This is a genomic window from Streptomyces sp. NPDC048424 (assembly GCF_040651555.1).
Lineage (GTDB): Bacteria > Actinomycetota > Actinomycetes > Streptomycetales > Streptomycetaceae > Streptomyces.
In genome coordinates, this window is the sequence record NZ_JBEZKE010000017.1 from 55,346 (window position 1) to 110,331 (window position 54,986).

Consider the following 54,986-nt stretch of genomic DNA (forward strand, 5'->3'; position numbering starts at 1 on the left):
GACCCCGGAGCAGCTGCGCGGGCTGGCGCTGCTGGCGGAGGCGGAGCAGGCGCAGGTCGAGCCGGCGTAGGCCGTCTCTGCGGGTGCCTCGGTCGGGTCGGCGGGTGTCTCGGTCCGGTCAGCCCGCGGCCAGGAGAACCGTTCCCGCCAGGGCCAGGCCGGCGCCCGCCGCCTGGATGCTGCGCAGCCGCTCCTTGAGCACGGCGAAGGCGGCGAGCGCGGTGACCACCGGGTAGAGCGAGGACAGGACGGCGGCCAGCGTGACCGGGCCGCTCTGGGCGGCGAGGGAGTACGTGCCGTTCGCCGCGACGTCCGCGAGGCCGACGAAGGCCAGGGCGGGCAGCAGCCCCCACAGGATCCGCGGGCCGGTGCCCGCCGGCAGGGCCGGGACGCCGCGCCGGGTCTGCGCCCACAGGGCGGCGCCGCCCACGGCGACGTTGGTGACCCGCTGGACGAACAGGGCGAGGAACAGCCCGGTGAGGGTGGTGGACGCCTCCGCGATCAGGGCCATCACCGCGCCGAACCCGAAGGCCGCGACCAGGGTGAGGACGACGGCCTGCCGCTGGACGGGCGCGCCGCGCAGCTCAGGGCCGCCCGCGAGGACGATGCCGACGACGGCCACCGCGATGCCCGCGAACTGGCCGAGGCCGGGCCGCTCGCCCAGGACCAGGCCGGCGGTGACGGGCACGACCACACCGAGGGAGCCGAGGGGGGAGACCACGCCCATCGGGCCGAGGGCGAGCGCCTTGTAGAAGCTGAGCATCGCGACCGGCCCGACCAGACCGGCGCCGACCGCGAACCACAGCTGCGGTCCGGCCTCCCGCCAGGCGCCGGTGCCGAGGACCACCGCGCCGAGCACGAGGACGGCGACGACCTGCGAGACGACGACCACCGTGAGCGCCGGTATCCGGCGGGTCAGCAGCCCGCCGCCGAAGTCGGCGAGGCCCCACAGCACGGCTGTGGCCAGGGCGAAGAGGGCGGTCATGCGGGGCCTCGCAGTACAGTGCGGTGAACGGTGGAGTGCAGCATCGAATACACGGCACGATAGTTCAGCCTACTGGACCGAGTCATCCAATATCTTGTACGAAATGGAGTGGGGAGTCGGTGTCCGATCTCGAAGAGCTCACCCAGGCGCTCGCCCGCAACCTCAAGCGGTGGCGCGCGGAGCGCGGCTTCACCCTGGAGGCGCTGGCGGCCCGCGCGGGAGTGAGCCGCGGGATGATCATCCAGATCGAGCAGGCCCGTACGAATCCCAGCGTCGGGACCACGGTCAAGCTGGCCGACGCCCTCGGCGTCAGCATCACCACGCTGCTGGACCACGACCACGCCCCGCAGGTGCGCGTGGTGCCGCCCGGGCAGGGGGTGCGGATGTGGTCGTCCCGGGCGGGCAGCGCCGCGAGCATGCTGCTCGGGGACGACAGGCGCGGGCCGGTGGAGATGTGGATCTACCGACTGGAGCCCGGGGACGGGACCGCCTCGGACCCGCACCCGGCCGGCGCCTTCGAAATGCTGCACGTCACGCAGGGGGAGCTGACGCTCGAGGTGGACGGCGAGCGGTACGCGGTCCCCGCGGGCGGGGCCGTCTCCTTCGAGGCGAACCTGCCGCACGCCTACCGCAACGAGGGACCCGGGCCGATGGAGATGACGATGGCCGTCTCCATCCCGCCCGTCCGCTCCGCCGGCTAGAGCGAGGGGATCTCGATCGCCGGGCAGCGGTCCATGACCATGCTCAGCCCGGCCGCGCGCGTGCGCTCGAAGGCGGCCTCGTCGATCACGCCGAGCTGGAACCAGACGGCCTCGGCGCCGACGGCGGCCGCCTGGTCGGCCACCGGGCCGGCCAGCTCGCTGTTCACGAAGACGTCCACCACGTCCACCTTGAACGGGATCTCCGCCAGCGAGGCGTACCCGCGCTCACCGTGCACCGTCTCGGCCTTGGGGTGTACGGGGATCACGCGCTTGCCGAACCGCTGGAGCACGCGCGCCACCCCGTAGGCCGCCCGGTCCTGGTTGTTCGAGAGGCCCACCACGGCCCAGGTGTCGCCGAGCTCGGTGAGGATCTTGCGGATGGTTGCCGGGTCGCCGTACACGGGCGCCGCCTCCTGTGGTTCTCGTCCGTCGTTCGAGTCTGCTGCCGTTGCCGTTCAGCCTGATCAACCGAAAGGACACATGTCCGATTCCCCGTAGGGTGGAGCGGTGAAGGCAGACCAGTACGCGACGGTGGCCCGTGAGGGCGTGCACGAGTCCGAGATCAACCGTTCGCGGTTCCTGTGCTCGCTCGCGCCCGCCGCGACCGAGCAGGAGGCGCAGGAGTTCGTCGCCCGCATCCGCAAGGAGCACCCCACCGCCACGCACAACTGCTTCGCCTACGTGATCGGCGCCGACGCGTCCGTCCAGAAGGCCAGCGACGACGGGGAGCCCGGCGGCACCGCCGGGGTCCCGATGCTGCAGATGCTCATGCGCCGCGACATCCGCTACGCCGTCGCCGTGGTCACCCGCTACTACGGCGGAGTGAAACTCGGCGCCGGCGGCCTGATCAGGGCCTACGGAGGAGTCGTCGGCGAGGCGCTCGACGAGCTCGGCACCGTCACCCGGCGCCGCTACCGGCTGGCCACCGTCACCGTCGACCACCAGCGGGCCGGCAAGACCCAGAACGACCTGCGCTCCACCGGCCGGACCGTGGTGGACCTGCGCTACGGCTCGGCCGTCGAGATCGAGGTCGCCCTCCCGGAGGCGGACCTGCCCGCCTTCGAGGCCTGGCTCGCCGACAGCACGGCGGGCACGGCCGGCCTCACCCTCGGCGGAGAGACGTACGCGCCCTGAGCGCCCCCGGGGACGGGTTAGCGTAGAGGGGTTCGGCGAGCGGGAGACGACCAGGGGGAGACGGCATGCGCGGCGGGGTCGGCGAGTGAAGTTCCTGCACACCTCGGACTGGCACCTCGGCCGTGCTTTCCACCGGGTGAACCTGCTCGGCGCCCAGGCCGCCTTCGTCGACCACCTCGTCGAGACCGTCCGCGAGCGCGAGGTCGACGCCGTCCTCGTCGCCGGCGACGTCTACGACCGGGCCGTGCCCCCGCTGCCCGCCGTCGAGCTGTTCGACCGGACCCTGCACCGGCTCGCCGACCTCGGCGTGCCCACCGTGATGATCTCCGGCAACCACGACTCCGCGCGCCGGCTCGGCGTCGGCGCCGGACTGATCGACCGGGCCGGTATCCACCTGCGGACCGACCCGGCCGGCTGCGCCGAGCCCGTCGTACTGGCCGACGTACACGGCGAGGTGGCGCTCTACGGGCTGCCCTACCTGGAACCGGCCCTGGTCAAGGACGCGTTCGGCGCGGACAAGGTCAGCCACGAGGCGGTACTGGGCGCGGCCATGGACCGGATCCGGGCCGACCTGGCCGCCCGCGCACCCGGCACCCGCTCCATCGTCCTGGCACACGCCTTCGTCACCGGCGGGCAGTCCAGCGACAGCGAGCGCGACATCACCGTCGGCGGGGTCGAGGCCGTGCCCGCCTCCGTCTTCGACGGGGTGGACTACGCCGCCCTCGGCCACCTCCACGGCTGCCAGACCATCAACGAACGGGTCCGCTACTCGGGTTCCCCGCTCGCCTACTCCTTCTCGGAAGTCCACCACCGCAAGACCATGTGGCTGATCGAACTGGGCGCGGACGGGGAGATCGGCGGCGCCGAGCGCATCGACACCCCCGTACCGCGCGCCCTCGCGCGGCTGCGCGGACGCCTCGACGACCTGCTGGCGGACCAGGCGTACGCGGTGCACGAGGACGCCTGGGTCGAGGCCACCCTCACCGACCCGGTGCGCCCCGACGACCCCATGGCCCGGCTCGCCGCCCGCTTCCCGCACACCCTGAGCCTCGCCTTCGACCCCGAGGACCGCGAGGAGGAGTCCGCCTCCTCCTACGCCCAGCGGCTGCGGGGCCGCAGCGACCAGGAGATCGCCGAGGACTTCGTGGCCCACGTGCGCGGCGGCGGCCGGGCGGACGAGGCCGAACGGGCCGTCCTCCAGGGCGCCTTCGACGACGTACGCGCCGACGACAGCCGTCAGGAGACCCACCGATGAGGCTGCACCGGCTGGCCGTCACCGCCTTCGGGCCCTTCGCCGAGCCCCAGGAGATCGACTTCGACGCCCTGTCCGGCGCCGGGATCTTCCTGCTGCACGGGCCCACCGGCGCGGGCAAGACCTCCGTGCTCGACGCCGTCTGCTACGCCCTCTACGGCTCCGTGCCCGGCCCCCGCCAGGCCCCCGGCACCAGCCTGCGCAGCGACCACGCGTCCGCCGGGACCCCCACCGAGGTCACCCTCGAACTCACCGCGGGCGGCCGCCGACTGGAGATCACCCGCCGCCCCGAACAGGATCGCCCCAAGAAGCGCGGCACCGGCACCACCAAGGACAAGGCCCAGAGCCGGCTGCGCGAGCACACCGGCGAGGGCTGGGAGCCGCTCAGCCGCTCCCACCAGGAGATCGGCGAGGAGGTCGAGCAGCTGCTCGGCATGAGCCGCGAGCAGTTCTGCCAGGTCGTCCTCCTGCCGCAGGGGGAGTTCGCGAAGTTCCTGCGGGCCGACGAGGCCGCCCGCGGCCGGCTCCTCGGCCGCCTCTTCGACACCCGCCGCTTCGCCGCCGTCGAGGCCCTGCTCGGGGAGCGCCGCCGGGCCGCCGAGGCCAAGGTCCGGGCCGGCGACGAGAAGGTGCTGCACACCGCGCAGCGGCTCGCCCAGGCCGCCGGGGACAGCGCCGACCTGCGGGCCTGGCCGCTGCCCGGACACCAGCCCGGCGACCCCGGGCTCGCCACCGCGGTCCGCGCCTGGGCGGCCGTCGCCCGGTGCTCGGCCCGGGAGAGGCTGGACGTCGCCGAGTACGCGCTCGCCGCCGTCGAGAGCCGGCACCACGCCGCCCGGCGCGCCGCCGAGGACGCGCGCGAGCTCGACCGGCTCCAGCGCCGGCACGCGGAGACCGTCCGCCGGGCCGCCCTGCTCGCCGGGGCCGAACCCGAGCGGGAGCGGGTGCGCGACCTGCTGGACCGGGCCCGGCGCGGCGCCCTGGTCGCCCCCGCCCTGGAACTGCGCGGCGCCGCCTCCGCCGCGCACCTCGCCGCCGCGCACGCGGAGGCGGCCACCCGCGCGGATCTCCCGCCGCAGCTGAAGGAGGCGGGCACCGAACAGCTCGCCGTCGTGGAACAGCGGCTGCGCGAGGACCTCGGCGCGCTCGGCGCCGCCCACCGGGCCGAACAGCGCAGCTCCGAGATCGGCCGCGAGCGGGCCGACCTGGAACGGGAGTCCCGGGCCGCAGAGGAACAGCACCAGGAGTCCGCCGAGTGGCTGGAGCGCTGGGAGGCGACCCGGAGCGCCCTACAGGAGCGCGTGGACGCCGCCCAGCAGGCCGCCACCCTGGCCGAGCAGCTCGCGGGCCGGCTGGAACCCGCCCGGATCCACCTCAACGCCGCCCGCCGCAGGGACGAGTTCGCCGCGGACGCGGAGCGAGCCGAAGCCGAACTGCTCACCCTGCGCGAGGAGTCGGCCGCCGCCCGGGAACGCTGGCTGGAGCTCAAGGAGGCCCGGCTGCGCGGGATCGCCGCCGAACTCGCCGATGCCCTGGTGGCGGGGGAGGCCTGCACCGTGTGCGGGTCCGCGGAACACCCCGCTCCGGCCCGCCCGGCCCCCGGCCACGTGGACCGCGCCGCCGAGGACGCCGCCCACGGCCTCTTCGAGCAGGCCGAGCAGGCCAAGGCCGCCGTCGAACGCCGGCTCGCCGCCGCCCGGGAGGCCCGCACCGAGGCCGCGGCCGCCGCCGGGGACGCCACCACCGCCGAACTCCTCGCCCTCACCTCGGACCTGAGCGCCCGGCACGCCGCCGCCCACGCCGCGGCCGCCGGACTGCACTCCGCCCGGGAACAGCTCGCCCGCGCCGAACGGGAGCACGCCACGCGCAGCGCCGAGCGGCAGGGCGCCGAGACCCGGGCCGCCGCCAGGGCCTCCCGCCGCGAGGCCCTGGACCGGGAACAGGCCTCCCTGGAGGCCGAACTGACCCTCGTACGGGACGGCGCGCCCACCGTCGCGGCCCGCGCCCGCACCCTGGAGGACCGGGTCCGGATGGTCTCGGCCGCCGCCGGGGCGCTGCGCCGCGCCGAAGGCACCGCCGCCCGGCTGAAGGAGGCCGACGACCAGCTCGCCGACGCCGCCTTCAAGGCCGGCTTCGACACGATCGAGGCCGCCGCCGACGCGGTGCTCCCCGAGTACGAACGCACCGCGCTCCAACACCGGCTGGACGCCTGGCAGACGGAGGAGGCCCTCCTCGCGGACCGCCGCGGCGAAACCGGCGCCGCCGAAGCGGCAGCACTGGCCCCGGCCGAACCGGAGCGGGCCGAGGCGTACGCGGCCCAGGCCGCGGCGAAGCTCCGTACGGCGGGATCGGCCGCCGACGCGGCCCGGGAGCGCTGCACGGAGCTGGACCGGCTCTCCCGGCAGGCCGAGCAGGAACTGCGCGCGCTCGGCCCGCTGCGGGAGGCGTACGACCGCGTCGCCAGGCTGGCCGGACTCACCGCGGGCACCTCCGCCGACAACGAGCGCAAGATGCGGCTGGAGGCCTACGTGCTGGCCGCCCGCCTGGAGCAGGTGGCCGCCGCCGCGACGGTACGGCTGCTGCGCATGTCCGGCGGCCGCTACACCCTGGTCCACTCCGACGCGCGGGCGAGCGGACGCGGGCGCTCCGGCCTCGGGCTGCACGTGGTCGACGCCTGGACCGGCAGCGAGCGGGACACCGCCACCCTGTCGGGCGGCGAGACCTTCTTCGCCTCGCTCGCCCTCGCGCTGGGCCTCGCCGACGTGGTCACCGACGAGGCGGGCGGCATGCGCCTCGACACCCTCTTCATCGACGAGGGCTTCGGCAGCCTCGACGACCAGGCGCTGGACGAGGTGCTCGACGTACTGGACTCGCTGCGCGAGCGGGACCGCAGCGTCGGCATCGTCAGCCACGTCGCCGACCTGCGCACCCGGGTCCAGGCCCAGCTGGAGATCGTCAAGCAGCGCGGAGGCTCCGTGGTGCGCCACCGGACGGCGGCATTCACGGACTGAGCGGTCGGCGGGGCAGCGGAGAGGAGTAGACGATGCTCGTCGTCACCGAACCGAGCCCCGAGATCCGGCCCGTGACCTCCTCCAGGTGCCCCATCGAGCGGGCGGCGACCTTGAGCACGAAGCAGTCGTCCCCGGTGACGTGGTGGGCCTCCAGGATCTCGGAGGTGGCCTCCAGGAAGTCGTGGAACGGCTTGTAGTTGCCGTGCGGATAGCGCAGCCGCACCAGGGCGAGGATCGACTTGCCGAGCTTCTCCGGGTCCACCACCGCCGTGTAGCCGGTGATGATGCCGGTCTCCTCCAGCCGGCGGACCCGCTCGGTGACCGCGCTCGCGGACATGGACACGGACCGGGCGAGCTCGGTGAAACTGGCGCGGCCGTCCCGCTGGAGGGCTTCGAGGATGCGCCAGTCGGTGGCGTCAGGGGAATAGTCGGTCATGGTGCAGGTCTAGCAGGGGATTCCCCGGCAGGACAAGGAAAAGGCCGGGGAAACTCGCTTCCGAGGGTGATCAACAAATCGTAGATTTCTTGCCATGACGACGACGAAGAACACCGCCACCGCCACCGCCGCTGCCACCGCCCCGGCCCCCGCCAACCCCGTGCTCCGGGTGCCCCCGGCCTCCCCGGCCGCGGCCGCCGCGTACTTCGCCGCGAGCCTGGCCTTCCACGCGGACGTCTCGGACGTGGCGAGCGCCTTCAAGGCCCACCGCGAGACGGGCGCCGAGCTCGGCTTCCAGCTCGTCGACTCCCGCTCCACCCCGTCGTGGGACCAGGCCCACGTGCCCGGCGCCGTCCACCTCCCCACGGCCCTCATCCCCGAGCAGGCCGAGCGGCTCCTCGACAAGAGCGTCCCCGTGGTGACGTACTGCTGGGGCCCCGGCTGCAACGGCGGCACCCGCTCCGCCCTCGCCCTCGCCGAACTCGGCTTCCAGGTCAAGGAGATGCTCGGCGGCATCGAGTACTGGATCCGCGAGGGCTTCGAGGTCGAGACCTGGCAGGGCAACCAGCAGCGCGCCGGGGCCGACCCGCTGACCGCGCCCACCGACTCGGACGACTGCGGCTGCTGACGTGAGCGCCTTACCGGGCGTGCGCCGCCCACGAGGCCCACGCGGACGGGCCGCTCGCTCCCCGGGGGAGACGAGCGGCCCGTCAGTCGTTCGCGCCGGGCGGCACCAGCCGCGCCGTCAGAGCTTCGACAGCTCGTCCACCAGGTCGTCCAGCCCCAGCGAGCCCTGCGACAGCGCCGCCATGTGCCAGGCCTTGAGGTCGAAGGACTCGCCGCGCGCGGCACGCGCGTTCTCCCGGCCCAGCAGCCAGGCGCGCTCGCCCAGCTTGTAGCCGATCGCCTGCCCCGGCATCGACAGGTAGCGGGTCAGCTCGCTCTCGATGAAGTCCGCCGGCCGGCCGCTGTGCAGGCCGAAGAACTCCTGCGCCAGGTCGACCGTCCAGTTCTCGCCCGGGTGGAACGGCGAGTCGTCCGGGATCCGCAGCCCCACGTGCATGCCGATGTCCACGATGACCCGCGCCGCGCGCATCATCTGGCAGTCCAGGTAACCCAGGCGCTGCTCGGCGTCCTTCAGGTAGCCCAGCTCGTCCATCAGCCGCTCCGCGTACAGGGCCCAGCCCTCGCAGTTGGCGCTGACCCAGCCCACGGTGGCCTGGTAGCGGGAGAGCTGGTCCGCCACGTGCGTCCACTGCGCGAGCTGCAGGTGGTGGCCCGGCACGCCCTCGTGGTACCAGGTGGAGACCAGGTCGTAGACCGGGAAGCGGGTCTGGCCCATGGTGGGCAGCCAGGTGCGGCCCGGGCGGGAGAAGTCCTCCGAGGGGGAGGAGTAGTACGGGGCCGCGGGGCCGCCCGGCGGGGCGATCCGGGACTCCACCTTGCGGACGCGTTCGGCGAGTTCGAAGTGGGTGCCGTCGAGGTTCTCGATGGCCTCGTCCATCAGGCCCTGCAGCCAGGCCTGGACCTCGTCCACGCCCTCGATGTGGGTGCCGTGCTCGTCCAGGTGCTTCAGCGCCTCCCAGGGGCCGACGCCCGGGAGGATCTTGGCCGCCTCGGTCTTCATCTCGGCGAGCAGCCGGTGGTACTCCGCCCAGCCGTAGGCGTAGGCCTCGTCCAGGTCGAGGTCCGTGCCGTTGAAGTAGCGAGACCAGCGGGCGTAGCGCTCGCGGCCCACCGTGTCCGGCTTGTCCTTGACGGCCGGGGCGTACACGGCGCTCATCCAGTCGCGCAGTTCGACGACGGCGGCGGTGGCGCCGGCGGCGGCCGCGTCCAGCTCGGAGCGCAGGGCGTCCGGGCCGGCGGAGACGAACTCCGTGAAGAAGGCGCCGCCCTCGCCGCCCTCACCGGCCCACGCGCCGAGCTGGCCGATCATGGTCGCGGTGGCGCGCGGGCCGCCGTACAGGCCGCGCTCCAGGCCGAGCCCGAGGCTCTCGCGGTAGCCGGCGAAGGCGGCCGGGACGGCGCGCAGGCGCTCGGCGATCGCCGCCCAGTCCTCCTCGGTGTCGGAGGGGGTCAGGGTGAAGACCTCGCGGACTTCGTGCGCGGGACCGTGGATGTTGCTGACGGCGCTCAGGTGCTCGTCGGCCTCGTGGACGGCGAGCTCGGCGGTGAGGCGCTCGCGCAGCAGACGGGCGCAGCGTCGCTCGGCGTCGCTCTCGGCACCCGGCAGCGCTTCGGCGGCGTCGAGGCGGGCGAGCGTGTCGCGGGCCAGCTCGGCGACGGCCGCGCGACCCGCCGGCGAGAAGTCCGGAAGCTTGGTGGAGCTCGCGGCGACACCGAGATAGGTGCCCGTGATCGGGTCGAGGGCGATGAGGGCATCGACGTACGCGTCGGCCACCTGGCGGGGCAGTCGAGGTGCGCTGCCGTTCTGGAGGATCTCTGACATACGGCCATCTTCGTATGGGAGATGGGCTCCCGTCATCACGGATTGCCGTCAACGGACGTCCGGTTGGGGGCGGTTCGTGGGGGCTTCCGGTGATCCGGCCCGGCGGTCCGCGGTGGGTCCGCGGGCCGGTCCGGGCCGGGTCGGGCGCTCGGTGCGGGAGGCGCTACGGGACGTCAGTGCGGGCGGCGCGCGGCGGCCTGCTGGTCGTGCGGCAGCTCGCGGGGCAGCTCGTACGGGAGGTCGCGGGGGAGCTCGTAGGGCAGGCGCGAGCTGACCGGGGTGGCGTCGAGCCGGGCGGTGATCACCAGGGTGCCCTCCTCGATCTGGTAGTCGAGGGGGAGGCCGAGGCCGCGCATGGCGGCGACCATGCCGGTGTTGGCGGCCTGCGTGACGGCGTACACGCTGTCGCAGCCGGCCTCGACGGCCATCGAGATGAGCCGGCGCAGCAGCTCGGAGCCGATGCCGCGGCGCTGCCAGTCGTCCTCGATGAGGAGGGCGACCTCGGTCTCGTCGCCGTCCCACAGCAGGTGGCCGAGGGCGACGAGCCTCCCGGAGGCGGTGGTGGCGGCGAGGGTGCGGCCGAAGCGGGGGCTCAGCAGGTGGCCGAGGTAGCGGTCGGCGTCGGCGACCGGCCCGTGGTAGCGCAGCCCGAGGGTGCGCTCGGAGCAGCGGTCGTGCATGGCGCGGGCCGCGGCCTGGTCGGAGCCGTCGGCGCGGCGCACGGTGATCTCGTTGCCCTCGGGCAGGGTCAGCACGTCCTGGCTGCGCGGGACGCGGGGGCCGAGCCGGGCGTCGAGCTCGACCAGGGCGCGGGCCCTCGCGAACTCGGTCGGGGTGAAGGGCAGGTAGGGCCGCTCCACGGTGATCGCGCCGCCCGAGGGGTCGCGCAGCCGCATGACGGTGGCCTCCAGGACCCCTTCGACGGGCGCGTCGGCGCCGAGGTTGGGACGGCCGGAGAGGGTGGTCGCCGGGATCGAGTGGATGGTGCAGCGGCCGAGCAGCTGGCGCAGCGCGAGGGGGAGCTCGGCGGCGTCGAGGGCGGTGCGGGTGGCCAGGCCCAGGACGCGGGTCGGGGTGTCCACGAGGTCGTGGGCGTCGGCGCGCTCGATCCAGGTGCTGTGGCCGCCGGCTCCGGAGATGGCGCGGCTGAGATCGGCGGAGGCCAGCTGCTGCGGGGCGCGCAGCAGGAACTCGTCGACCGTGCCGCCCTCGGGGAGCGGGTGCGTCTGGAGGGTCAGGATGTCGACGCCGCTGCGGGCGAGCGCGGTGCAGACGGCCGCCAGGGAGCCGGGCTCGTCCCGTACGGTCGTGCGCATCCGCCACAGGCTGGTGGTGGCCGCGGTCGCGGTCGCCGTGGCGGTCGCGCCGGGGGCCGCGGCCGGGGGCCGCGTCGGATCACTGGGCGCTGTGCTCTGCGGCGGCGGCGCATGGCTGTGCCGCCGCGCCCACCAGGTGTGGAACGCCGCGGTCACCAGGAGTGCGACGGCCGAGGCGACCAGCAGGATCGGGCCCCTCGGACCGTGCGCGACGAGATTGGCGATGGCGTCGGCGACCGCGACGGCGCAGAACAGGGCGGCGAGTTCGACGAGGTCGCGGCGCCAGTGGTGGCGGTGGGGACGCTGGGCGGAGGCGAGGCTACGGTCAGTCATGCACACCACTGTGGCTCAGGGGTGTTGCGTGATCACGAACGATCTGTGACCGACTGGTTAAGTGTCCATCTGGCCGATTTCATCCAGTTTTCCGGGCCATTTCCGGAAACGAGGGCGGGCGCCCGCGGGGTCCGGGTCCGGGTCCGGGACCCGGTCCGGCCCTACTGGCCCACGCGGCCGGGCTGGAGCGTCCTGGTGAACAGTACGCCGCCGCCCTGGCAGCGCAGCCGCCGTGAGCTCCCCGCTGCCGCCGTCGATGTCGACCTCGCCGTAGTACGGAGGGTTCTCCGACGGCGACATGTTGGCGAAGGGAGCCGACTGGACGTACGCCGTCTCCGGGCCGAAGGTGGCGTCGAGCCGCCCGGCCGGGAAGCCGCCGGCGCCGATCGGGCCGGACACGAACTCCCAGAACGGCGCGAAGTCGGTGAAGGCGGCACGCTCGGGCGCGTAGTGGTTCGCGGCGGTGTAGTGCACGTCGGCGGTGAGCCAGATGGTGCCGGTGATGCGCTGGTGCTTGATGTGGCGCAGGAGTTCGGCGATCTGGAGCTCGCGGCCCAGCGGAGCGCCCGGGTCGCCCTGGGCGACGGCCTCGAAGTTCGCGGCTCCGTCGGGCACGACGATGCCGAGCGGCATGTCGGCGGCGATCACCTTCCAGGTGGCGCGGGAGCGGGAGAGCTCGCGCTTGACCCAGGCCAGCTGCTCGGGGCCGAGGATGCCGATGGGGTCCTCGGTCTGGGTGCCGGGGGAGTTGGCGCCGCGGTACGTGCGCATGTCGAGCACGAAGACGTCGAGCAGCGGGCCGTACCGCATCACCCGGTACATCCGGCCCTCGGCGCGGCCGCCGCGCAGGTCGGTGACGGGGAAGTACTCGCCGAAGGCCTGGCGGGCGCGGGCGGCGAGGGTGTCCGCCTCCTTGACGGTGTAGCGGGGGTCGTCGATCAGCTGGCCCGGGTACCAGTTGTTGCGCACCTCGTGGTCGTCCCACTGGGCGAGGACGGGGACCTGGGCGTTGAAGGCGGTGAGGTTGCCATCGAGCAGGTTGTAGCGGAAGTTCCCGCGGAACTCGGCGAGCGTCTCGGCGACCTTCGCCTTCTCCTCGGTGGTCACGTTGCGCCAGAGGCTGCCGTCGCGCAGGGGCACCGATTCCTTGATGGGCCCGTCGGCGTAGATCGTGTCCCCGCTGAAGAGGAAGAAGTCGGGGTTGCGCAGCCGCATCTCGTCGAAGACGCGGTAGCCGCCGAGGTCGGGGTTGATGCCCCAGCCCTGGCCCGCCAGGTCCCCGGACCAGAGGAAGCGCACGTCGTGGCGGCGGGAGACGGGGGTGGTGCGGAAGGTGCCGTGGACGGGCTCGGCGGTGCGGCGGGGGTCGTCGGGGTCCGCCAGGACGACGCGGTAGTGGATCTGCTGCCCGGGCGGGAGGTCGCGCAGGACGGTGGTCCCGGTGAAGTCGCTCGACGGGCCGAGCAGCGGGCCGCGGTGGCGGCGTACGGCGTAGCGGAACGCCTCGCTCGGGGAGGTCTCGACGTACATCCGCGCGAGGCGGTCGGAACGGGTCCAGATGGTGGCCGAGTGGGCGGTGATCTCGCCGGACTGGACGCCCCAGAGCGCCTTCGGCCGGCCGGAGCGGGCGAAGGCGGGGGCGGCGAGTGCCGGAGCGGCGAACAGCGCGGAGGACAGGGCGAGGGAACCCCCGATGAGGGTCCGTCGGGTGTGCGGCATCGATGCCATCGGTGTGTCTCCAGGGGCCGGCGAGGACGGGTCGGACCAGCGTGCCGCCGCACCCCGGCCCGGCCGCGTCGCCCACGCGAACCTGGGATGAACAGCCGTCAGCCGCTCATCCGTTCAGTCGCCCGGTACTTCGTACGGTCGCTCGCCCGGTCGCTCGCCCGGCCTCTTGCCAGGTCCTCGCCCCGCATTTCGGGAGGCACTGCGGGCGGTCCCCGGGCGGCCGCTCAGGCCGTCACGAGGCTCGCGCGGCGGGCCGTGTCCAGGATCACCCGGGAGACGAGCGCCGGATCGTCGTTCATCGGGACGTGGCCGCAACCGGGGAGCCGGACCAGCCGGGCGGTGGGGACGGTGTGCTTGGCGCGCACGCCCTGGCGGCGCAGCAGCAGCCGGTCGCGCGTCCCCCAGGCGATGGTGACCGGCAGGCCGGGCACGTCCTCGGTGAACCGTACGGAACCGCCGGCGGCCAGGGTCTCCTCGAAGCCGGTGGCATCGCGCAGGGCGAGCGTCTCGGCGACCACGGCCTCGGGCGAACGGCGGGCCGGGCGGGCGTAGATGGTGCCGGTGAGCGCGGCGCGGCCGGCGGCGTTGCGCGAGAGTCGCCGTACCGCGGGGAGGGGCAGGGCCTTGGCTCCGGCACGCATCGCGAGGAGGGCGGCGAAGGCGTAGCGGCGCTCGCCCTCCGTCCAGAACCCGGCGGGGGACAGGGCGGTGACCGAGCGGACGAGCTTGTTCCGGCCCATTTCGAGGGCGAGCAGCCCGCCGAGGGAGTTGCCCGCGACGTGCGGGCGCTCGACGCCGAGGGCCGTGCAGAGCGCCCCGAGCGCGGGGGCCACGGTCCCCAGGGTGTACGGAACCCCCTGCGGCAGCGGCTCCGAGGCGCCGAAGCCCGGCAGATCGACGGCGATCACCTCGTGCTCGGCGGCCAGGATGTCGGTCACCGGCTGCCAGGCCTGGAGGTGGTGGCCGATGCCGTGCAGCAGGAGAAACGGTTCGCCAGAGCCCTTGCGCTCGTAGGCGACGGTGGTGGTGCGGGGGCCGAGCGGCGAATCGAACGTGAAGGAGACCGTGGCGGTCATGCTGCTGCTCCTCGTCGGTGGGACGCGTGCGAGACAGGCTGTCAGTAAGGCCTACCGCCATGATTACCGTCCGGTAGGCCTTGACTACAAGCCTTCGGGGCGCACGAGAACCACGAGAACATCCCGTGAACGGCTTGATACGTATGCCCGATCTGCCCGGCAAAGGGATGAGCATTGGTCTTGACCAAGGGGGTGCACCGTCCTATCGTCGCAGGGATAGTGCAGGAACCTTTAATAAACAAAGGCGCGGAACTGCCGCTGGAACACACGGCGAGTGCAGCGACGGCAGGAGGAGTCAGGGTGGGGACCACGCAGCTCGAAACGGCGCCGGAGCCGAAGTACTGGCACCTCAAGACCGTCCTCAGCGAGGCGCTCGACCAGGACTTCGCCGTCGGTGAGGTGCTGCCCAACGAGCGTGAACTCGCCGCCCGTTTCGGCGTCGCCCGTGCGACCCTGCGTCAGGCGCTGGAGCAGCTGGAGCTCGAAGGCCGGCTGCAGCGTCGCCGCGGCGTCGGCACCACCGTCGCCCCGCCGCGCGTGGGCGTCGCCGTCGGCACCGCGCAGCACAGCTGGCCCGGCGACAGCGCCGACGGCTGGGAGCCCGTGGACGCGGCCGAGAGCCTGCCGCCCGCCGCGGTGCTCAAACTCCTCGGCACCGGTGGGGACTTCGCCGCCGACCAGCCGGTGCACACGGTGCGCCGCACCCGGGTCACCCAGGGCCAGGCCGTCGCCGCCGAGCTGCTCTACGTTCCGGCCGCCTCGGTGCCCGGACTCCCCGCGATCGAGGCCCCGTCCGGACCGGCCCGCGCCCGCGCCGTCCTGCGCGAGCTGCAGCGGCTGGTCCTCGACGGCCAGGACCGCTCCGTGGAGCTCGGCTCCGCCCGCGCCGACGACGCCAAGGAACTGGACCGACTGCCCGGCGCCCCGGTCCTCCTCGTCACCACCCGCTACTTCACCGCCGCGGGCACGGCCGCCGTCTCGGTGGCCACCTACCGCGCCGACACCTGCCGCCTCACCTTCGGCGACTCGGGCAACGTCGAGATCACCCACGAACCCCGCGTCGCCTCCTGACCCCCCGCGTCGCCTCCTGACCCCCCGCGTCGCCTCCTGACCCCCGCGTCGCCTCCTGACCCCGTGGGCCGGGGCCGGGCCGTCACGGCCCGGCCGGCCCCGGAGAGGCCGCGGGGCAGCGGTCAGCGGCGGGCCGTGACCGTCTTCTCCACGGCGAAGAGCTCCTCCTCGACGTGGTCCAGCGCGAGGCGCAGGGCACCCGTCGCCACAGCGGCCTCGCCGAGCAGGGAGAGGGCCACCCGAGGCGGGCGCAGGCAGTAGCGTTCCAGCTCCCGGCGCAGGGGCTCCAGGACCCCGTCCAGCCCGGCCGCCCAGCCGCCGACGACCACCAGCTCCGGATCCATCGCCAGGACCAGCGCCGCCACGTCGTGGACCAGCCGCTGTAGGAACCGCTCCACGGCAGCCACCGCGCGCTCGTCGCCCCGCCTGGCCATCGCGAAGACCTCGGCGACCGCGGGCTCGTCCAGGGGGTGCAGCGGCTCGCCCGTGGTCGACAGCAGTCGCTCGGGCGTGACCTCGCGGCCCAGCAGGTGCAGGGCGCCGATCTCACCGGCCGCGCCGCCGAAGCCCCGGTGCAGCCGCCCGCCGATCAGCGAACCGGCGCCGGGACTGAGCCCGGCCATCACGAACACCATGTCGCCGGTGTCCCGCGCGGCGCCCTTCCAGTGCTCGGCGACCGCCGCCGCGTTGGCGTCGTTCTCCACCTGCACGGGGCAGCGGAACGAGCGGCGCAGCCGCTCCCCGAGCGGCAGCCCGGTCCAGCCGGGCAGCGCCGTGCCCAGGCGGACCGTGCCGTCCGCCTCCACGATCCCGGGGCTGCCGACCCCGACGGCCCGCAGGGAGTCCCGCGGGACTCCGGCGCGGCGCAGCAGATCGGCGACCGCCGCCCGTACCCGCTCCAGCCGTTCGTCCGCGGACGCGTCCTCCGCGACCTCCTTGGTGCCGGCGCCGATGACGCGGCCGTCCAGTCCGGACAGCAGCACCGCGATCCGGTGCGAACCGATCTCGATGCCGAGCAGGTGCCCCGCCTCGGCCCGGAAACGGAACCGCCTGGCCGGCCGCCCCTGGCGTCGCGCGCCTTCCTCCGCATCGGCCTCGACGACGAGCCCGGTCCCGATCAGTCCCTCCACGACACCCTCGACGGTCGGCCGGGAGAGCCCGGTCAGTCGCGTGAGGTCGGTGAGGGTCGGCGATCCGGCCGTGCGCAGCGCGCGGAGCACGACGGCGGAATTGATCCGCCGGAGCAGAGAGGGATCCCCGCCGGTCAGCTGCCCCAACGTGTGTCCTCCCAGCTAGCGAGCTTGTCAGCCGGATCGTACTGCGCCCCCGGTGCGGCGGCGAGAAGCGGCCCCCCATCGGCCGGAATCAGCTTTTCCTCAGGCGGGTGAGACGAACCCCGACTCGTACGCCATGATCACGGCCTGGGTGCGGTCCCGCGCCCCCAGTTTCGCCAGGATCGCACTGACGTGGGACTTGACCGTCTCCGTGCCGATGATCAGGTCGGCCGCGATCTCCACGTTGGTGAGCCCCCGCGCCATGAGCCGCAGGACCGCCTCCTCCCGCTCGGTCAGCGCGGCCCGCTCCAGCACCGCCCGGGCCTTCCGGTTCCCGTACTCCGCGGCCAGGGCCCGCACCGCGGCCGGAAAGAGCAGCGTCTCGCCCTCCGCCACCAGCCGCACCGCGTGCACGATCTCCGAAGGACGGGCCCGCTTCAGCAGGAACCCGTCGGCTCCGGCCCTCAGCGCCTGGTAGACGTACTCGTCGTTCTCGAAGGTGGTGACCACGAGGATCTTCGGCGGGGAGTCCACCGTCCGCAGGACCGCACGGGTCGCCTCGATCCCGTCGAGCAGCGGCATCCGTACGTCCATCGCCACCACGTCCGGCCTGAGCTGCCGGACGAGCGGGACCACGGAGGCCCCGTCCGCGGCCTCACCCACCACTTCGATGTCGGGCTGGGAGTCCAGGACGGCGCGCAGACCCGCGCGCACGAGGGGTTCGTCATCGACGAGCAGTACGGTAACCGGCATCCGGTCAGCGTATTCGCTCCAGCGGAAGCCGGGCGCGCACCCTCCAACTGCCCTCGAACGGACCGGTCTCGGCCTCCCCGCCGAGCAGCGCGGCCCGCTCCCGCATCCCGCGCAGCCCGCTCCCGCTGCGCTGTATCAGGGCCGGCCCGTCCGGCAGCGGGTTCGACACCTCCAGGTCCAGCAGGCCCCCGGCCATCTCGATCCTCACCCGGACGGGCACCGGACCGCAGTGACGCAGCACGTTCGTGAGCGCCTCCTGAAGGATCCGGTACCCCTCCCGGGTGACCGGACCCGGCAACGTGTCGAGCGGGCCGGTCAGTTGCGCGTCCACCGCCGCCCCGGAGGCCCGGGCCGACTCCAGCAGCCGGTCCGCCTCGACGAGCGTCGGCCGCTGCGACGGCGGCTGCCCCGACTCCCGCAGGACTCCCAACACCCGTTCCAGATCCTCCAGCGCGGCCCGGCCCGTCTCCTCGATCGCGCACAGCGCCCGGTCCGTGAACTCCGGGTCGCCGGCGGCCCGCGCGGCACCCGCCTGCACCACCGCCACCGTCAGCGCGTGCCCGATGGAGTCGTGCAGTTCGCGGGCGATCCGGTTCCGCTCCAGCAGTTGTTCGGTCCGGGCCTCCAGCGCGGTGAGCCGCTCGGCCGCCGAAGGCCCCAGCAGTCGCTGGGCGATCGCGGTGATCAGCTCCCCGAGCAGGACCACTATGGCGATGAGGAGGACCAGCGGCACCGGCACCAGCAGCGCGGCGGCCCACCGCGGGGGCACGAAGGGAACCATGAAGTCCCCGCCCAGTGGATGCCCGATCGCGATCGAGAACAGCTCGACCGCCATGGCCGGGAGCCACACGGTCGGAACCCAGGCGCCCGCCGCGAGGACGAGCCGTACCTCGAGCCACAGCAGGGTCCGCCACCGGTCGTTCCACCGCTTGGAGGGGACCGCGCTGATGCTGCTCTCCGAACGGTCCCAGTCGTGCGGGGTGAGCAGGAACCGCGCCTGCAGCCCCTCGACCAGCCGCACCCAGGGGACCAGGCCGAGCGGTATCGCGATGAGCAGCGGAACCCACGGCGCCTCGGGCCCTACGAACATCCAGAGCGCCACGAGCAGGACGGGCACGCAGAGGTGCAACCAGCGTGAATAGGTCACTGGTTGGAGCGGGGCACGGAGCAGTCGGTACATGCACTCATCGTGACAGCCGGCGGCCGGCGGCCGTCTCCCCCGCGTGGGGGAGACGGCACCCTCGCATGGGGGAGGAAGGGGGGTGGGGCCGGCGGCGAATCTTGAGCCATGAACAGCATCGAGATCCGAGAACTCACCAAGGCGTACGGCACCCACCGTGCGGTGGACGGCCTCACCTTCGACGTCCTGCCCGGACGGGTCACCGGCTTCCTCGGCCCCAACGGCGCCGGCAAGTCCACCACGATGCGCCTGCTGCTGGGCCTGGACCGGGCCACGTCCGGTACGGCCACGATCGGCGGGCAGCGGTTCACCGACTTCCCCGACCCGCTGCACCGGGTCGGCGCGCTGCTGGACGCTCAGGCGGCCCACGGCGGGCGCACCGCCCGGGACCACCTGCGGTTCCTCGCGGCAGCCGACCGGATCCCGATGCGCAGGGTGGGCGAGGTCCTGGAGCAGGCCGGGATAGCCTCCGTGGCCGGGCGGAGGGTCAAGACCTTCTCGCTCGGCATGCGCCAGCGCCTGGGCATAGCCGCCGCGCTGCTGGGCGATCCCGGGGTGCTGCTGCTGGACGAGCCGACCAACGGCCTCGACCCGGAAGGCATCATCTGGATCCGCGAGCTGATGCGGGGTCTGGCAGCCGAGGGACGCACCGTCCTCGTCTCCAGCCATCTGATGTCGGAGACCTCGGCGCTCGCCGATCACCTGGTCGTGCTCGGCAACGGCAGGCTGCTGGCCGACACCTCGATGGAGGAGTTCATCGACGCCCGCAGCACCCCGAGGGTGCGTCTGCGCACCTCGGACCCGGTTCGGCTGCGCGCCGCGCTGGCCCGGGACGGCTTCGAGCTGGTGACCGCGGAGGACGGGCGATGGACCGTCGAGGGCATGCAGGCCGATCAGGTCGGCAGCCTGGCCGCCCGAGAAGGCGTGCCCGTGCTGGAACTCGCCGACGACCGGGCCTCGCTGGAGCAGGCCTACCTGGACCTGACCGCCGACCACGCCCAGTTCACCGCAACCCGCTGATCTTCCCCTCTTCTTCCCCACCCAGGAGGTTCGCCATGAGCGCCGCTCTGCCCACCCTGCCCGTCCTGCACTCGGAATGGATCAAGCTGCGATCCCTCCGCGGCACCATAGGGGCCTACCTCGCCATCTTCGTCGCCACCGCCGGGATCCAGGCGCTCACCGCCGCGGCGATAGGCCAGTCCGAAGCGGGCAGCATGGGCGACGACAGGCTCCTCGCGGCCTACTACGGAATCAACTTCGGCCAGATAGCGGCCATGGCCTTCGGAGCGAACGCGCTGTCCGCCGAGTTCCACAACGGAGCCCTGCGCACCTCGCTGGCCGCGGTGCCGAACCGCACCCGCTTCTACCTGTCGAAGATGGCCATGGTGGGGGCACTCGCATGCGTGATGGGGCAGATCACCGCCCTCGTCACCTTCGTGGCCGGCCAGTCGTTCATGGGGCCGTACGCCATGGAGCTGGGTGACCCGGGCACCATCCGGTCCGTGTTCGGCTGCGGGATGTACCTGACGTTGATGGCGCTGTTCGCGGCGGGGCTGACGGCCGTCCTGCGGAGTGCGGCGGTCGTGCTCAGCCTGCTCATACCCTTCGTCCTGCTGGTGTCGTTCGTCATCGGAGCGGGTGCCGAGGGCGCGGCCCAGCTCCTGCCGGACCGGGCCGGGCAGATGATGATGCGGATGGAGGCCGGTGACCTCCTCGGACCCTGGACGGGGCTCGGCGTGATGGCGCTGTGGGCGGCTGCCGCGGTCATCGGGGGGTGGGTCGCGGTGCGGCGCCGGGACGCGTGACGCCGGGCCAGTTGTCAGTGGTGGTCGGGATACTGACGGTATGACCACGGCAGAGCATCTCGACACGATCGACCGGCTCCGGGTGCGGGAGTTCCCCACCGAGCCCGTCTGGTCCGGCGGGCAGAGCAGCGGCCCGGGTTACCACCTCGTCCCGGTCGGCCGGACCGCGGACTTCTGGGAGGACGGCGGTGCGGGCCGGACCGAGGCGGCCGACCAGATCAACGCCGAGTACGGGGCGCTCGCCCAGTCGCTGTCCGACCGGTGGGGAGACCCGCAGGTGTTCAGCCTCGGGTCGCTGCTGGAGCGGGGGCTCGACGGGGAGGAGATACCGGAGCCGTGGGGCGAGCTGAGCAACAGCACCGACCACGTGCACCTGTGGCGGGCCGGGGAGCAGTGGCTGGTGGCCTACGTGGCGCAGGGAGCCGAGGGTGACCCCTATCTGCTGATGGCAGGGGTCACCGTGATCGACCCGCCCTAGCGTTCCGGGAGCTCGGGAGTCTCGGCGGCGGCGCGGAGGCGGGCGTACTCCTGGGCCATGGACTCGGCGGTCCAGTGGGCGTTGAGGCCGCTCGGGTTGGGGAGGGCCCAGATGCGGGTGGTGCCGATGGTCCGCTCCTGGGGGCCGATCTGCGCCTTCCGCTCGCCGAAGGCGGTGCGGTAGGCCGTCACTCCGACCACTGCCAGCCACTGGGGGCGCAGGAGTTCCACCTTGGCCGTCAGGATGCGGCCGCCCTCGCGGAACTCCTCGGAGCTCAGTTCGTCCGCGCGGGCGGTTGCCCGGGCCACGACGTTGGTGATGCCGAGGCGGTAGGTGAGGAGTTCCTCCTGCTCGGCCGGAGCCAGCCGGCGGGGGGTGAAGCCCGAGAGGTGCAGGACGGGCCAGAACCGGTTGCCGGGGCGGGCGAAGTGGTGGCCCGTCGCGGCGGAGAGGAGACCGGGGTTGATGCCGCAGAACAGCACACGCAGACCGCCCGCGACCACGTCCGGGAGGACGCGGTCACGGGCGGCGGCCAGCTCTTCGGGGGTCAGAGGATCGACCCCGGCGCGTACCCGGCGGCCTCGGGGTGCTGCTTGGCGATCGCCCCGATCCGGGAGACCACGGTCGCGACCTGGTCGCCCGCGGCGCCGGTGAAGGACAGCTTGTCGGCCATGAGGGCGTCGAGCTGGGCCCGGTCCAGCGGCATCCGCTCGTCGGCGGCCAGCTTGTCCAGCAGCTCGTTGCGCTCGGCGCCCTGCTCGCGCATGGCGAGCGCGGAGGCCACCGCGTGCTCCTTGATGACCTCGTGGGCGGCCTCGCGGCCGACGCCGGCCCGCACCGCGCCCATCAGGACCTTGGTGGTCGCGAGGAAGGGCAGGTAGCGGTCCAGTTCGCGGGCGACGACGGCCGGGAAGGCACCGAACTCGTCGAGGACCGTCAGGAAGGTCTCCAGCAGGCCGTCGAAGGCGAAGAACGCGTCCGGCAGGGCGACCCGGCGGACCACGGAGCAGGAGACGTCGCCCTCGTTCCACTGGTCGCCGGCCAGCTCGCCGGTCATCGAGGCGTAGCCGCGCAGGATGACCATCAGGCCGTTCACGCGCTCGCAGGAGCGGGTGTTCATCTTGTGCGGCATCGCGGAGGAGCCGACCTGGCCGGGCTTGAAGCCCTCGGTGACCAGCTCGTGGCCGGCCATCAGGCGGATCGTCTTGGCGATCGACGAGGGGGCGGCGGCCAGCTGTACGAGCGCGGTGACCACGTCGTAGTCGAGCGAGCGGGGGTAGACCTGGCCGACCGAGGTGAAGGCCTGGGCGAAGCCGAGGTGGGCGGCGATCCGCTGCTCCAGGTCGGCGAGCTTGGCGGCGTCGCCGCCGAGCAGGTCCAGCATGTCCTGGGCGGTGCCCACCGGGCCCTTGATCCCGCGCAGCGGGTAGCGGCCGAGGAGGTTCTCCAGGCGGTCGTAGGCGACGAGCAGCTCGTCGGCCGCGGTGGCGAAGCGCTTGCCCAGGGTGGTGGCCTGCGCGGCCACGTTGTGGGAGCGGCCGGCCATGACCAGCTCGGCGTGCTCGCCGGCCAGCTTGCCGAGGCGGGCGAGGACCGCCACCGTGCGGTCGCGGGCCAGCTCCAGCGAGAGCCGGATCTGCAGCTGCTCGACGTTCTCGGTGAGGTCGCGCGAGGTCATGCCCTTGTGGACGTGCTCGTGACCGGCGAGGGCGTTGAACTCCTCGATGCGGGCCTTCACGTCGTGCCGGGTGACCTTCTCGCGCTCGGCGATGGAGGCGAGGTCGACGGTCTCCAGGACGCGCTCGTAGTCGGCGAGGGCCGCGTCCGGGACCTCGATACCGAGGTCCTTCTGGGCGCGCAGCACGGCGAGCCACAGCCGCCGCTCCAGCGTCACCTTGTACTCGGGGGACCACAGGACGGCGAGCTCCGCGGAGGCGTAGCGGCCGGCCAGGACATTGGGGATGCGGGGCTTGGCAGTCACGTGGATGGATTCTACTTGGGCTGCCGCTGTGCGTTTACGCAGGTAGGGCCCCCGCTCGCGATTGTGGCTTGCTACGAGAGCGGTGCGTCCCCGTACGGCAGCAGCTCCGGGCGCTTGGCCGGGCGGCCGTCCCCGGACGAGCGGCCCGTCAGCCGGCGGCCGATCCACGGGATCAGGTGCTGCCGGGCGAAGCTCACGTCCTGGGCCCGGCGCACCGTCCAGCCGGGGGGTGCGGCGGCGGGCAGTTCCGTGCGCCAGTCCTCCTCGGCGGGCAGGCCCAGGGTCTGCCAGACGGCCTCGGCCACCCGGCGGTGGCCCTCCGCCGTCAGGTGGAGCCGGTCCACGTCCCACATCCGCTGATCGCCGAGCGCGGAAGCCCCGTACAGGTCGACCACCAGGGCGCCGTGCCGGGCGGCGAGCTCCTCGATGATGACGAAGAGCTCCTCCATGCGGGGCCGGAAGCGCTCCATCACCGGACCGTTGCGCCCGGGGGAGCGCATGAGGACGAGGCGCTTGCAGGACGGAGCGAGGGTTTCCACCGCCGCCTCCAGGTGGCCGCGGACCCGGCCCATGTCCACCTTGGGGCGAAGCGCGTCGTTCAGCCCGCCCACCAGGGTCACCACGTCGGCGCCCATCGCCGCCGCCACCGGAGCCTGGTCCTCGGCGATCTGCCCGATCAGCTTTCCGCGGACCGCGAGGTTGGCGTAGCGGAAGCCCGGCTCGCGCGCGGCGAGGCGGGCGGCCAGCAGATCGGCCCAGCCCCGGTAGGAGCCGTCCGGAAGCAGGTCCGACATGCCCTCGGTGAAGGAGTCGCCGATCGCGACGAAACTGGTGTAAGAGGCATTCATCTCCATGGCGGAGTGATGTTACCGCGCGGTACCCCGGCCCCGCAGGGCCGGGGACCACACCCCCGTACGGATCAGGCGGACGCGGGCCTGCCGAACAGCTCCCGCAGCACGTCCTCCATCGTCACCAGGCCCGTCATGGCACCCTCCGCCCCGAGCACCGCCGCAAGGTGCGTACGGCTGCGCCGCATGGCGGTCAGTACGTCGTCCAGCGGGGTCTCCGCCCGCACCTGGGCGATCGGCCGCAGCTCCGACACCGGGAACGGCTCGTCCCGCGCGTCCCCGTCCGCGTCCAGGGCGTCCTTCACGTGCAGGTAGCCCAGGATCCGGTCCTGCTCGTCGACCACCGGGAACCGGGAGTACCGGGACTCGGCCGACAGCCGCTCCAGGTCGGCGGGCGTGATGCCCACGCGGGCCGAGACCACCCGGTCCGCCGGCAGCACCACATCGGTCACCGGCCGCCGGCCCAGCTCCAGGGCGTCGTGCAGGCGCTCGCTCGCCCGGTCGTCGAGCAGACCCGCGTCACTGGAGTCCTTGACCATCCGCGCCAGCTCGTCGTCCGAGAAGCTCGCCGCGATCTCGTCCTTCACCTCCACCCGCAGCATGCGCAGCAGGAGGTTGGCGAAGGCGTTGATCGCGAAGATCACCGGTCGCAGCGCCCGGGTGAGGGTCACCAGCGGCGGCCCCAGCAGCAGCGCGGTGCGCACCGGCTCGGACAGCGCCACGTTCTTCGGCACCATCTCGCCGAAGAGCATGTGCAGGTACGTCGCCAGCGACAGCGCCACCACGAAGGAGATCGCGTGCGTCAGCCCGTCGGGCACCCCGACCAGGTCGAACAGCGGGGTCAGCAGGTGCGCGATGGCCGGCTCGGCCACCACACCCAGCACCAGGGTGCACAGCGTGATGCCCAGCTGCGCCGCCGCCATCAGCGCCGATACGTGCTCCAGGCCCCACAGGACGGCGCGGGCACGCCGGTCGCCCTGCTCGGCGTACGGCTCGATCTGGCTGCGCCGGACCGAGATCAGCGCGAACTCCGCGCCGACGAAGAAGGCGTTGACGACCAGGGTCGCCAGGCCGATCAGCAGCTGGATGACGGTCATCGGGCCTCCTCCGTTCCCCCGGCGCGCTCGGCCGGGGCGTGCAGCAGCACCCGCGCCGCCCGGCGTCCGCCGGCGTCCACCACGTCCAGGTGCCAGCCGTCCAGTTCCAGCTGGTCGCCGACGGCCGGGATCCGGCCCAGCTCGGTCGCTATCAGGCCGGCCAGGGTCTCGTACGGACCGTCCGGCACCCGCAGGCCGATCCGCCGGAGCTGGTCGGTGCGCGCGGCGCCGTCGGCGGAGTAGAGGAGGCGCCCGGAGTCGTCCGTACCGGCCGGGGCCAGGTCCGGGGTCTCGTGCGGGTCGTGCTCGTCGCGGACCTCGCCGACGACCTCCTCGACGATGTCCTCCAGCGTGGCCACGCCGGCCGTGCCGCCGTACTCGTCGATGACCACGGCCATCGTCTGCTTGCCGGACAGCCGGTCCAGCAGCCGGTCCACGGTCAGCGACTCGGGTACGAGCAGGGGCTCGCGCAGCAGCTGCGACACCGGACGGCGGCGGCGCTCCTCGGCCGGCAGCGCCAGCACGTCCTTGATGTGGACGGTGCCGACGACGGTGTCGAGGCTTCCCCGGTAGACCGGGAAACGGGACAGGCCGGTGGCGAGCGTCGCGTTCGCCACGTCCTCGGCGGTGGCCTGCACGTCGAGGGCGGTGACCTGGACGCGCGGGGTCATCACGTTCTCCGCGGTCAGGTCGGCCAGGTTCAGGGTCCGCACGAACAGCTCGGCGGTGTCCTTCTCCAGGGCGCCCTCCTTCGCGGAGTGCCGCGCCAGCGCGACCAGCTCCTGCGGGGTGCGCGCGGAGGCCAGCTCCTCGGCCGGCTCCATGCCCAGACGGCGGACCATGTGGTTCGCGGTCGTGTTGAGGTGACTGATGAAGGGCCGGAAGGCGCGGCTGAAGACGCGCTGTGCGGTCGCCACCCGCTTGGCGATCGCCAGCGGCGAGGAGATCGCCCAGTTCTTGGGCACCAGCTCGCCGACGACCATCAGCACCACGGTCGACAGGACGGTGCCGAGGACCAGGGCGGTGCTGGAGGCGGCGCCGGCCGACAGGCCCATCGCCTCGAACGGGCCCCGGAGCAGGGTGGAGATCGACGGCTTGGAGATCATGCCGATGACCAGGCCGGTCACGGTGATGCCGAGCTGGGCGCCGGAGAGCTGGAACGTCAGGGTGCGGACGGCGGCCAGGGCGCTGTCGGCCCCGCGCTCACCGCGCTCGACGGCCCGCTCGAGCTCGCTCCGCTCCACGGTCGTCAGCGAGAACTCGGCCGCGACGAAGACTCCGCAGGCGATGCAGAGCAGCAGTGCCACGACGAGCAGGAGCACCTCGGTCATCGGTCGATCACCTCCGTCCCATGATCGGCCAGGAGGAGGGGGACCGCGCGGTGTCGCGGACGCTTGTGTCGGGGACTGGGAGGCTCGCCCATGGGCGGACGCTCACACCTTTCACTCAAGAGGGACCTTTGCACACATGGTAAAGGACGGGCAAAGAGAACGGATCATTCTTTTGGCGGCGCGCGGCCGGATGATGGGATCCGGATATGAGTGATCTTCAGATCGGACCCGCCTCGGGCGCCGACCTCGGCGCCGTGCTGGACTTCTGGAAGGCCGCCGCCGAAGGAACGAGTATCAGCGACGACCTCGCCGGGGTCGAGCGCCTCCACGCCCGCGATCCGCAGTCGCTGCTGCTCGCGCGCCGCGACGGAGAGCTCGTCGGCACGGTGATCGCGGGGTTCGACGGCTGGCGCTGTCACCTGTACCGGCTCGCGGTGCACCCCGGCCACCGTCGCCAGGGGATCGGGACCGCGCTGCTGGCCGCCGCAGAGGAGCGGTTCGTGGCGCTCGGCGGGCGGCGGGCGGACGCGATGGTGCTCGTCCGCAACGAGCGGGCCCACCTGACCTGGGAGGCCGCGGGCTACGGGCCCCAGGACCAGTGGAAGCGCTGGGTCAAGCCACTCGGCGGGCCGACCCGATGACGCAGTAGGAGGTCGGCAGGGCCGGACCGCGTGCGGGCAGCCGCAGGCGGCGGTGCGAGACGATCCGGAAACCGGCGGCCTCGATGGCGGCGAGCGGGTCGCGCGCGGTGTGACAGCCGCCGAAGAGGTGGGGCCAGACGGTCCGGTCCAGGGTGCGCTGGACGGCCGCCATGGCGGGGCCGGGCGCGCGACCGTGCTCGAAGAAGCGCAGCTCGGCGTCGGGACGCAGGACGCGGTGCAGTTCGGCGAGGGAGCGGGGCAGGTCCCGTACGGTGCACAGCACCAGCGAGGCGACGGCTGCGTCGAAGGCCTCGCTCTTGACCGGGAGGGCTTCGGCGGCACCGGGTACGACGTCCACGGGGACCTCGCAGCGGAGCGCGGCGGAGGACGCGAGGCGGCGGAGGGTGCGCTCCGGTTCGACGGCGACGACCTCGGAGACGGCGCGGGGGTAGTGCGGGAAGTTCAGGCCGTTGCCGGCGCCGATCTCGATGACGCGGCCGGAGACGCCGTGCAGCAGCTCGCGGCGGAGGGGGGCGATGCCGGCGCGGGTCTCGGCGGCTTGGCTGGCGCGGGCGTAGAAGCGGGCGAAGACCGGGTGGTGGACGGGGTCGTGGGGCGGGGTGGGGCGGGGGCGCGGCATGACGGACCTCCCGGGGGCGGATGGTGCAGTACCTTCAGCGTGCCCGGTCGGCGGGGCCTCATCCCTTGCGGTCCGAACGCCGGGGCTCGGCCACGGGGCCCGCGCCTCTGACGCCGGCGGGGCGGAAAGATCGGGGCTCCGCCCCGGACCCCGCGCCTCAAACGCCGGCGAGGCTGGATTGTGCGGCGGGGGTGCATTGCGCGGCGGGCGTGAAGGATCGGGGCTCCGCCCCGGACCCCGCGCCTGAAGCGTCGGCTGAGCTGAAAGAACGGGGCTCCGCCCCGGACCCGCGCCTCAAACGCCGGCGAGGCTGGATTGTGCCGGCGGGGCTGCGAGGTCCGGGTTGGGTGCCCGGACCTCGTGCCTCGGGCTTGCCGGGGGTCAGGCGGTCGTGAGCATGTAGGCCGGGGGGGACCAGGTGGTGAGGAAGGATTGCGCCGACCAGGTGCCCGAGAGGGGTGGGGCCAGCCAGGTGGGGGCCGATGCGCGGAACTCGTCGGGGGAGAGGGTGCCCGAGCCCTCGGGGATCGCTCCCAGCAGGGGCAGGTCCGAGGACTTCGGGAGGTCCGCCAGGTTGCAGCGGGCCGCCAGGTCCGGGTTCCGTGGCCAGCTGCCGACGACCACGCCCAGCGGGGTCAGGTCGCGGGCCCGCAGTGCCTCCGCCGTGAGGGTGGTGGAGTTGAGGGTTCCGAGGCCGGCCTGGGCGACGATCACGGTCGGCGCGCCGAGCAGTCGGGCCGCGTCGGCCAGGGTGTTGCCCTCGTCGTCGAAGTGGACCAACAGCCCGCCCGCACCCTCCACGAGGACCAGGTCGTGCGCCTCGGACAACTGCCGCGCGGCCTCCGCGATCTCCGCCGGGGAGAGGGCCGGCAGCCCGGCGCGGCGGGCCGCCGTGTTCGGGGCCAAGGGCTCCGGATAGCGGGTCAGTTCCACCGCGGTGACCGCGGAGCCGGCCAGGCGCACCGCCTCCGCGGCGTCCCCCGGCTCCTGCGGACCGACGCCCGTCTGCGCGGGCTTGAGCACCGCCACCGAGCGGCCGGCCGCCAGCGCGGCGGCCGCGATCGCCGACGTGACCACCGTCTTGCCGATTTCGGTGCCCGTCCCGGACACCATCACTACGGACATCTCAGCCTTCCTGCGCCGCCGCGCACACCGCACGGCAGATACGGGTCACATCCGCCTCGCCGGTGACGAACGGCGGCATCACATAGATCAGGTCCCGGAAGGGGCGCAGCCACACGCCCTCGCGCACCGCCGCCCGGGTCGCGGCCGCCACGTCGACCTCGTGGTCCAGCTGCACCACGCCGATGGCGCCCAGGACGCGTACGTCCCGCACACCGGGGATGTCGGCCGCGGCCGCCAGGCCTTCGCGCAGCCCCGCCTCGATCCGCTTGACGTCGGTCGCCCAGTCCTGCCCGAGGAGGAGGTCGATCGAGGCGAGCGCCACCGCCGAGGCGAGCGGGTTGCCCATGAAGGTCGGCCCGTGCGCGAGGACGGGCACCTCGCCCTGAGAGATCCCGTCGGCGACCCGTTCCGTGCACAGGGTCGCCGCGAGGGTGAGGTAGCCACCGGTCAGCGACTTGCCCAGGCACATCACGTCCGGGGTGATCCCGGCGTGGTCCGCGGCGAAGAGCGCGCCGGTCCGGCCGAAGCCCGTCGCGATCTCGTCCAGGATGAGGAGGACGCCGTACTCGTCGCACAGCTCGCGCAGCACCCGGAGGTGGGCGGGGTGGTGGAAGCGCATCCCGCCCGCGCCCTGAACCACCGGCTCCACGATGACGGCGGCCAGCTCGTCGGCGTGCGCGGCGATCAGGGACCGCAGGTGGTCGGCGTACGCCGGGTCCACGGGCGTGTCGAAACCGCCGGGCGGCGCGTCCGCGAAGACCTGCCGCGGCAGGTGACCCTGCCACAGCTCGTGCATGCCGCCCTCGGGGTCGCAGACGGCCATCGGCTGCCAGGTGTCCCCGTGGTACCCGCCGCGCCAGGTCAGCAGCCGGGTCTTGCCCGTCCGACCCAACGAACGCCAGTACTGCAGGCACATCTTGACCGCGACCTCGACGGACACCGAGCCCGAGTCGCAGAGGAAGACGTGCTCCAGCCCCGGCGGGGTGATCTCGACGAGCTTCGTGGCGAGCCGGACGGCGGGCTCATGGGTGAGCCCGCCGAACATCACGTGCGACATGCGGCCCAGCTGCGTGGTCACGGCCTCGTTGAGCACCGGGTGGTTGTAGCCGTGGATGGCCGACCACCAGGAGGACATGCCGTCGACCAGCTCCTCGTGGCCCTCCCCCTGGGAGGGCTCGGCCAGGCGCAGCCGCACCCCCGAGGCGGAGGCGATGACCAGCGGCTCCTGCCGGCCGGGCATCGGACCGTACGGGTGCCAGACGTGCTGGCGGTCCAGCGCGAGCAGTTCCGCGCCGGACGACGGCGCGTCGAGCGGGTGGAGCCGGTCAGGCATTGGGAGCGATGTCCGTTCCCGCGCCGCGACGGCGTACGGCCACCAGCTCCGGCCGGACCTCGCCGGCCTCGGCCTGGGCCGGTACGGGCTGGGCCTCCGCCGGCCCGTGCCCGGAGCAGCCGCCGCACGCCGAGCCGCAGCCCGCCGCCTGGGAGTCGTCGGCCGGGGCCGCCCCCGAACCGCAGACCGAGGCGCCGCCGTTCGAGCCGCAGCCCCCGCCGGCGGCCGCGGCCGCCGCGTCGGAGCGGTGCGCGGGAAGGGTCGACGTACCGGCGCCCTCCACCTCGAAACCGGCGTCCGCGATCATGTCGAGGTCGGCCTGACCGGCCTGGCCCTCACTGGTCAGGTAGTCGCCCAGGAAGATCGAGTTGACCACGTGCAGGGCCAGCGGCTGCAGCGAGCGCAGGTGCACCTCGCGGCCGCCGGCGAGGCGGACCTCGACGTCGGGGCAGACGAACCGCGCCATCGCCAGGATCCGCAGGCAGCGCTGCGGGGTGAGGTTCCACTCCTTGGCCAGCGGGGTGCCCTCGAAGGGGATCAGGAAGTTGACCGGGACCGAGTCCGCGTCCAGCTCGCGCAGCGAGAAGACGACGTCGACCAGGTCCTCGTCGGTCTCGCCCATGCCCGCGATCAGACCGGAGCACGCGGACAGGCCGGCGGCGTGCGCCTTTTGTACGGTGTCGACCCGGTCCGCGTAGGTGTGGGTCTTGGTGATCGCCCCGTACGTCGCCTCGGACGTGTTGAGGTTGTGGTTGTAGGCATCCGCGCCCGCGTCGCGCAGCCGCTCCGCCTGGCCGTCCGAGAGCAGGCCGAGGCACGCGCAGACCTCGACGCCCTCGTTCTGCTCCTTGATCGCCTCGATGGTCTTGCCGACCCGGTCCACGTCCCGGTCCGTCGGACCGCGGCCGCTCGCGACCAGGCAGACCCGCTTCGCGCCGCCCGCGACACCGGCGGCGGCGGCCTGGGAGGCCTCTTCCGGCTTCAGCCACGTGTACTTGAGGATCTCGGCCTTCGACCCCAGGCGCTGGGAGCAGTACGAGCAGTCCTCCGGGCACAGGCCCGACTTCAGGTTGACCAGGTAGTTCAGCTTGACCCGACGCCCGAACCACTGGCGGCGCACCTTGCCGGCCGCGGCCACCACGTCGAGCAGTTCGTCGTCAGAAGTCGCCAGTACGGCGAGTGCTTCTTCGCGGGTCGGCAGCTCGCGCCGCAGCCCCTTGTCCACCAGGGTGTTCAGCAGGTCCATGCCTCCGATCCTGGACCACAGCACCCATCCCGGCCAAGGAGAGATCGCACAACATGGCCGGATGGGTGTGTGTGTATCACCACACCTGGCGCACAAGTCACGGCGGCTAGGGTCGGGCAGGTCTGTGGACTGCCGACAAAACACGAGGACATGCCGATGCCCCAGCACACCCCCGAGCCCGAGGATGTCTTCGCCTGGATCGATGCCGCGGAGAGCGCGCGGGAACAGGCGGGGCTGGTCCGCACGCTCCGCCCGCGGCCGCCGGTGTCGCCGCTCCTGGACCTCGCGAGCAACGACTACCTCGGCCTGTCCCGGCATCCCGAGACGATCCGCGGGGCACGGGAGGCGGCCGAGCGCTGGGGCGCCGGAGCCACCGGTTCCCGTCTGGTGACGGGTACGACCGAGCTGCACGCGGAGCTGGAGCGGGAGCTCGCCGACTTCTGCGGCTTCGAGGCCGCGCTGGTCCTCTCCTCCGGGTACGCGGCCAACCTCGCCGCCGTCACCGCGCTCGGCGACTGGGGGACGCTGGTCGTCTCCGACGCCGGGAACCACGCCTCGATCGTCGACGGCTGCCGGCTCTCGCGCGCCGAGACAGCCGTGATCCCGCACTCCGACCCGGACACCGCGCGCAAGACGCTCGCCGCGCACGACGGCCGGGCGCTGCTGGTCAGCGACTCGGTGTTCTCCGTGGACGGGGACGCCGCCCCGCTCGCCGGGTACGCCGCCGCCTGCCGCGACGAGGGCGCGGCCCTGATCGTGGACGACGCCCACGGACTGGGCGTGCTCGGCGAGGGCGGCCGCGGCGCGCTGCACGCCGCCGGGCTCGCGGGCGCGCCCTACGTGGTCGCGACGCTGACCCTCTCGAAGTCCCTGGGCAGCCAGGGCGGAGCCGTCCTCGGTCCGGCCAAGGTGATCAGGCACCTGGTCAACACGGCGCGCACCTTCATCTTCGACACCGGGCTGGCCCCGGCCGCCGCGGGCGCGGCGCTGGCGAGCCTGCGCCTGCTCCGGCGGGAACCGGAGCGGGCGGGCCGCGCCCGCGAGGTGGCCGACCGGCTGTACGGGCGGCTCACCGCGTCCGGCCTGACCGCGGCCCGGCCGGACGCGGCCGTGGTGTCGGTACGGGCCCCGTCGGCGTCGGCGGCACTGCGCTGGGCCGCCGACTGCCGCGAGGCAGGTCTGTCCGTGGGGTGCTTCCGCCCGCCGTCGGTGCCGGACGGCATCTCCCGGCTGCGGCTGACCGCCCGGGCCGATCTCACGGGGGAGGAGATCGACCGGGCGGTCGGGACGATCCTTCGGACCGCGCCCGCCGGAGCCACGGAACGCTAGGCCGTCTCGGGCGGAGCTACGCGTGCGCGTCCGCCCGTACGGAGGCGAGGAAGCCGTCCCAGGCCGGCCCGGTGAAGAGCACGGCCGGGCCGTCCGCCCGCTTGGAGTCGCGGACGGCCAGCAGGCCGCCGCTGAGGGCGGCCGCTTCCACGCAGTTGTTCATTCCGGTGCTGCGGCTGCTCCGCCGCCACCGCGCGCTGATCAGAAGTCCGCCGCTGGATAAGGGGGTTGCGGACACGGGGGTGCCTCCTTACGCGTCGTCAGCAAGGCTGCTGATGAGATCCGACGAGTCCTGGGGCGGGAGGGCGTGTTCCTGGATGGTGCGGAACGCGGCGCTGTACGCCTCTAGGTCTTCCTTCCGCTCCAGATAGAGGCTACTCGTCAAATGGTCGAGTACCACCACATCCAGATCAGCGATGTCCGGAAATGAAAAAATCACGAACGGTCCTGTCAGGCCGAGATGGCCGCCGACGCTGAACGGCAGGACCTGCAGGCACACTTGGGGCAGCCGGGCCACCTCCACCAGGTGCCGCAACTGCTCGGCCATCACCCCGGGCCCGCCGATCTGCCGGCGCAGCACCGCCTCGTCCAGGACCGCGCTCAGCTCCAGCGGCGGATCGGCCCGCAGCACCGACTGCCGCGCCAGCCGTACGTCGACCAGCGCGTCCACCTTCGGCTCCGGCAGCCCGCCCAGCGCGGCCCGGGTCACCGCCCGCGCGTACCCGGAGGTCTGCAGCAGCCCGGGCACCACGGACAGTTCCACGGTGCGGGCCGACCGGGCGCCCGCCTCCAGGCTGATGAAGTCCCGGTACTCCTGCGGCAGCAGCCCCCGGTAGTCGTGCCACCACTGGCGGCCCCGCCCGGTGTCACCGGCCGGACCGGGGCCGGCGGCCGAGGCCGACAGGGCCTCCAGCAGGGCGCGCTGCTGCGGGCTCACGACCTCCCCGTAGACGTCGAGGAGCAGCCGGATGTCCTCCGGTTTCACGCCGCTGCGGCCTGTCTCGATGCGGCTGATTTTCGACTGGTGCCATCCCATGATCCGGGCGGCCTCACCACTCGTGAGTCCGGACCGGTCACGCAGGGCACGCAGTTCCTCGCCGAGCTTGCGCCGACGCACCGCGGGACCGTGCTGCACACCCGCCTCCCTTCCACCGGCACAGCTCGCACCAGTCTGCCGTCCAAATACGCTCTTCCGTAGCAGAGTTCACCGCATCGAGCGACAGATATATGCAGATCTTTGGGGAACGGCAGGTGCGGCGGCACGATGGGTGGCACTCTGGCGTCCAGCACAGATCCGGGGCGGTTCCGCCCCGGTGGGAAAGGGACCGTCGCCATGGCAGACCACCAGGAAGCATCCGTCACTCTGCCGAGCGATCCCGCCTCGGTCGCCGCCGCCCGCCGCTACGTGGCGGACGTGCTGAGCGAATGGGGACTCCCCGAAGACGCCGAGACCGCGGACAGCGTCCGGCTGATCGTCTCGGAGCTCGCCACCAACGCCGTACAGCACACTTTCGGCCAGTCGCCCACCTTCACCGTCGACATCCGGCTGGAGCGTCAGGAGTGGCTGCGCGTCGGGGTGACCGACAGCCACCCGCGCTGGCCCAAGCGGCTCCCGGCCGCCGTCCAGCAGGACAACGGCCGGGGCATGGTCATCATCCGCTGGCTCGCCGCGGAGGCGGGCGGCCGGCTGTCGGTCACGCCGACCGAGGAGGGGGGCAAGACGGTGTGGATCGCGCTGCCCTGGGCCGTCGGAGCGCCGACGGCGGCGCGGAGCGCGACCGGCTGCTGACCGGGCTCAGGCGGTGCCGCGTTCCACCGCGCTGCGCTCGATGCACAGTTCGTTGCCCTCGGGGTCGGCGAGCACGACCCAGCCCATGACGCCGTCCTCGTCGCGGCGGTCGTCCACGAGCTTCGCGCCGAGCCCGATCAGCCGCTCGACGGTCTCGTCCCGGGTGCCGGTGGGCGGCTCGATGTCCAGGTGGACCCGGTTCTTGACGGACTTGGCGTCCGGCACCCGGATGAACAGCAGTCCGGGCACCCCGGGCCGCCCCGGCTCCAGCAGGACCTCGTCGTCCCCCTCCACGTCGTCGGGGTGGATGGGGAAGCCGGTCACCGCGGACCAGAACTCGGCGACCCGGTAGGGGTCGAGGGCGTCGAAGGTGATGTGGCGGACGGGGTTGACGAACATGTGTCTCCTCGGTGGGGAGCCCGCATGCGAATCCGTATACGGAACCGGGTTCCTGAGGCAGCGGAGTTGAACCGGGTGCCTGCCCGAAACGTGGGTTAACGCAGCGGAAAAGCGCGGGCCCTAGCGTGGCGGCCACGTTCGACCGCCAATGATCACCCATGATCCGGTAAAGCGGCGGTGGTCGGGACGGAAAGCCTTCTCCTGCGTTGGGCAAGACATGCTTGGCTCGGATATGTGCAGGTCAACAAAGTGTTGAAGGCGGCTAGGGTCGCTCCGGCGCGCTGTTGATCTTGTCCCGGAAACTTGGTGATGACGAGTGCATCTGACACCGCACGAGCAGGAGAGACTGCTCATCCACGTGGCCGCGGACGTGGCCGAGAGGCGAAGGGCGCGCGGGGTCCGCCTCAACCACCCCGAGTCGATCGCCCTGATCACGTCCCACATCCTCGAAGGGGCCCGCGACGGGCGGACCGTGGCCGAGCTGATGGCCTCCGGCCGCACCGTCCTGCGCCGCGAGGACGTCATGGAGGGGATCCCCGAGATGATCCACGACGTCCAGGTCGAGGCGACCTTCCCGGACGGCACCAAGCTCGTCACGGTCCACGACCCCATCGTCTGAAGAGGAGTGCCCGCATGATCCCCGGCGAGATCGCCTACGGGGACGGTCCGGTGCGCCTCAACGAGGGCCGCCCCGTCACCCGCCTCACCGTGCTCAACGCCGCCGACCGCCCGGTCCAGGTCGGCTCCCACTACCACTTCGCCGAGGCCAATCCCGGCCTCGACTTCGACCGCGCCGCCGCCCGCGGGCTCCGCCTCAACATCGCCGCCGGCACGGCCGTCCGCTTCGAGCCGGGCATCCCGGTCGCGGTGGAACTCGTACCGCTGGGGGGCCTGCGCACCGTACCGGGACTGCGCGGGGAGACCGGAGGGCCGCTCGATGGCTGAGATCTCCCGCCAGGTGTACGCCGACCTCTTCGGGCCGACCGCCGGGGACCGGATCCGGCTCGCCGACACGGACCTGTTCGTCGAGATCGAGGAGGACCTCAGCGGCGGACCCGGCCGGGCCGGGGACGAGGCCGTCTTCGGCGGCGGCAAGGTGATCCGCGAATCCATGGGCCAGGCCCGCACCACCCGGGCGGAGGGCGCCCCCGACACCGTGATCACCGGCGTCGTCGTCCTCGACCACTGGGGCATCGTCAAGGCCGACCTCGGCATCCGCGACGGCCGGATCTGCGGCATCGGCAAGGCCGGCAACCCCGACACCATGGACGGGGTCGACCCGGCACTCGTCATCGGCCCCGAGACCGAGATCATCGCGGGCAACGGGAAGATCGTCACCGCCGGCGCCATCGACGCCCACGTGCACTTCATCTCCCCGACGATCATCGAGACGGCGCTGGCCTCCGGGATCACCACCCTCGTCGGCGGGGGCACCGGACCGGCCGAGGGCACCAAGGCCACCACCGTCACGCCCGGACCCTGGCACCTGGCCCGGATGTTCGCGGCACTGGAGGCCTACCCGGTCAACATCGGCCTCCTCGGCAAGGGCAACACCATGTCCCGCGAGGCCATGCACTCCCAACTGCGCGGCGGCGCCCTCGGATTCAAGATCCACGAGGACTGGGGGTCCACCCCGGCCGTCATCGACGCCTGCCTGAGCGTCTGCGACGAGACCGGCGCCCAGGTCGCCATCCACACCGACACCCTCAACGAGGCCGGCTTCGTCGACGACACCCTCGCGGCCATCGCGGGACGGACCATCCACTCGTACCACACCGAAGGCGCGGGCGGCGGCCACGCCCCCGACATCATCACCGTGGTCTCCGAGCCCAACATCCTGCCGAGCTCCACCAACCCCACCCGGCCGCACACCGTCAACACCGTCGAGGAACACCTCGACATGCTGATGGTCTGCCACCACCTCAACCCGGCCGTCCCCGAGGACCTCGCCTTCGCCGAATCCCGCATCCGGCCCTCGACCATCGCCGCCGAGGACGTCCTGCACGACCTCGGGGCCATCTCCATCATCTCCTCCGACTCCCAGGCCATGGGCCGGGTCGGCGAGGTCGTGCTGCGCACCTGGCAGACCGCCCACGTGATGAAGAAGCGGCGCGGCTTCCTCCCCGGCGACGGACCCGCCGACAACCAGCGGGCCCGCCGCTACGTCGCGAAGTACACGATCAACCCCGCCGTGGCCCAGGGGCTCGCCCGCGAGATCGGCTCGGTCGAGACCGGCAAACTCGCCGACCTGGTCCTGTGGAACCCGGCCTTCTTCGGCGTCAAGCCCGAACTCGTCATCAAGGGCGGCCAGATCGCCTACGCGCAGATGGGCGACGCCAACGCCTCCATCCCCACCCCGCAGCCCGTCATGCCCCGCCCGATGTTCGGCAGCCACGGGCGCGCCCCCGCCCTGAACTCGCTGAACTTCACCGCTCAGGCCGCCCTCGACCACGGACTGCCCGAACGCCTCGGACTCGCAAAGCAGTTCACCGCCATCGAGAGCACCCGCAAGGTGGGCAAGGCCGACATGCGCAACAACGACGCCATGCCGAGGGTCAAGGTCGACGCCGACACCTTCACGGTCACCATCGACGGGGAAGTCGTCGAACCGGCACCCGCGGCGGAACTGCCCATGGCCCAGCGGTACTTCCTCTTCTGATGGGGCACAGCCTGATGAGAGGCCTCCTGCCGTGAGCCTCGCCGCCCTGCTCGTCCTCGCGGACGGCCGTTTCCCCGCCGGTGGGCACGCCCACTCCGGCGGGGCCGAGGCCGCCTGCAAAGCGGGCCGCATCCACGACGCGGCCACCCTGGAGGAGTTCTGCCGGGGCCGGCTGCACACCGCCGGACTCACCGCGGCCGCGCTGGCGGCGGCCGCCGCCCTCGGGCTCGACCCGGCGGAACTCGACGCGGCCGCCGACGCCCGCACCCCCTCACCCGCCCTGCGCACCGCGGCCCGCAGGCTCGGGCGGCAGCTGCTGCGCGCCGCCCGGGCCACCTGGCCCGCACCCGAACTGGAGGCACTGGCAGCCGCCTTCCCGCGCGGCGCCCACCAGCCCGTGGTGCTCGGCGTCACCGCCCGGGCGGCCGGGCTCGGGCCGCTCGACGCCGCGCACGTGGCGGCGTACGAGAGCGTCGGCGGGCCCGCGACCGCGACCGTACGGCTGCTGGGCCTGGACCCCTTCGAGGCGAGCGGGGTCCTGGCCCGGCTCGCCCCCGAGCTCGACGCGGTCTCCGCCCGGGCGGCCGGGGCCGCGCTGCGGGCCCGCGACGAAGGGCCGGAGGCGCTGCCCGCGGCCTCCTCGCCGCTGCTGGACATCTCGGCGGAGATCCATGCCGACTGGCCGGTACGCCTGTTCGCTTCCTGACCCACCGAAGGAGACCCCCCATGCACCTCGACCACGCCGTGACCTACCCCCACCGGCACACCCACAGCGCCGCCCCGCTGCGCGCCGACGGCACCCGGCGCGCCCTGCGCATCGGACTCGGCGGACCCGTCGGCTCCGGCAAGACCGCCACCGTGGCGGCCCTGTGCCGCGCGCTGCGCACCGAACTGTCCATGGCCGTCGTCACCAACGACATCTACACCCGCGAGGACGCCGAGTTCCTGCTCCGCGAGGCCGTCCTGCCGCCCGAGCGGATCACCGCCGTCGAGACCGGAGCCTGCCCGCACACCGCCATCCGCGACGACATCTCCGCCAACCTGGAGGCCGTCGAGGAACTGGAGGACACCTTCCGCGAGCACGGCCGACTGGACCTGATCCTCGTCGAGTCCGGCGGGGACAACCTCACCGCCACCTTCTCCCGCGGCCTCGTCGACGCCCAGATCTTCGTCATCGACGTGGCCGGCGGGGACGACATCCCCCGCAAGGGCGGCCCCGGCGTCACCACCGCCGACCTCCTCGTCGTGAACAAGACCGACCTCGCCCCGTACGTCGGCTCCGACCTCGGCCGGATGGCGCGCGACGCCGCCGAGCAGCGCGGTGAACTGCCCGTCGCCTTCCAGTCGCTGCGCGGTCCCGAAGGGGTGGCCCCGGTGGCCGCCTGGGTGCGCGAGCGGATCGCCGCCTGGGCCGTACGGTGACCAGCGCGCCCCCCCTCTCCCCGCCCCGGGTCCCCCCGCGCTCCGGCCCCGTGCCCGCGTCGGGCCTGCGGGCCACCGCCCGCATCCACGCCGTGGCCGACGGGCGGGGCGGCACCGCCCTGCCGGTGCTGGCCGGCGAGGGGCCGCTCGCGCTGCGCCGCACCCGCGGGTCCGGGGCCGAGGCCCGGGTCATGCTGGTCGGTGCGATGAGCGCGCCGCTGGGCGGGGACCACCTCACCGTCGAGGCCGCCGCCGGGCCCGGCGCGCGCCTCGCCCTCGCCTCGGCGGCGGCCACCCTGGCACTGCCCGGCCGGGGCGGCGAACCCGCGCGGTACGACGTACGCCTGACCCTGGAGGAGGGGGCGTCGGTGCGGTGGCTGCCGGAGCCGCTGGTCTCGGTGCGCGGCAGCGAACTGCGGGTGCGCACCCGGATCGCGCTGGCCCCCACCGCCCGGCTGCTGCTGCGCGAGGAGCAGGTGCTCGGACGCGCGGGGGAGGCCCCGGGCCTGCTGAGCAGCCGGCTCACCGTCACCCGCGGCGGGCGTCCGCTGCTGGACCAGGAGCTCGCCTGCGGGCCCGGTGCGCCCGGCGGCTGGGACGGTCCGGCGGGCCTGGCCGGACACCGGGCGCTCGGCCAGCTCCTCGTCGTGGACCCCGACTTCGCCGAGCATCCGCCCGCGGCCCGGGTGTTGGGGGAGTGCGCGGTGGTGACGCCGCTGGCCGGGCCGGCCCTCCTCGTGACGGCCCTGGCCCCGGACGCCCTGCTGGTGCGCGAACGGCTCGACGAGGCCTGCCGTACCTACGGGTGGTGAAAGCGGGACGCAACAGGCACCGCTCAGCGGTACACGCCTTTCCGGTTATCGGGTTGGCAAAGAAGTCGATCCGGCCCTGTCGCCGGGTCCCGGTCAGAGGACAGGATCCCCCTGCACGCCGACGACCGAACCCGACCAACCCGGCCGCCCACGGCGGCACCTGACGCAGGGGGAACAACCACGTGATACGCAACGCGGCGCTGGGGAGCGCCGCCACACTGATCACCGGCACGCTGGCGGCGGGCCTGATGCTCGCGCCGTCCGCGACCGCGGCCTCGGCCGGCCGCGACAACGGGGCCGCGGAGGCGGTCGGCGTCCAGATCGCCGCCGCCCGCGCCGCCCGTACCGGGATCGACTGGAAGGACTGCCCGGCGGACTGGGGCTTCGAGAAGCCCATCCAGTGCGGCTGGGTGAAGGTCCCCCTCGACTACACGAAGCCGTTCGGCAAGACGATCGAGCTCGCCGTCGACCGGATCGGCAGCACGGGAACCAAGGAGGAGCGCCAGGGCGCCCTCGTCTACAACCCCGGCGGCCCCGGCGGCTCCGGCATGCGCTTCCCGCGCCGGGTCACCACCAAGAGCCCGCTGTGGGTCAATGCCTCCAAGGCGTACGACTTCGTCGGCTTCGACCCGCGCGGCGTCGGCCACTCGGCGCCCATCTCCTGCATCGACCCGCAGGAGTTCGTCAAGGCCCCCAAGGCCGACCCGGTCCCGGACTCCGAGGCCGACAAGCGCGCCCAGCGCAAGCTCGCCGCCGAGTACGCGGACGGCTGCAAGGAGCGCAGCGGCGAGATGCTGCCGCACATGACCACGCCGAACACCGCGCGCGACCTCGACGTCATCCGCGCCGCCCTCGGCGAGCAGAAGCTGAACTACCTCGGCGTCTCCTACGGCACCTATCTGGGCGGGGTCTACGCGACCCTCTTCCCGACCCACGTGCGCCGCATGATCGTCGACAGCGTGGTCGACCCCGACACGGACAACATCTGGTACGAGGCCAACCTCGGCCAGGACGTGGCCTTCCAGACCCGCTGGAACGACTGGCAGGACTGGGTCGCCAAGAACGACGCCTCCTTCCACCTCGGCACCACGCGCGCCCAGGTCGAGGAGCGCTACCAGAAGCTGCGCGCCAAGGCCAAGGCCAACCCGCTCGGCGGGGTCGTCGGCCCGGCCGAGCTGATCGGCTTCTTCCAGGGCGCCCCGTACTACGACTCCTCCTGGGTGCCCGTCGCCCAGACCTGGGCCGCGTACGAGGCGGGTGACGAGCAGGCGCTCGTCGACGCCATCGCCCCGGACCTGTCGGACACCAAGGGCAACGCGGCCTCGGAGAACGGCAACGCCGTCTACACCGCGGTCGAGTGCGCCGACGCCAAGTGGCCCACCAGTTGGGCCAAGTGGGACCGGGACAACAGCAAGCTGCACCAGAAGTACCCGTTCCTCACCTGGTCCAACGCCTGGATGAACCTGCCCTGCGCGACCTGGAAGTCCAAGCAGAGCACCCCGATCGAGGTCGGCGCCAAGCGCGGCCTGCCGCCGGTCCTGATCGTCCAGTCCGAGCGTGACGCGGCGACCCCCTACCAGGGCGCCGTCTCCCTGCACAAGCGACTGGCCGGCTCGCGCCTGATCACCGAGCAGAACGCCGGCTCGCACGGTGTCACCAGCCTGGTGAACCCCTGCATCAACACCCGGGTAGACACCTACCTGCTCACCGGCAAGGTCGATGCCAAGGACGTGAAGTGCGCTCCGCACGCCACTCCGGTCGCCCCGGCCCCGGCCGCCGCGAAGTCGCTGACGGCGCAGGCGCCGGCCGCGGACCTGCCGGCGCGTGAGGAGCTCCCGGCGGTCCGCTAGCCGGAGCGGTCGTGGAACGGGAGGAGGCTCAGCGCGAGGTGCGCCGGGCCTTCTTCCGTTCCGCCTCCTCCTCGGCCTTCACCTCGGCCGCGTACCGGTCGACGTACTCCTGGCCGGACAGTTCGAGGATGGCGTACATGATCTCGTCGGTGACCGCCCGCAGGATCGCCCGCTCGCCCTCCATGCCGGCGTACCGGGAGAAGTCCAGCGGCCGGCCGAAGCGGATGGTGACCCGCCGGATGTTCGGGATCTTCTGCCCGGGCGGCTGGATCTCGAAGGTGCCCACCATCGCGCAGGGGATCACGGGCACCCCGGCGCCCAGGGCCATCGCGGCCACGCCCACCTTCCCCTTGTAGAGCCGCCCGTCGTGCGAGCGCGTGCCCTCCGGGTAGATGCCGAGCAGCTCGTCCTTGGCCAGCACCGCCAGCCCCTCGCGCAGCGCCGCCTGTCCGGCGTTCTTGCCGGACCGGTCCACCGGGATCTGCCCGGCGCTGCGGAAGAAGAAGGCGGTGAGGCGGCCCTTGACGCCGGGGCCGGTGAAGTACTCGGCCTTCGCGAGGAAGGTGATCCGCCGCTTGAGGATCGCGGGCATCAGGAAGTGGTCGGAGAAGGACAGGTGGTTGCCCGCCACGATCGCGGCACCCTCCGCCGGGATGTTCTCCAGGCCCTCGATCCGGGGCCGGAACAGCAGCCTCAGCAGAGGACCGATCAGCACGTGCTTGAGCAAGTGGTAGAACACCAGGCCGCTCCCGTCGATATCCCGTTGTCACCGCCAGTTTACGGACGGTGAGTCGCGGGCCGGAGGGGGCGGTGGGAACCAACCTCAGACATTGCGCGAGGCGGCCATCCCGGCGGTCAGGAGCCCCAGCACCACCCAGCCGAACCACAGCCAGCCGTTGCTGCCGAGGGCCACGGAGTACGTGGCGACGGCCACCAGTGCGGCGAAGGTCATGACGGCCATCGCCTTAACGGATCCGGTCATGCCCCATGGTCGCGCGCGACAGGGCCGTTCCGCTACTGGCCACGCGCTTGGAGCGAGGCGAGATACGAGTTGTACGCCTCCAGCTCCTTGTCGCCGTTGCGGTCCTCGGCCCGGTCGGAGCGCCTCGCCGCCCGCTGCTCGGAGTGGTACCACTGGTAGACCAGGGCGATCAGGACCAGCACCGAGGGGATCTCGCTGAAGGCCCAGGCGATGCCGCCGCCCCACTGCTGGTCGAGCAGCGGGTCGATGTCGAGGGAGGCCGCCGGGTTCGCGTACGTCTTGATCATGGGCTCGCTCGCCATCATCAGGGCGATGCCGAAGAAGGCGTGGAAGGGCATGCCCGCGAAGAGCTCCAGCATCCGCATCACGTAGCCGGGACGGTGCGGACCCGGGTCGATGCCCATGATCGGCCAGAAGAAGATGAGGCCGACGGCGAGGAAGTGGACCATCATCGCGATGTGCCCGGTGCGGCTCCCCATCAGGAAGTCGAAGAGCGGGGTGAAGTACAGGGCGTAGAGGCTCGCGATGAACATGGGGATGGTGAAGGCGGGGTGGGTGATCACCCGCATGTACCGGCTGTGCAGCAGCGCCAGCAGCAGCTCGCGCGGCCCCTTGTGGCCGCGTGCGGCGGGCGGCAGCGCGCGCAGCGCCAGGGTCACCGGGGCGCCCAGCAGAAGCAGGATCGGCGTGATCATGCTGATCACCATGTGCTGGACCATGTGCACGCTGAACATGACCATGCCGTAGTCGTTCAGCTTGGTGCACATCACCAGGACCACGGTCAGCACGCCTGCGGTGAAGGCGATCGTCCGGCCCAGCGGCCAGGCGTCCCCGCGCCGGCGCAGCCGCAGCACCCCCCACCCGTACAGGGCGAGTCCCGCCAGCGAGCCGATCAGGAAGAAGGCGTCGAAGGAGAACTCCAGCCCGCGTCCGAGAGTGAAGGGCGGCAGGTCCATGTTCATGTCCATGCCGTGCCCGCTGTGATCCATCTCTTCACTCCCTTGACCGTGGCGCCCCACCACAGTAGTGCCGCCCCCGTACGCTCCTGCGCGCGGGGGCGGCCGTATGGGGCATACGGTTACAGAACCGTCTGGGCCTCGTCGTAGCGGTCGGCCGGGACCGTCTTGAGGGTCGAGGTCGCCTCGGCGAGCGGCACCATCTGGATGTCCGTGCCGCGCAGCGCGGTCAGCATGCCGAACTCGCCGCGGTGCGCGGCCTCCACGGCGTGCCAGCCGAAGCGGGTGGCGAGCACCCGGTCGTACGCGGTGGGCGTGCCGCCGCGCTGGACGTGGCCCAGGATCACCGGCCGGGCCTCCTTGCCCAGGCGGTGCTCCAGCTCCACGGCGAGCCGGTTGCCGATGCCGGCGAACCGCTCGTGGCCGTACATGTCGACGCCGCCCTCCTCCAGGTCCATCGACCCGGGGCGCGGCTTGGCGCCCTCGGCGACCACGACGATCGCGAAGCGCTTGCCCGCGGAGAAGCGCTCGCCGACGATCGCCGTCAGCTCCTCGATGTCGAAGGGGCGCTCCGGTACGACGATCGCGTGCGCGCCCGCCGCCATGCCCGAGTGCAGGGCGATCCACCCGGTGTGGCGGCCCATGACCTCCACGACCATCACGCGCTGGTGGGACTCGGCGGTGGTCTTCAGACGGTCCAGGGCCTCCGTGGCCACGCCGACGGCGGTGTCGAAGCCGAAGGTGACGTCGGTGGAGGCGATGTCGTTGTCGATGGTCTTCGGGACGCCGACGATCGGCAGACCGGCCTGCGACAGCAGGTTCGCGGCCTTCAGGGTGCCCTCGCCGCCGATCGGGATGATCGCGTCGAGGCCGAGGTCGGCGACGTGCCCGCGGGCACGCTCCACGCCGTCGCGCAGGTGCGCGGGCTGGACCCGGGAGGAGCCGAGGATGGTGCCACCGCGGGCCAGGATGCCGGCGACGGCGTCGAGGTCGAGCTTGCGGTAGTCCGCCTCCAGGAGGCCCTTCCAGCCGTCGAGGAAGCCGATCACCTCGTCGCCGTGGTCGACGACGGCGCGGTGCACGACGGAGCGGATGACGGCGTTGAGGCCGGGGCAGTCGCCACCGGAAGTGAGCACACCAATGCGCATGGCAGGGAGAGACCTTTGCAACGTGGGCCGACGACCGGACCACGTCGTCCGGTTGGAACTACGGCCACCCTACAAGCGGTGGAGCAGTGGGCTGAACCATCCTCCACATGCTGGTCGTACTCGTCGTACGAAACCACGTCGGCCCGGTCCCCCCTAGGGAAAACCGGGCCGAACACATGATGACGGGGCCGCCCCGATGAGCGGTCCGCCGGGCGCTACGCGGGCTGCGTCGCGGCGGCGATGCGCTCCGCGCGCAGCGCCTCGTACCACCGGTCGTCTATGGCCGGCAGCGCGTTCACGTCGAGGGCCAGCTTCAGCAGCAGGTCCGCGATCTGCGGGTTGCGGGCCATCACGGGACCGTGCATGTAGGTGCCGAACACCGTGTCGTTGTACGCGCCTTCGGTGCCGTCACCGGTGCCGTTGCCGCGGCCCATCGTGACCCGGGCGAACGGCTTGGCCGTCGGGCCGAGGTGCGTGACGCCCTGGTGGTTCTCGAAGCCCGTCAGCTGCGGCAGACCCAGGCGCGGGTCGATGTCGGCGAGGACGTCGCCGACGCACCGCTCGCCCTCACCGCGCAGGGTGACGACGTCCAGCAGGCCGAGGCCCTCCTGGCGCTGGCCCTGGTCGTTGACGAACTCCTTGCCGAGGATCTGGTACCCGGCGCAGACGGAGAAGACGATCGCCCCGTTCGAGACGGCGCGCTCCAGACCGCCGTCGCGCAGCAGCCGCTCCGCGGCGAGGCGCTGCGGCCGGTCCTCGCCGCCACCGATCAGGTAGATGTCGCCCGAGGTGGGGATGGGCTGGTCGCTGCGCACGTCCACGCGCTGCACGTCCAGGCCGCGCTGGCGGGCCCGGCGCTCCACGACGAGGGCGTTGCCCTGGTCTCCGTACGTGCTGAGCAGGTCGGGGTAGACCCACACCAGACGCAGGCTGTTGTCGCTCATGCTCTTGTCCTCTGCGTTTCTGACGGGCCTAGTTGCCGACGCGGCGGCGGACGTCCTGGAAGGCGGTGTAGTTGGCGATCAGCTCGATCTGGCCGGGCGGCGCGAGCTGCACGGCCTCGTCGAGGGTCTCGCACACCCGGAAGTCCAGGCCCGCGACCTCGAGGCGGACCGCGAGGTCCAGCTTGCGGTCGCCGATCACGAAGATCGGGTGGCCGGCCAGGCGCGGGTAGTCCACGTCCCACAGCCAGGAGGTGTCCGTGCCGTCGGCGCCGCGCGCGTTCACCGAGAGGATCACCGGGGTCGGCGGCGGGTCGATCAGCGAAAACGTTTCGAGCCAGCCCGCCGGGTTCTTCGCGAGCAGCAGCCGCAGCTCACGGCCCTGGAAGGTCACGACGTCGTAGCGGCCGGCGACGGCCTGCACCTGGTACATCCGCTCCAGCGCGACCTGCGGCGGCACGCCGAAGACGGCGGCGACGGCGGCCGAGGTGGCGGCGTTGGCCTTGTTGGCGCGGCCGGGCAGCTGGAGGTGGATCGGCCAGGCCGAGCCGTGCGGGTCCAGCACGTGGTCCCCGGAGAGCACCCAGGTCGGCGTCGGGCGGCGGAAGCCGCACTCGCCGCAGAACCAGTCGTCGCCCGGGCGCTGCATGACACCGCCGCAGGAGGGGCACGACCAGGCGTCGTCCTTCCACTCCTGGCCGGCCGCGACCCACACCACGTTCTGCGAGGAGGAGGCGGACCACACGATGAGCGGGTCGTCGCAGTTCGCGACGATGACCGCCTTCGAGCCCTGGAGGCCCTCGCGCCACTTCTCCGCGAGCATGCGGGTCTCGGCGGCGCGGTCCAGCTGGTCGCGGGAGAGGTTGAGCAGGGCGATCACCTTGGGGGTGACGTCCCGGGCCACTCCGGCCAGGTACTTCTCGTCGACCTCGATGACGCCGTACTTGGCGTCCGAGCCGCCCGCCAGGGCCGAGGTGATGCCGGCCGGCATGTTGGCGCCGAGGGCGTTGGAGACGACCGGACCGCTGGCCCGCAGGGCCTCCGCGATCAGTCGGGTCGTCGTGGTCTTGCCGTTCGTCGCGGAGACGAGGACGACGTCGAGGTGTTGCGCCAGCGCGCCGAGAAGATCGGGGTCGAGTTTGAGTGCGACCTTGCCACCGATCACCGATCCGCTTCCGCGTCCCGCGGCCCGCGACACCGCCGCCGCGGCCTTGCCCGCCGTCACGGCCAGCTTGGCCCGCGGCGAAAGCGGCTCCGTGTTGCCTGCCATCGTCCCTTGTCCTCCTTGCGTCGGTCGGCCCCAGCCTATCCAGTACCGGCCGGAGCCTTGACCGCGGCGCCCCCGCCCCGCCGCGGATCTCCTCATATAGTCGCCCGTCGTAGGCTTACGGCCATGCGACAGCGCCCCATTCCCGGCACCACCGGACTCGTCCGCACCATGAGCCTGCTGGGTGCTCCGGTGCTCCACTCGGCCTGCGCGGAGGTCACCGAATTCGGCCCGGACCTCGACCGGCTGATCGAGGACATGTTCGCGACGATGTACGCCGCGGAGGGCGTCGGCCTCGCCGCGAACCAGATCGGCGTCGGACAGCGGGTCTTCGTCTACGACTGCCCCGACGACGAGGACGTCCGCCACGTCGGGCACATCGTCAACCCGAGGCTGGTCGAGGCCGACGGGGACGAGTTCCTCGGGCCCGAGGGCTGCCTGTCCCTGCCGGGGCTGGAGGCGGGGACCCCGCGGTTCGACCGGGCGGTCGTCGAGGGGGTCACCTCGGGCGGGGCGCCCGTGCGGATCGTTGGTACGGGGTTCTTCGCGCGCTGCCTGCAGCACGAGTGCGACCACCTCGACGGGACCGTGTACGCGGACCGCGTGACCGGGCTGCGGGCCCGTCGCCTGCGGCGTGCCATCCGCAAGGCCCCCTGGTCTGCCACCTAGCCGCGCAAACCCAGCCCCTCCGGCGGGTTTCCCGGGGCTCCGCCCCAGACCCCGCTCCTCAAACGCCGGAGGGGCTGAATTGGCCGGGGCTGAAAGCTAGAAGCCCGGGCCGTCTACGCGGTTGCCGGCGGAGGAGAGGCGGCCCCAGAGGAGGTCGGTGAGGCCGGCGACGAGCTCCGCGCGCTCGCAGGGGCGTTCGCCGAGCCACCAGTCGCCGGCGGCGTGCATCATGCCGACGATGCCGTGGCCCCAGACCCGGGCCAGGCGTTCGCCGCCGGGGCCGAGGTCCACCCGCTCGCCGATCACCTCGGCCAGTTCCTCGCCGAGCCTGCGCAGCAGCGGCGCCGAGTGCAGGCCCACGTCGAAGCCGCGCTCCGCGCTGTGGGAGTCCTCGGCCGGGTGCATGAGGAAGCGGTAGACCTGCGGGCGGGCCTCGATGGCGGCGAGGTACGTGTCGAGGGTCGCCTCCACCCGACGGCGCCGGGTGGCGGCGGGGGCGTCGAGCGCGGCCCGCAGCGAGTCGAGCAGGGCGTCGGTGTGCCGTACGGCGAGTGCCTGGTAGAGCCCCGCCTTGTCCCCGAAGTGCCGGTACAGGATGGGCTTGGTGATGCCGGCCTCGGCCGCGATGGCGTTCATGGAGGCCTTGGGGCCGTCCCTGAGCACGACCCGGTCCGCGGCTTCGAGCAGCTCCCGCCGGCGGCGTTCGGCCGCTCCCGGTTCGCCGGCCTGCTGAGTGGTCTCCATGACGTGTTTCTCTCCCCGCCCTTGCGATGTGCGTGACGCCCACGCAACGTAACACCCGGTACACCCCGAGGATCGAATCGGCGGCCCCCGCCGTCGGAATCTTCCGTGCTTGACAGGCCTTACTCGCCGGTAACAGACTGTGGCCTTCGTGGTGGTTACCGCTAGTAACCTCCGCAGGGACGAGTACAGACAGGTGGAGGGGACATGGCGGAGTTCACCATGGAGCTGAACGACGACCAGAAGCAGGTACGGGACTGGATCCACGGCTTCGCCGCCGATGTGATGCGCCCCGCGGCCGCCGAATGGGACGAGCGCGAAGAGACTCCCTGGCCCGTCATCCAGGAGGCCGCGAAGGTCGGCATCTACTCGCTGGACTTCTACGCCCAGCAGTTCTTCGACCCGACGGGCCTCGGCATCCCGATGGCGATGGAGGAGCTCTTCTGGGGGGACGCGGGCATCGCCCTGTCCATCGTCGGCACCGGACTCGCGGCCATCGGCGTCGTCGCCAACGGCACCGAGGAGCAGATCGGCACCTGGATCCCGCAGATGTACGGCACCCCGGACGACGTGAAGGTCGCCGCCTTCTGCTCCTCCGAGCCGGACGCCGGCTCCGACGTCGGCTCGATGCGCACCCGCGCGGTCTACGACCAGGCCAAGGACGAGTGGGTGCTCAACGGCACCAAGACCTGGGCGACCAACGGCGGCATCGCCAACGTCCACATCGTCGTGGCCGTCGTCGACCCCGAGCTCGGCACCAAGGGACACGCCTCCTTCATCGTGCCGCCGAACACCCCCGGGCTGTCCCAGGGCCAGAAGTTCAAGAAGCACGGCATCCGCGCCTCGCACACCGCCGAGGTGGTGCTGGAGGACGTACGGATCCCCGGTTCCTGCCTGCTCGGCGGCAAGGAGAAGCTGGACGAGCGCCTCGCGCGGGCCCACGAGCGCGCCCGCAGCGGCGGCGGGGAGCGCGTGAAGAACGCGGCCATGGCCACCTTCGAGGCCTCCCGGCCGGCGGTCGGCGCGATGGCCGTGGGCACGGCGCGCGCGGCCTACGAGGTCGCCCTCGACTACGCGAAGACCCGCACGCAGTTCGGCCGCCCGATCATCGACAACCAGGGCGTGGCCTTCCAGCTCGCCGACATGCGCACGCAGATCGACGCGGCCCGGCTGCTGGTGTGGCGGGCGTCCTGGATGGCCGTCGCGGGCCGGCCGTTCGAGTCGGCGGAGGGCTCGATGTCGAAGCTCTTCGCGAGCGAGGTCGCCAAGAAGGTCACCGCGCAGGCGGTCCAGATCCTCGGCGGCAACGGCTTCACCCGCGAGTACCCCGTGGAGCGCATGCACCGGGACAGCGCGATCTACACGATCTTCGAGGGCACCAGCGAGATCCAGCGGCTGGTGATCGCCCGCACGATCTCGGGCATGCCGATCCGCTAGGTCCTGTCCGGGCGCCGGCCCGGCCGGGGGTGTGGGGCCGGGCCGCCCCGGACCCCCGGCCGGGGGCTCAGCGCAGCGACGTGAGGCAGGCGCTGGTGAACTCGTCGGGGCCGTACTTCGGGTCGGCGAGGTAGTCCAGCGGGGCGCAGTGCGCGCCGGGCGCGTCCAGCAGGGCGGTGACCTTGTACTGGGCCCGGGACGAGCCGCAGGACACGACCTCCAGGTCCTGGTCGGTCCAGCTGCCCTCGTTGCGCACGCACTGCCCCACGGAGAGCCGCTCCGGGCCGTCGACCACCAGGCCGATCACGAGCAGCGCCTGGACGGCCAGGAAGACGAGCAGCACCGGTGTGAGCAGGAGCAGCGCCGGGGGCCGTCGCCACAGCGGCCTGCCCGGGTCGAGCGGCGGGCGGAAGCCGCCCGCCGGAGGCTCGAGCCTGCGGAAGGCCGCCCGCGGGCCGAGGTTCATCAGCAGGGTCACCGGCGTGATGAAGAAGGACAGCGGCCCCCACCAGCCCTGCCACAGGGTGTCCGAGGACATCCGGCGGTAGGTGGCGAGTCCGCAGTCGCGGCAGAAGGGCCCCCGCAGGCTCAGGAACCGCATCAGCACGATCAGGCCCTGGTGGCCGCGTACGGTCGCGGGCGCGGCCGGCCAGGCCCCGCACAGGGTGCAGCCGTACCGGCCCGGCTGCGGGTGGGCGGCGTACGCACCGTACGGCTGCTGCGGTCCGGTGAAGACGGGGCCGCCGGCCCCGGTCGGCTGCTGCGGCATGTAGGGGCCCGCCGGGCTGTACGGGCCTCCGGCGCCCTGCTGCGGCGGTGGCGGAGTGGCCACGGGGATTCTCCTCGGTCGCTTGGTGATCACCGGCGCGGTGATCACGGCACCCTAGCCCGTGCCCTCAAGGGCGCAGCAGCCGGGCGAGGGCCCGCCCGAAGAGCAGCCGGCCCGCCGCCGCGACCACGGGGTCCAGGGCGCGGGGGAGGCCGCGCACGCGCAGTTCCTCACGCCAGAGGACCTCCGTGCCGCCCGAGAGGAGGGGCCGGATCTCGATCTCCGCCCAGCCCGTCACGGACCGGCCGCGCTTCTCCAGCCGGACGCGTCCCGGCGAGCCGTCCGCCGGCGGCTGCCAGACCACGACCTCCATGGGGTCGTCGAAAGTGATCCTGGCCACACCCGTGCGCGCGGTGAAGATCGTTCCGACGTGCGTCGGGGGCGCGGTGCCGATGATCGTCCGCGTGAAGGGGACCTGCGCGCCGTGGCGCTCCCAGTCGGTGAGCCGAAGCCAGGTCTCGGCGGGTGGCCGAGACGTACGGTGAACGATCCGGATACCGGGCATGAGCGCATGGTAATCGGGCATACACACCCTGAACTGGACGGCGAATATGGGTTCCGTCCGGGGGTGGCGATCAGCAATACTCACCAGCCACCGTGGATCGCGGAATCGACCGGGTGACCACCGGCCCTCCCGCCCCACTTTGCGAGGAGGTGCGCCATGTGCTCCCACCAGCCACCCTGCCCATCCGCCGACAGCGCCGATCACGACGCCGCGCGCATCGTGGCCTCCCACCCCGAACAGGGCTGGAGCCTGCTGTGCAACGGGGTCGTGATGTTCGACGACACCGGTGAACTGCTCCCCGACAGCCGCACGGTGGAACCCCGCCGCCCGGCCCTGGTCTGAGCGAGGAGGCAGCATGCGCCAGCAGCTGATCCGCAAGCCCGTCCCCAAGCCCGCCCCACGAGACCTGGACCTGCGCACACCGTCGGGCAGACCCCTCCCGTACTGACGGGAGCCCCGACGAAGCCGATCCGGTACGCACAGCGTCCACCGGCCGCCGCTCAGCCGGTGGACGTCGCCGCGCCGCCCAGGAACGCCGTCTCGTACGCCGCGTCGCCGATCGCGGCCCGGGCCTGCCGCTCGCCCCGGTCCCGCAGGGCCGTCAGCGAGGGCGAGCCGCCCATCTGCGGCCGGCCCACCGTGCGCCACCAGGCGTGCCCGGTGCCCAACAGCCGCGCCGCCAGCTCCCCGTCGCCCAGCCCGGCCACCGCCGCGGCCAGCACGTCCAGGCCCAGTGCGATGCCGAAGCGGTCGCCCAGCAGCCGTTTGCCGGAGAGCATCGCCCGCACGTGCCGGGCCGCCTCCCCGTGGTCGCCCAGGCCCAGCGCGGCCACCGCCAGGATGTAGTCCGCGTACGCCCGCAGCCAGCGCTCGCCGAGCTCCGCGCACGCCTCCCGCAGGGCCCGTGCCTCGTCGGCCGCCTCCTCGAACCGCCCTTGGTCGCACAGGGCGTAGCCGGTGGCCAGTTTGCACAGCAGCCAGCCCGGACCGCTCGTCCGCCCGCCGTGGCCCGCCCTGGCCCGTGGACCCGCCAGCCCCAGCGCCCGTACGGGGTCGCCGGGCATGAGGACCGCCACCGCCTGCAGATAGGCCGCGCGCAGCTCCCGCTCGGGGTCCGCGAGCCGGGCCGCGCCCCGCGTGCACTCCCCGGCGATCCGCCCGGCCGTGTCCATGTCGCCCTGGAGCAGCAGCGTGAGCCCGAGGGCCCACTGGGCCTGGTTGTACGCGGCCCCCGTGGGCGGAGCGGCCCGCAGCGCCCGTTCCAGGAAGCCCCGGCCCTCGTGCACGTGTCCGCAGGCGAACCAGTGGAACCACAGCGCCCCGGCCATCTCCAGGGCCGCCGTCGGGTCGGCGGTGAGCAGGTGTTCCAGGGCCGTGCGCAGCTGCGCGTGCTCGGCCGTGATCCTGCGGTACCAGTCCACCTGCCCCGGGCCCAGCCAGCCCCGGTCGGCGGCCTGGCAGAGCGCCGCGTACCAGTGGGCGTGCCGGTCGCTCACGAGCCGCGTCTCGCCGAGCTCGCCCAGCCAGTCCTGCCCGTACTCGCGGATCGTGTCGAGCATCCGGTAGCGGGCGCCGGCGCCCCGCTCGTCGGTGCGCAGGACCACCGACTTGGCGGCCAGCCCCGCCAGGACCCGCTCGACCCGTGCGGCGGGCAGCGGGCCTCCCGCGCAGACCGCGCGGGCCGCGGCCACGTCGAAGTCCCCGGTGAAGACCGAGAGCCGGGCCCACAGCAACCGCTCCAGCGGTTCGCACAGTTCGTGGCTCCAGCCGATCGTGGTCCGCATCGTCTGGTGCCGGGTCGGCAGGGCGGCGCGGGCGCCGGACAGCATGTCGAAGCGCTCGCCGATCCGCTCGGCCGTCTGCTCCAGCGTCCACAACCGCAGGCGGGCGCCCGCGAGTTCCAGCGCGAGCGGGATGCCGTCCAGCCGCCGGCACACCTCGGCCGCGAGCGCGGTCCGTACCGGGTCGGTGAAGACGGCCGCCGCCTGCGGGGTCGCGGCGAGGGCGCGGGCCCGGAAGAGGGCGAGGGCGTCGCTGTCGGGTCCCTCGCAGGGCAGCGGCCGGACCTCGACGACCTCCTCGGTCGGGGAGCCGAGCGGCTCCCGGGAGGTGATCAGGACCGTCAGCCCCGGTGCGGACTGCAGGAGTTCGCCGACGAGGTGGCGGCAGGCGGCCACCAGGTGCTCGCAGGTGTCGAGGACCAGGAGGAGCCGCTGGTCGGCCATCCACGCGCACAACTCCTCGTCGAGCGGGCGCGGGGAGTGGTCGGCGAGGCCGACGGCGTGCGCGACGGTCGCGGTGAGCAGGGCGGGATCGCGCAGCGGCGACAGCTCCACCCACCAGACGCCGTCGGGCCGGGACTGGCGGGGATCGGCGACGGCCCGCAGGGCGAGCCGGGACTTGCCGACGCCGCCCACCCCGGTGAGGGTGATCAGCCGCCGCTCGCGCAACAGGTCGCCGAGGACGCGGAGTTCACGTTCCCGGCCGACGAAGCTCGCCGGTTCCGGCGGAAGGTTCCCCGGCGTGCGGGAACCCGGCGGGGGGTCGTCGTCCGCGGATTCTGCCTGATTGTCATTGACCGAGTACTCACCGAACACGGATGTATTGTGCGTGATCTTCTTATCCGACCGTGCCGTTCGGGCCGGATCGGTGCCGTAATTTCACGCCACGAGGGTGATCCGCCGTTCCGCGGAGAAGGCGCCCCAGTTGCCGTCGGGCAGCCTGGCCCGCAGTTTTACGGCCCATTCGGTGCCGGTGGGCTCCGAAACCGTGAGCCGGTGCTCCACCCGGCCGCTGGGCACGGCGCCCGCGCCGAACTGGATGACGGTCGTGGCGCGTCCGTTGACGTACAGCTCGTACTCGGTGGTCTCGCGGCCGGTGTCCGGGGCGGTCCAGGCGAGCGTGACCGCCCCGGGTGAGGCGGTCGCGATGAACGCGGCGGGGGCGGTGCCCGGCCCGTCGCCGGAGGCGGGCGGGGTCGTCACGTCCACGGCCGGTCCGTCGGGGGAGGAGTTGTCCGCCCCGTCCCGGGCCCGGACGGTGAAGGTGTAGACGGTGTCCGGCTGGAGGCCGCCGAGCGCGGTGCCGCTCTCGGCGGGGCCGGCGGTGTGGATCCGGACGCCGCCCTGGTAGACGTCGTACGCCGTCACGCCCGTGTCGTCCGTCGCCGGCGTCCAGGACACCCAGGCGGCCCGGGGGCCGGTCGCGCGGCCGGTGGTGGCGGCCGGGGCGGTGGGTGCGGCGCGGTCCTCGGCCTTGGCCGCCGGGGTGGTCGCACGGGCGGCGGGGGCGGGCTCGGAGAGGTTCCCGGCGGCGTCCTCGGCCCGGACCGTGAAGGCGTAACCGGTCTGCGGCGTGAGGCCGGTGACGTCCACCATGGTCTTCCCGGCCGGGAGTTCGCGGACCAGTCGGTCGCCCTCGAAGACCCGGTAGCCGCTCACCCCGTCCCGGTCCGCCGCCGCGTCCCACATGACGTGCACGGTGGTGGCGCTGCCGGCCTGCGCGGTCAGTCCGGCCGGGGCGGGCGGGGGCCGGGTGTCGGGCGCGGTGCAGGCGGTCAGGCCCGTGAGACCGGTGAGACCGGTGAGGGCCAGGCAGAGGGCGAGCGTGGGGGCGGCGCTGCGTCGCACGGGAATGCCTTCCTCCGCTCCGTAAAGGTCTAGACATGTATGGCACGGAGGGTGGGAGCCCGGCAAGACCCCTGCAGCCGGTCGCCGGCGATGTGCCCCGGTTCGTCTTCTTCCGATCCTGTCTGGCATTATTGCCAGCTCTTTGCAATAACGGATGATTTTGAACAGGGATGTGCAGAGCATGACGGCCCGGACAGTACGGGGAGTGGCCGGCGCGACGCTGGCCGCCGCACTCATCACGGGCGCGGCGGCCTGTTCCGGCCCCGGCGCCACCGGCGCGGCCGCCGACGCCGTGGTGGTGGGCATAGCGACCGAGCCCGAAAGCCTCAGCCCGCTGCTGGGCTACGGCAAGGACGGCAACTCGAAGATCTTCGACGGGCTGCTCACGCACGACGCGG

General features: G+C 73.0%; 56 protein-coding genes and 1 pseudogene (2 of these 57 running past the window's edge). 24 read left to right on the top strand and 33 right to left on the bottom strand.

Annotation, left to right across the window (positions count from 1 at the left end):
- Window positions 1–70, top strand: partial view of an acyltransferase gene (locus AB0D29_RS23800; RefSeq protein ID WP_362856878.1) — the 3' end only. Its footprint begins 692 nt before the window's first position; the window shows 70 of its 762 coding nt (coding positions 693–762); its start codon lies beyond the left edge, outside the window; it ends in the stop codon at window positions 68–70.
- 48 nt (window positions 71–118) lie between these two features.
- Here AB0D29_RS23800 and AB0D29_RS23805 read toward each other — a convergent pair whose 3' ends face one another.
- Entirely contained in the window at window positions 119–985 is an 867-nt protein-coding gene (locus tag AB0D29_RS23805; RefSeq protein WP_362856880.1) for a DMT family transporter, read from the bottom strand.
- Between the two features lie 119 nt (window positions 986–1,104).
- Here AB0D29_RS23805 and AB0D29_RS23810 point away from each other — a divergent pair, with 119 nt between their 5' ends.
- A complete protein-coding gene (locus AB0D29_RS23810; protein ID WP_362856882.1) occupies window positions 1,105–1,686 on the top strand; it encodes an XRE family transcriptional regulator in 582 nt (193 codons plus the stop codon).
- Here the strand turns inward: AB0D29_RS23810 and AB0D29_RS23815 are convergent.
- The gene (locus tag AB0D29_RS23815; RefSeq protein ID WP_362856883.1) at window positions 1,683–2,087 is read right to left on the bottom strand and encodes a CoA-binding protein; all 405 of its coding nucleotides are present in this window, start codon (window positions 2,085–2,087) and stop codon (window positions 1,683–1,685) included. The two genes, AB0D29_RS23810 and AB0D29_RS23815, sit on opposite strands and share 4 nt — an antisense overlap.
- A gap of 106 nt (window positions 2,088–2,193) precedes the next feature.
- Between AB0D29_RS23815 and AB0D29_RS23820 the strand changes: the two genes are divergently transcribed.
- The 3 genes from AB0D29_RS23820 (at window position 2,194) to AB0D29_RS23830 (ending at window position 7,083) form a co-directional block, all read left to right on the top strand.
- Window positions 2,194–2,820 (top strand): YigZ family protein, encoded by a 627-nt coding sequence (locus AB0D29_RS23820; RefSeq protein WP_362856885.1) that lies wholly within the window; start codon window positions 2,194–2,196, stop codon window positions 2,818–2,820.
- A gap of 85 nt (window positions 2,821–2,905) precedes the next feature.
- The gene (locus tag AB0D29_RS23825) at window positions 2,906–4,075 is read left to right on the top strand and encodes an exonuclease SbcCD subunit D (RefSeq protein ID WP_362856886.1); all 1,170 of its coding nucleotides are present in this window, start codon (window positions 2,906–2,908) and stop codon (window positions 4,073–4,075) included.
- Entirely contained in the window at window positions 4,072–7,083 is a 3,012-nt protein-coding gene (locus tag AB0D29_RS23830; RefSeq protein ID WP_362856887.1) for an SMC family ATPase, read from the top strand. Before AB0D29_RS23825 ends, AB0D29_RS23830 begins: the two co-directional genes overlap by 4 nt.
- Here AB0D29_RS23830 and AB0D29_RS23835 read toward each other — a convergent pair.
- Window positions 7,073–7,519 (bottom strand): Lrp/AsnC family transcriptional regulator, encoded by a 447-nt coding sequence (locus AB0D29_RS23835; RefSeq protein ID WP_362856888.1) that lies wholly within the window; start codon window positions 7,517–7,519, stop codon window positions 7,073–7,075. The genes AB0D29_RS23830 and AB0D29_RS23835 overlap by 11 nt on opposite strands.
- Window positions 7,520–7,613: 94 nt before the next feature.
- Between AB0D29_RS23835 and AB0D29_RS23840 the strand changes: the two genes are divergently transcribed.
- Window positions 7,614–8,147, top strand: coding sequence for a rhodanese-like domain-containing protein (locus AB0D29_RS23840; protein ID WP_362856889.1), 534 nt, complete (start codon window positions 7,614–7,616; stop codon window positions 8,145–8,147).
- 117 nt (window positions 8,148–8,264) lie between these two features.
- Here AB0D29_RS23840 and AB0D29_RS23845 read toward each other — a convergent pair whose 3' ends face one another.
- From AB0D29_RS23845 to AB0D29_RS23860, 4 genes and pseudogenes are all read right to left on the bottom strand, one after another.
- Window positions 8,265–9,968, bottom strand: a complete 1,704-nt coding sequence (locus AB0D29_RS23845) for a DUF885 domain-containing protein (RefSeq protein ID WP_362856891.1) — start codon at window positions 9,966–9,968, stop codon at window positions 8,265–8,267.
- Between the two features lie 173 nt (window positions 9,969–10,141).
- Window positions 10,142–11,617, bottom strand: coding sequence for a GNAT family N-acetyltransferase (locus tag AB0D29_RS23850; protein WP_362856892.1), 1,476 nt, complete (start codon window positions 11,615–11,617; stop codon window positions 10,142–10,144).
- Window positions 11,618–11,778: 161 nt separating this feature from the next.
- Window positions 11,779–13,336: pseudogene (locus AB0D29_RS23855) on the bottom strand (alkaline phosphatase D family protein).
- Window positions 13,337–13,569: 233 nt separating this feature from the next.
- Complete coding sequence (locus AB0D29_RS23860) at window positions 13,570–14,421, bottom strand: alpha/beta fold hydrolase (protein WP_362856894.1); 852 nt, start codon at window positions 14,419–14,421, stop codon at window positions 13,570–13,572.
- 300 nt (window positions 14,422–14,721) lie between these two features.
- Here AB0D29_RS23860 and AB0D29_RS23865 point away from each other — a divergent pair, with 300 nt between their 5' ends.
- Window positions 14,722–15,492, top strand: coding sequence for a GntR family transcriptional regulator (locus AB0D29_RS23865; RefSeq protein ID WP_362856895.1), 771 nt, complete (start codon window positions 14,722–14,724; stop codon window positions 15,490–15,492).
- Window positions 15,493–15,614: 122 nt separating this feature from the next.
- Here AB0D29_RS23865 and AB0D29_RS23870 read toward each other — a convergent pair whose 3' ends face one another.
- The 3 genes from AB0D29_RS23870 to AB0D29_RS23880 form a co-directional block, all read right to left on the bottom strand.
- Window positions 15,615–16,769, bottom strand: a complete 1,155-nt coding sequence (locus AB0D29_RS23870) for an ROK family transcriptional regulator (protein WP_362807206.1) — start codon at window positions 16,767–16,769, stop codon at window positions 15,615–15,617.
- 99 nt (window positions 16,770–16,868) lie between these two features.
- Window positions 16,869–17,519, bottom strand: coding sequence for a response regulator transcription factor (locus tag AB0D29_RS23875; RefSeq protein ID WP_351593790.1), 651 nt, complete (start codon window positions 17,517–17,519; stop codon window positions 16,869–16,871).
- Window positions 17,520–17,523: 4 nt separating this feature from the next.
- Window positions 17,524–18,699 (bottom strand): histidine kinase, encoded by a 1,176-nt coding sequence (locus tag AB0D29_RS23880; protein WP_362856897.1) that lies wholly within the window; start codon window positions 18,697–18,699, stop codon window positions 17,524–17,526.
- Between the two features lie 108 nt (window positions 18,700–18,807).
- Between AB0D29_RS23880 and AB0D29_RS23885 the strand changes: the two genes are divergently transcribed.
- Genes AB0D29_RS23885 through AB0D29_RS23895 form a run of 3 tightly spaced genes read left to right on the top strand, consistent with a single transcriptional unit; the run spans window position 18,808 to window position 20,982 of the window.
- A complete protein-coding gene (locus AB0D29_RS23885) occupies window positions 18,808–19,719 on the top strand; it encodes an ATP-binding cassette domain-containing protein (protein ID WP_362856898.1) in 912 nt (303 codons plus the stop codon).
- Window positions 19,720–19,754: 35 nt separating this feature from the next.
- Window positions 19,755–20,504, top strand: a complete 750-nt coding sequence (locus AB0D29_RS23890) for an ABC transporter permease (RefSeq protein WP_362856900.1) — start codon at window positions 19,755–19,757, stop codon at window positions 20,502–20,504.
- Window positions 20,505–20,544: 40 nt separating this feature from the next.
- Window positions 20,545–20,982: a hypothetical protein gene (locus AB0D29_RS23895; RefSeq protein WP_362856902.1), complete on the top strand. Its 438-nt coding sequence runs from the start codon at window positions 20,545–20,547 to the stop codon at window positions 20,980–20,982.
- Here the strand turns inward: AB0D29_RS23895 and mug are convergent.
- From mug to AB0D29_RS23920, 5 genes are all read right to left on the bottom strand, one after another.
- Window positions 20,979–21,533 (bottom strand): G/U mismatch-specific DNA glycosylase, encoded by a 555-nt coding sequence (gene mug, locus AB0D29_RS23900; RefSeq protein ID WP_362857018.1) that lies wholly within the window; start codon window positions 21,531–21,533, stop codon window positions 20,979–20,981. The two genes, AB0D29_RS23895 and mug, sit on opposite strands and share 4 nt — an antisense overlap.
- A complete protein-coding gene (gene purB, locus AB0D29_RS23905; RefSeq protein ID WP_362856904.1) occupies window positions 21,530–22,963 on the bottom strand; it encodes an adenylosuccinate lyase in 1,434 nt (477 codons plus the stop codon). Before purB ends, mug begins: the two co-directional genes overlap by 4 nt.
- Before the next feature lie 71 nt (window positions 22,964–23,034).
- Window positions 23,035–23,817 (bottom strand): SGNH/GDSL hydrolase family protein, encoded by a 783-nt coding sequence (locus AB0D29_RS23910; RefSeq protein WP_362856905.1) that lies wholly within the window; start codon window positions 23,815–23,817, stop codon window positions 23,035–23,037.
- Window positions 23,818–23,882: 65 nt separating this feature from the next.
- The gene (locus AB0D29_RS23915; RefSeq protein WP_362856907.1) at window positions 23,883–24,908 is read right to left on the bottom strand and encodes a hemolysin family protein; all 1,026 of its coding nucleotides are present in this window, start codon (window positions 24,906–24,908) and stop codon (window positions 23,883–23,885) included.
- Window positions 24,905–26,239 (bottom strand): hemolysin family protein, encoded by a 1,335-nt coding sequence (locus AB0D29_RS23920; protein WP_362856908.1) that lies wholly within the window; start codon window positions 26,237–26,239, stop codon window positions 24,905–24,907. Before AB0D29_RS23920 ends, AB0D29_RS23915 begins: the two co-directional genes overlap by 4 nt.
- Window positions 26,240–26,445: 206 nt before the next feature.
- Between AB0D29_RS23920 and AB0D29_RS23925 the strand changes: the two genes are divergently transcribed.
- The gene (locus AB0D29_RS23925) at window positions 26,446–26,880 is read left to right on the top strand and encodes a GNAT family N-acetyltransferase (RefSeq protein ID WP_362856910.1); all 435 of its coding nucleotides are present in this window, start codon (window positions 26,446–26,448) and stop codon (window positions 26,878–26,880) included.
- On the opposite strand, the gene AB0D29_RS23930 is transcribed toward AB0D29_RS23925, so the two are convergent.
- The 4 genes from AB0D29_RS23930 to bioB form a co-directional block, all read right to left on the bottom strand.
- A complete protein-coding gene (locus AB0D29_RS23930; RefSeq protein WP_362856911.1) occupies window positions 26,852–27,520 on the bottom strand; it encodes a class I SAM-dependent methyltransferase in 669 nt (222 codons plus the stop codon). The two genes, AB0D29_RS23925 and AB0D29_RS23930, sit on opposite strands and share 29 nt — an antisense overlap.
- Window positions 27,521–27,901: 381 nt before the next feature.
- On the bottom strand, window positions 27,902–28,645 hold the full coding sequence (gene bioD, locus AB0D29_RS23935; protein WP_362856912.1) for a dethiobiotin synthase: 744 nt from the start codon (window positions 28,643–28,645) through the stop codon (window positions 27,902–27,904).
- Between the two features lies 1 nt (window position 28,646).
- Complete coding sequence (locus tag AB0D29_RS23940) at window positions 28,647–29,978, bottom strand: adenosylmethionine--8-amino-7-oxononanoate transaminase (RefSeq protein ID WP_362856914.1); 1,332 nt, start codon at window positions 29,976–29,978, stop codon at window positions 28,647–28,649.
- On the bottom strand, window positions 29,971–31,224 hold the full coding sequence (bioB, locus tag AB0D29_RS23945; RefSeq protein WP_362856916.1) for a biotin synthase BioB: 1,254 nt from the start codon (window positions 31,222–31,224) through the stop codon (window positions 29,971–29,973). Before bioB ends, AB0D29_RS23940 begins: the two co-directional genes overlap by 8 nt.
- Before the next feature lie 156 nt (window positions 31,225–31,380).
- Here bioB and AB0D29_RS23950 point away from each other — a divergent pair, with 156 nt between their 5' ends.
- Entirely contained in the window at window positions 31,381–32,553 is a 1,173-nt protein-coding gene (locus tag AB0D29_RS23950; protein WP_362856917.1) for an 8-amino-7-oxononanoate synthase, read from the top strand.
- A 16-nt stretch (window positions 32,554–32,569) separates the two neighbouring features.
- Here the strand turns inward: AB0D29_RS23950 and AB0D29_RS23955 are convergent, their stop codons facing one another.
- Complete coding sequence (locus AB0D29_RS23955) at window positions 32,570–32,791, bottom strand: DUF397 domain-containing protein (RefSeq protein WP_362856919.1); 222 nt, start codon at window positions 32,789–32,791, stop codon at window positions 32,570–32,572.
- A 12-nt stretch (window positions 32,792–32,803) separates the two neighbouring features.
- Window positions 32,804–33,688, bottom strand: a complete 885-nt coding sequence (locus AB0D29_RS23960; RefSeq protein WP_319722561.1) for a helix-turn-helix transcriptional regulator — start codon at window positions 33,686–33,688, stop codon at window positions 32,804–32,806.
- Window positions 33,689–33,886: 198 nt separating this feature from the next.
- Here AB0D29_RS23960 and AB0D29_RS23965 point away from each other — a divergent pair, with 198 nt between their 5' ends.
- Window positions 33,887–34,342 (top strand): ATP-binding protein, encoded by a 456-nt coding sequence (locus AB0D29_RS23965; protein WP_362856921.1) that lies wholly within the window; start codon window positions 33,887–33,889, stop codon window positions 34,340–34,342.
- A gap of 6 nt (window positions 34,343–34,348) precedes the next feature.
- Here the strand turns inward: AB0D29_RS23965 and AB0D29_RS23970 are convergent, their stop codons facing one another.
- Window positions 34,349–34,741 (bottom strand): VOC family protein, encoded by a 393-nt coding sequence (locus AB0D29_RS23970; protein WP_362856922.1) that lies wholly within the window; start codon window positions 34,739–34,741, stop codon window positions 34,349–34,351.
- Between the two features lie 316 nt (window positions 34,742–35,057).
- On the opposite strand from AB0D29_RS23970, the gene AB0D29_RS23975 reads away from it, so the two are divergent.
- The 7 genes from AB0D29_RS23975 (at window position 35,058) to AB0D29_RS24005 (ending at window position 41,484) form a co-directional block, all read left to right on the top strand.
- Entirely contained in the window at window positions 35,058–35,360 is a 303-nt protein-coding gene (locus AB0D29_RS23975; protein WP_362856924.1) for an urease subunit gamma, read from the top strand.
- 14 nt (window positions 35,361–35,374) lie between these two features.
- Complete coding sequence (locus tag AB0D29_RS23980; RefSeq protein WP_266578461.1) at window positions 35,375–35,686, top strand: urease subunit beta; 312 nt, start codon at window positions 35,375–35,377, stop codon at window positions 35,684–35,686.
- Window positions 35,679–37,400 carry an urease subunit alpha gene (locus AB0D29_RS23985; protein WP_362856926.1) on the top strand — a complete coding sequence of 574 codons (1,722 nt, stop codon included), beginning with the start codon at window positions 35,679–35,681 and terminating at the stop codon, window positions 37,398–37,400. The genes AB0D29_RS23980 and AB0D29_RS23985 overlap by 8 nt, the downstream gene beginning before the upstream one ends.
- Before the next feature lie 31 nt (window positions 37,401–37,431).
- Window positions 37,432–38,106: an urease accessory UreF family protein gene (locus AB0D29_RS23990; protein WP_362856927.1), complete on the top strand. Its 675-nt coding sequence runs from the start codon at window positions 37,432–37,434 to the stop codon at window positions 38,104–38,106.
- Between the two features lie 20 nt (window positions 38,107–38,126).
- Entirely contained in the window at window positions 38,127–38,822 is a 696-nt protein-coding gene (gene ureG, locus AB0D29_RS23995) for an urease accessory protein UreG (RefSeq protein ID WP_362856928.1), read from the top strand.
- A gap of 50 nt (window positions 38,823–38,872) precedes the next feature.
- Window positions 38,873–39,634 (top strand): urease accessory protein UreD, encoded by a 762-nt coding sequence (locus tag AB0D29_RS24000; protein WP_362857019.1) that lies wholly within the window; start codon window positions 38,873–38,875, stop codon window positions 39,632–39,634.
- A 248-nt stretch (window positions 39,635–39,882) separates the two neighbouring features.
- The gene (locus AB0D29_RS24005; protein ID WP_362857020.1) at window positions 39,883–41,484 is read left to right on the top strand and encodes an alpha/beta hydrolase; all 1,602 of its coding nucleotides are present in this window, start codon (window positions 39,883–39,885) and stop codon (window positions 41,482–41,484) included.
- A gap of 28 nt (window positions 41,485–41,512) precedes the next feature.
- On the opposite strand, the gene AB0D29_RS24010 is transcribed toward AB0D29_RS24005, so the two are convergent.
- The 6 genes from AB0D29_RS24010 to AB0D29_RS24035 all read right to left on the bottom strand — a co-directional run bounded on the left by AB0D29_RS24010 (window position 41,513) and on the right by AB0D29_RS24035 (window position 46,781).
- Window positions 41,513–42,223, bottom strand: a complete 711-nt coding sequence (locus AB0D29_RS24010) for a lysophospholipid acyltransferase family protein (RefSeq protein WP_362856929.1) — start codon at window positions 42,221–42,223, stop codon at window positions 41,513–41,515.
- An 84-nt stretch (window positions 42,224–42,307) separates the two neighbouring features.
- Window positions 42,308–42,466, bottom strand: coding sequence for a hypothetical protein (locus AB0D29_RS24015; protein ID WP_030711544.1), 159 nt, complete (start codon window positions 42,464–42,466; stop codon window positions 42,308–42,310).
- Window positions 42,467–42,498: 32 nt separating this feature from the next.
- On the bottom strand, window positions 42,499–43,455 hold the full coding sequence (locus AB0D29_RS24020; RefSeq protein WP_362856930.1) for a cytochrome c oxidase assembly protein: 957 nt from the start codon (window positions 43,453–43,455) through the stop codon (window positions 42,499–42,501).
- Between the two features lie 89 nt (window positions 43,456–43,544).
- A complete protein-coding gene (locus tag AB0D29_RS24025) occupies window positions 43,545–44,570 on the bottom strand; it encodes a 6-phosphofructokinase (protein WP_362856931.1) in 1,026 nt (341 codons plus the stop codon).
- Window positions 44,571–44,785: 215 nt separating this feature from the next.
- Complete coding sequence (locus AB0D29_RS24030; RefSeq protein WP_030841891.1) at window positions 44,786–45,514, bottom strand: glutamine amidotransferase; 729 nt, start codon at window positions 45,512–45,514, stop codon at window positions 44,786–44,788.
- 28 nt (window positions 45,515–45,542) lie between these two features.
- Window positions 45,543–46,781: a MurT ligase domain-containing protein gene (locus tag AB0D29_RS24035; protein ID WP_319731572.1), complete on the bottom strand. Its 1,239-nt coding sequence runs from the start codon at window positions 46,779–46,781 to the stop codon at window positions 45,543–45,545.
- Between the two features lie 123 nt (window positions 46,782–46,904).
- On the opposite strand from AB0D29_RS24035, the gene def reads away from it, so the two are divergent.
- Window positions 46,905–47,447 carry a peptide deformylase gene (gene def, locus AB0D29_RS24040; protein ID WP_362856933.1) on the top strand — a complete coding sequence of 181 codons (543 nt, stop codon included), beginning with the start codon at window positions 46,905–46,907 and terminating at the stop codon, window positions 47,445–47,447.
- A 96-nt stretch (window positions 47,448–47,543) separates the two neighbouring features.
- Here def and AB0D29_RS24045 read toward each other — a convergent pair whose 3' ends face one another.
- Window positions 47,544–48,191 (bottom strand): TetR family transcriptional regulator, encoded by a 648-nt coding sequence (locus AB0D29_RS24045; RefSeq protein ID WP_362856934.1) that lies wholly within the window; start codon window positions 48,189–48,191, stop codon window positions 47,544–47,546.
- Window positions 48,192–48,395: 204 nt separating this feature from the next.
- On the opposite strand from AB0D29_RS24045, the gene AB0D29_RS24050 reads away from it, so the two are divergent.
- Complete coding sequence (locus tag AB0D29_RS24050; RefSeq protein WP_030719072.1) at window positions 48,396–49,625, top strand: acyl-CoA dehydrogenase family protein; 1,230 nt, start codon at window positions 48,396–48,398, stop codon at window positions 49,623–49,625.
- Between the two features lie 67 nt (window positions 49,626–49,692).
- On the opposite strand, the gene AB0D29_RS24055 is transcribed toward AB0D29_RS24050, so the two are convergent.
- Both AB0D29_RS24055 and AB0D29_RS24060 read right to left on the bottom strand, forming a co-directional pair.
- Window positions 49,693–50,457, bottom strand: coding sequence for a hypothetical protein (locus tag AB0D29_RS24055; RefSeq protein ID WP_362856935.1), 765 nt, complete (start codon window positions 50,455–50,457; stop codon window positions 49,693–49,695).
- A gap of 64 nt (window positions 50,458–50,521) precedes the next feature.
- On the bottom strand, window positions 50,522–50,959 hold the full coding sequence (locus tag AB0D29_RS24060; RefSeq protein WP_362856937.1) for an SRPBCC family protein: 438 nt from the start codon (window positions 50,957–50,959) through the stop codon (window positions 50,522–50,524).
- 156 nt (window positions 50,960–51,115) lie between these two features.
- Between AB0D29_RS24060 and AB0D29_RS24065 the strand changes: the two genes are divergently transcribed.
- Window positions 51,116–51,301, top strand: a complete 186-nt coding sequence (locus AB0D29_RS24065; RefSeq protein WP_351294672.1) for a DUF5999 family protein — start codon at window positions 51,116–51,118, stop codon at window positions 51,299–51,301.
- A gap of 158 nt (window positions 51,302–51,459) precedes the next feature.
- Here the strand turns inward: AB0D29_RS24065 and AB0D29_RS24070 are convergent, their stop codons facing one another.
- Window positions 51,460–53,556: an NB-ARC domain-containing protein gene (locus AB0D29_RS24070; RefSeq protein WP_362856938.1), complete on the bottom strand. Its 2,097-nt coding sequence runs from the start codon at window positions 53,554–53,556 to the stop codon at window positions 51,460–51,462.
- A 63-nt stretch (window positions 53,557–53,619) separates the two neighbouring features.
- Window positions 53,620–54,588, bottom strand: coding sequence for a fibronectin type III domain-containing protein (locus tag AB0D29_RS24075; protein ID WP_362856940.1), 969 nt, complete (start codon window positions 54,586–54,588; stop codon window positions 53,620–53,622).
- Window positions 54,589–54,769: 181 nt separating this feature from the next.
- On the opposite strand from AB0D29_RS24075, the gene AB0D29_RS24080 reads away from it, so the two are divergent.
- Window positions 54,770–54,986: the 5' end (the start) of an ABC transporter substrate-binding protein gene (locus AB0D29_RS24080; RefSeq protein ID WP_362856941.1), read on the top strand. 1,373 nt of this gene lie beyond the right edge of the window; only the first 217 of its 1,590 coding nucleotides appear in the window; its start codon is at window positions 54,770–54,772; the stop codon falls past the right edge of the window.

Bases quoted from the DNA above. Each gene is read 5' to 3' on its own strand.
- AB0D29_RS23805 (WP_362856880.1), bottom strand. From the start codon at position 985: ATGACCGCCCTCTTCGCCCTGGCCACAGCCGTGCTGTGGGGCCTCGCC.
- AB0D29_RS23830 (WP_362856887.1), top strand. From the start codon at position 4,072: ATGAGGCTGCACCGGCTGGCCGTCACCGCCTTCGGGCCCTTCGCCGAG.
- AB0D29_RS23835 (WP_362856888.1), bottom strand. From the start codon at position 7,519: ATGACCGACTATTCCCCTGACGCCACCGACTGGCGCATCCTCGAAGCC.
- AB0D29_RS23840 (WP_362856889.1), top strand. From the start codon at position 7,614: ATGACGACGACGAAGAACACCGCCACCGCCACCGCCGCTGCCACCGCC.
- AB0D29_RS23845 (WP_362856891.1), bottom strand. From the start codon at position 9,968: ATGTCAGAGATCCTCCAGAACGGCAGCGCACCTCGACTGCCCCGCCAG.
- AB0D29_RS23850 (WP_362856892.1), bottom strand. From the start codon at position 11,617: ATGACTGACCGTAGCCTCGCCTCCGCCCAGCGTCCCCACCGCCACCAC.
- AB0D29_RS23860 (WP_362856894.1), bottom strand. From the start codon at position 14,421: ATGACCGCCACGGTCTCCTTCACGTTCGATTCGCCGCTCGGCCCCCGC.
- AB0D29_RS23875 (WP_351593790.1), bottom strand. From the start codon at position 17,519: ATGCCGGTTACCGTACTGCTCGTCGATGACGAACCCCTCGTGCGCGCG.
- AB0D29_RS23880 (WP_362856897.1), bottom strand. From the start codon at position 18,699: ATGTACCGACTGCTCCGTGCCCCGCTCCAACCAGTGACCTATTCACGC.
- AB0D29_RS23885 (WP_362856898.1), top strand. From the start codon at position 18,808: ATGAACAGCATCGAGATCCGAGAACTCACCAAGGCGTACGGCACCCAC.
- AB0D29_RS23890 (WP_362856900.1), top strand. From the start codon at position 19,755: ATGAGCGCCGCTCTGCCCACCCTGCCCGTCCTGCACTCGGAATGGATC.
- AB0D29_RS23895 (WP_362856902.1), top strand. From the start codon at position 20,545: ATGACCACGGCAGAGCATCTCGACACGATCGACCGGCTCCGGGTGCGG.
- AB0D29_RS23910 (WP_362856905.1), bottom strand. From the start codon at position 23,817: ATGGAGATGAATGCCTCTTACACCAGTTTCGTCGCGATCGGCGACTCC.
- AB0D29_RS23915 (WP_362856907.1), bottom strand. From the start codon at position 24,908: ATGACCGTCATCCAGCTGCTGATCGGCCTGGCGACCCTGGTCGTCAAC.
- AB0D29_RS23920 (WP_362856908.1), bottom strand. From the start codon at position 26,239: ATGACCGAGGTGCTCCTGCTCGTCGTGGCACTGCTGCTCTGCATCGCC.
- AB0D29_RS23925 (WP_362856910.1), top strand. From the start codon at position 26,446: ATGAGTGATCTTCAGATCGGACCCGCCTCGGGCGCCGACCTCGGCGCC.
- AB0D29_RS23930 (WP_362856911.1), bottom strand. From the start codon at position 27,520: ATGCCGCGCCCCCGCCCCACCCCGCCCCACGACCCCGTCCACCACCCG.
- bioD (WP_362856912.1), bottom strand. From the start codon at position 28,645: ATGTCCGTAGTGATGGTGTCCGGGACGGGCACCGAAATCGGCAAGACG.
- AB0D29_RS23940 (WP_362856914.1), bottom strand. From the start codon at position 29,978: ATGCCTGACCGGCTCCACCCGCTCGACGCGCCGTCGTCCGGCGCGGAA.
- bioB (WP_362856916.1), bottom strand. From the start codon at position 31,224: ATGGACCTGCTGAACACCCTGGTGGACAAGGGGCTGCGGCGCGAGCTG.
- AB0D29_RS23950 (WP_362856917.1), top strand. From the start codon at position 31,381: ATGCCCCAGCACACCCCCGAGCCCGAGGATGTCTTCGCCTGGATCGAT.
- AB0D29_RS23965 (WP_362856921.1), top strand. From the start codon at position 33,887: ATGGCAGACCACCAGGAAGCATCCGTCACTCTGCCGAGCGATCCCGCC.
- AB0D29_RS23970 (WP_362856922.1), bottom strand. From the start codon at position 34,741: ATGTTCGTCAACCCCGTCCGCCACATCACCTTCGACGCCCTCGACCCC.
- AB0D29_RS23980 (WP_266578461.1), top strand. From the start codon at position 35,375: ATGATCCCCGGCGAGATCGCCTACGGGGACGGTCCGGTGCGCCTCAAC.
- AB0D29_RS23985 (WP_362856926.1), top strand. From the start codon at position 35,679: ATGGCTGAGATCTCCCGCCAGGTGTACGCCGACCTCTTCGGGCCGACC.
- ureG (WP_362856928.1), top strand. From the start codon at position 38,127: ATGCACCTCGACCACGCCGTGACCTACCCCCACCGGCACACCCACAGC.
- AB0D29_RS24005 (WP_362857020.1), top strand. From the start codon at position 39,883: ATGCTCGCGCCGTCCGCGACCGCGGCCTCGGCCGGCCGCGACAACGGG.
- AB0D29_RS24015 (WP_030711544.1), bottom strand. From the start codon at position 42,466: ATGACCGGATCCGTTAAGGCGATGGCCGTCATGACCTTCGCCGCACTG.
- AB0D29_RS24020 (WP_362856930.1), bottom strand. From the start codon at position 43,455: ATGGATCACAGCGGGCACGGCATGGACATGAACATGGACCTGCCGCCC.
- AB0D29_RS24025 (WP_362856931.1), bottom strand. From the start codon at position 44,570: ATGCGCATTGGTGTGCTCACTTCCGGTGGCGACTGCCCCGGCCTCAAC.
- AB0D29_RS24030 (WP_030841891.1), bottom strand. From the start codon at position 45,514: ATGAGCGACAACAGCCTGCGTCTGGTGTGGGTCTACCCCGACCTGCTC.
- AB0D29_RS24035 (WP_319731572.1), bottom strand. From the start codon at position 46,781: ATGGCAGGCAACACGGAGCCGCTTTCGCCGCGGGCCAAGCTGGCCGTG.
- def (WP_362856933.1), top strand. From the start codon at position 46,905: ATGCGACAGCGCCCCATTCCCGGCACCACCGGACTCGTCCGCACCATG.
- AB0D29_RS24045 (WP_362856934.1), bottom strand. From the start codon at position 48,191: ATGGAGACCACTCAGCAGGCCGGCGAACCGGGAGCGGCCGAACGCCGC.
- AB0D29_RS24050 (WP_030719072.1), top strand. From the start codon at position 48,396: ATGGCGGAGTTCACCATGGAGCTGAACGACGACCAGAAGCAGGTACGG.
- AB0D29_RS24060 (WP_362856937.1), bottom strand. From the start codon at position 50,959: ATGCCCGGTATCCGGATCGTTCACCGTACGTCTCGGCCACCCGCCGAG.
- AB0D29_RS24065 (WP_351294672.1), top strand. From the start codon at position 51,116: ATGTGCTCCCACCAGCCACCCTGCCCATCCGCCGACAGCGCCGATCAC.